The 46,920-nt window shown below is 61.4% G+C and carries 44 protein-coding genes and 1 tRNA gene (1 of these 45 running past the window's edge); 18 read left to right on the forward strand and 27 right to left on the reverse strand.

All coding sequences use genetic code 11. The features are described 5' to 3' along the window. The 8 genes from FX984_RS29895 to FX984_RS29930 form a co-directional block, all read right to left on the reverse strand. Positions 1-790 carry the 5' portion of a transporter substrate-binding domain-containing protein gene (locus FX984_RS29895; protein WP_098480614.1) on the reverse strand. Its footprint begins 62 nt before the window's first position, so the window shows 790 of its 852 coding nt (coding positions 1-790); its start codon is at positions 788-790; its stop codon lies beyond the left edge, outside the window. Then, on the reverse strand, positions 787-1,563 hold the full coding sequence (locus FX984_RS29900) for an amino acid ABC transporter ATP-binding protein (protein ID WP_065941076.1): 777 nt from the start codon (positions 1,561-1,563) through the stop codon (positions 787-789). The genes FX984_RS29895 and FX984_RS29900 overlap by 4 nt, the downstream gene beginning before the upstream one ends. Continuing rightward, positions 1,560-2,219 carry an amino acid ABC transporter permease gene (locus FX984_RS29905; RefSeq protein ID WP_027607849.1) on the reverse strand — a complete coding sequence of 220 codons (660 nt, stop codon included), beginning with the start codon at positions 2,217-2,219 and terminating at the stop codon, positions 1,560-1,562. The genes FX984_RS29900 and FX984_RS29905 overlap by 4 nt, the downstream gene beginning before the upstream one ends. After that, positions 2,200-2,865: an amino acid ABC transporter permease gene (locus tag FX984_RS29910; protein ID WP_146476783.1), complete on the reverse strand. Its 666-nt coding sequence runs from the start codon at positions 2,863-2,865 to the stop codon at positions 2,200-2,202. The genes FX984_RS29905 and FX984_RS29910 overlap by 20 nt, the downstream gene beginning before the upstream one ends. A 449-nt stretch (positions 2,866-3,314) precedes the next feature. Further along, entirely contained in the window at positions 3,315-4,097 is a 783-nt protein-coding gene (locus FX984_RS29915; protein ID WP_027607851.1) for a MetQ/NlpA family ABC transporter substrate-binding protein, read from the reverse strand. Positions 4,098-4,246: 149 nt separating this feature from the next. Beyond that, positions 4,247-5,167, reverse strand: coding sequence for a sigma 54-interacting transcriptional regulator (locus tag FX984_RS29920; RefSeq protein ID WP_027607852.1), 921 nt, complete (start codon positions 5,165-5,167; stop codon positions 4,247-4,249). Positions 5,168-5,216: 49 nt separating this feature from the next. Beyond that, positions 5,217-5,798, reverse strand: coding sequence for an alpha/beta hydrolase (locus tag FX984_RS29925; RefSeq protein WP_098480615.1), 582 nt, complete (start codon positions 5,796-5,798; stop codon positions 5,217-5,219). Between the two features lie 240 nt (positions 5,799-6,038). Then, positions 6,039-6,287: a hypothetical protein gene (locus FX984_RS29930; RefSeq protein WP_146476782.1), complete on the reverse strand. Its 249-nt coding sequence runs from the start codon at positions 6,285-6,287 to the stop codon at positions 6,039-6,041. Between the two features lie 427 nt (positions 6,288-6,714). Here FX984_RS29930 and FX984_RS32830 point away from each other — a divergent pair, with 427 nt between their 5' ends. Genes FX984_RS32830 through FX984_RS29945 form a run of 4 tightly spaced genes read left to right on the forward strand, consistent with a single transcriptional unit; the run spans position 6,715 to position 9,540 of the window. Then, positions 6,715-7,014 (forward strand): hypothetical protein, encoded by a 300-nt coding sequence (locus FX984_RS32830; RefSeq protein ID WP_223841668.1) that lies wholly within the window; start codon positions 6,715-6,717, stop codon positions 7,012-7,014. Between the two features lie 32 nt (positions 7,015-7,046). Further along, positions 7,047-7,691, forward strand: a complete 645-nt coding sequence (locus FX984_RS29935; protein ID WP_249776268.1) for a TauD/TfdA family dioxygenase — start codon at positions 7,047-7,049, stop codon at positions 7,689-7,691. A gap of 53 nt (positions 7,692-7,744) precedes the next feature. After that, a complete protein-coding gene (locus tag FX984_RS29940) occupies positions 7,745-8,593 on the forward strand; it encodes an EamA family transporter (protein ID WP_027607853.1) in 849 nt (282 codons plus the stop codon). Then, positions 8,593-9,540: a LysR substrate-binding domain-containing protein gene (locus tag FX984_RS29945; protein WP_090401130.1), complete on the forward strand. Its 948-nt coding sequence runs from the start codon at positions 8,593-8,595 to the stop codon at positions 9,538-9,540. Before FX984_RS29940 ends, FX984_RS29945 begins: the two co-directional genes overlap by 1 nt. Before the next feature lie 84 nt (positions 9,541-9,624). On the opposite strand, the gene FX984_RS29950 is transcribed toward FX984_RS29945, so the two are convergent. From FX984_RS29950 to FX984_RS29965, 4 genes are all read right to left on the reverse strand, one after another. Further along, entirely contained in the window at positions 9,625-10,026 is a 402-nt protein-coding gene (locus tag FX984_RS29950) for an ExbD/TolR family protein (RefSeq protein WP_010565408.1), read from the reverse strand. 1 nt (position 10,027) lies between these two features. After that, positions 10,028-10,747 (reverse strand): MotA/TolQ/ExbB proton channel family protein, encoded by a 720-nt coding sequence (locus tag FX984_RS29955; RefSeq protein ID WP_027607855.1) that lies wholly within the window; start codon positions 10,745-10,747, stop codon positions 10,028-10,030. 54 nt (positions 10,748-10,801) lie between these two features. After that, on the reverse strand, positions 10,802-11,617 hold the full coding sequence (locus tag FX984_RS29960; protein WP_012721645.1) for an energy transducer TonB: 816 nt from the start codon (positions 11,615-11,617) through the stop codon (positions 10,802-10,804). 224 nt (positions 11,618-11,841) lie between these two features. Further along, complete coding sequence (locus tag FX984_RS29965; RefSeq protein WP_146476781.1) at positions 11,842-12,708, reverse strand: LysR family transcriptional regulator; 867 nt, start codon at positions 12,706-12,708, stop codon at positions 11,842-11,844. Positions 12,709-12,816: 108 nt separating this feature from the next. On the opposite strand from FX984_RS29965, the gene FX984_RS29970 reads away from it, so the two are divergent. After that, positions 12,817-14,004, forward strand: coding sequence for a CynX/NimT family MFS transporter (locus tag FX984_RS29970; RefSeq protein ID WP_012721643.1), 1,188 nt, complete (start codon positions 12,817-12,819; stop codon positions 14,002-14,004). Here the strand turns inward: FX984_RS29970 and FX984_RS29975 are convergent. Then, on the reverse strand, positions 13,975-16,290 hold the full coding sequence (locus tag FX984_RS29975) for a TonB-dependent receptor (RefSeq protein WP_012721642.1): 2,316 nt from the start codon (positions 16,288-16,290) through the stop codon (positions 13,975-13,977). The genes FX984_RS29970 and FX984_RS29975 overlap by 30 nt on opposite strands. Before the next feature lie 151 nt (positions 16,291-16,441). On the opposite strand from FX984_RS29975, the gene FX984_RS29980 reads away from it, so the two are divergent. Then, positions 16,442-17,386, forward strand: a complete 945-nt coding sequence (locus tag FX984_RS29980) for a LysR family transcriptional regulator (protein ID WP_012721641.1) — start codon at positions 16,442-16,444, stop codon at positions 17,384-17,386. 100 nt (positions 17,387-17,486) lie between these two features. Then, entirely contained in the window at positions 17,487-19,094 is a 1,608-nt protein-coding gene (locus FX984_RS29985) for an alkaline phosphatase family protein (RefSeq protein ID WP_146476780.1), read from the forward strand. Positions 19,095-19,352: 258 nt separating this feature from the next. Here the strand turns inward: FX984_RS29985 and FX984_RS29990 are convergent, their stop codons facing one another. Further along, positions 19,353-20,258, reverse strand: a complete 906-nt coding sequence (locus tag FX984_RS29990) for a TauD/TfdA dioxygenase family protein (RefSeq protein ID WP_065941064.1) — start codon at positions 20,256-20,258, stop codon at positions 19,353-19,355. A 179-nt stretch (positions 20,259-20,437) separates the two neighbouring features. On the opposite strand from FX984_RS29990, the gene FX984_RS29995 reads away from it, so the two are divergent. Beyond that, on the forward strand, positions 20,438-21,358 hold the full coding sequence (locus tag FX984_RS29995; RefSeq protein WP_012721638.1) for a LysR family transcriptional regulator: 921 nt from the start codon (positions 20,438-20,440) through the stop codon (positions 21,356-21,358). Positions 21,359-21,411: 53 nt separating this feature from the next. On the opposite strand, the gene FX984_RS30000 is transcribed toward FX984_RS29995, so the two are convergent. After that, positions 21,412-22,413, reverse strand: coding sequence for an ABC transporter substrate-binding protein (locus tag FX984_RS30000; protein WP_012721637.1), 1,002 nt, complete (start codon positions 22,411-22,413; stop codon positions 21,412-21,414). A 288-nt stretch (positions 22,414-22,701) separates the two neighbouring features. Here FX984_RS30000 and FX984_RS30005 point away from each other — a divergent pair, with 288 nt between their 5' ends. From FX984_RS30005 to FX984_RS30015, 3 genes are read left to right on the forward strand one after another with little or no spacing between them, the layout of a single operon-like run. Continuing rightward, entirely contained in the window at positions 22,702-24,294 is a 1,593-nt protein-coding gene (locus FX984_RS30005) for an ABC transporter permease (protein WP_027607858.1), read from the forward strand. Further along, positions 24,291-25,106 carry an ABC transporter ATP-binding protein gene (locus FX984_RS30010; RefSeq protein ID WP_092358642.1) on the forward strand — a complete coding sequence of 272 codons (816 nt, stop codon included), beginning with the start codon at positions 24,291-24,293 and terminating at the stop codon, positions 25,104-25,106. The genes FX984_RS30005 and FX984_RS30010 overlap by 4 nt, the downstream gene beginning before the upstream one ends. A gap of 16 nt (positions 25,107-25,122) precedes the next feature. Beyond that, on the forward strand, positions 25,123-26,733 hold the full coding sequence (locus FX984_RS30015; RefSeq protein ID WP_027607860.1) for an arylsulfatase: 1,611 nt from the start codon (positions 25,123-25,125) through the stop codon (positions 26,731-26,733). On the opposite strand, the gene FX984_RS30020 is transcribed toward FX984_RS30015, so the two are convergent. Then, positions 26,705-27,784 (reverse strand): fatty acid desaturase, encoded by a 1,080-nt coding sequence (locus tag FX984_RS30020; RefSeq protein ID WP_146476779.1) that lies wholly within the window; start codon positions 27,782-27,784, stop codon positions 26,705-26,707. The two genes, FX984_RS30015 and FX984_RS30020, sit on opposite strands and share 29 nt — an antisense overlap. 101 nt (positions 27,785-27,885) lie before the next feature. Here FX984_RS30020 and FX984_RS30025 point away from each other — a divergent pair, with 101 nt between their 5' ends. Next, positions 27,886-28,890: an AraC family transcriptional regulator gene (locus tag FX984_RS30025; RefSeq protein ID WP_065926327.1), complete on the forward strand. Its 1,005-nt coding sequence runs from the start codon at positions 27,886-27,888 to the stop codon at positions 28,888-28,890. A gap of 102 nt (positions 28,891-28,992) precedes the next feature. Here the strand turns inward: FX984_RS30025 and FX984_RS30030 are convergent, their stop codons facing one another. Together FX984_RS30030 and FX984_RS30035 are read right to left on the reverse strand one after the other, a co-directional pair. Further along, positions 28,993-29,358 carry a response regulator gene (locus FX984_RS30030; protein WP_027607863.1) on the reverse strand — a complete coding sequence of 122 codons (366 nt, stop codon included), beginning with the start codon at positions 29,356-29,358 and terminating at the stop codon, positions 28,993-28,995. 38 nt (positions 29,359-29,396) lie between these two features. Next, entirely contained in the window at positions 29,397-30,083 is a 687-nt protein-coding gene (locus tag FX984_RS30035; RefSeq protein WP_115487835.1) for a Crp/Fnr family transcriptional regulator, read from the reverse strand. 83 nt (positions 30,084-30,166) lie between these two features. On the opposite strand from FX984_RS30035, the gene FX984_RS30040 reads away from it, so the two are divergent. Beyond that, on the forward strand, positions 30,167-30,694 hold the full coding sequence (locus FX984_RS30040; protein WP_027607865.1) for an Mpo1 family 2-hydroxy fatty acid dioxygenase: 528 nt from the start codon (positions 30,167-30,169) through the stop codon (positions 30,692-30,694). A 126-nt stretch (positions 30,695-30,820) separates the two neighbouring features. Here FX984_RS30040 and FX984_RS30045 read toward each other — a convergent pair whose 3' ends face one another. The 6 genes from FX984_RS30045 to dibA all read right to left on the reverse strand — a co-directional run bounded on the left by FX984_RS30045 (position 30,821) and on the right by dibA (position 36,995). Further along, positions 30,821-31,801, reverse strand: coding sequence for a sulfate/molybdate ABC transporter ATP-binding protein (locus FX984_RS30045; protein WP_027607866.1), 981 nt, complete (start codon positions 31,799-31,801; stop codon positions 30,821-30,823). Between the two features lie 3 nt (positions 31,802-31,804). Then, positions 31,805-32,677 carry a sulfate ABC transporter permease subunit CysW gene (cysW, locus tag FX984_RS30050; RefSeq protein WP_027607867.1) on the reverse strand — a complete coding sequence of 291 codons (873 nt, stop codon included), beginning with the start codon at positions 32,675-32,677 and terminating at the stop codon, positions 31,805-31,807. 13 nt (positions 32,678-32,690) lie between these two features. Then, entirely contained in the window at positions 32,691-33,509 is an 819-nt protein-coding gene (gene cysT / locus FX984_RS30055; RefSeq protein WP_027607868.1) for a sulfate ABC transporter permease subunit CysT, read from the reverse strand. Between the two features lie 77 nt (positions 33,510-33,586). Then, complete coding sequence (locus FX984_RS30060) at positions 33,587-34,597, reverse strand: sulfate ABC transporter substrate-binding protein (protein ID WP_146476778.1); 1,011 nt, start codon at positions 34,595-34,597, stop codon at positions 33,587-33,589. Between the two features lie 66 nt (positions 34,598-34,663). Beyond that, positions 34,664-34,846 (reverse strand): sulfur starvation response protein OscA, encoded by a 183-nt coding sequence (gene oscA / locus FX984_RS30065; RefSeq protein ID WP_003170956.1) that lies wholly within the window; start codon positions 34,844-34,846, stop codon positions 34,664-34,666. Positions 34,847-35,084: 238 nt separating this feature from the next. Then, positions 35,085-36,995: a phosphodiesterase DibA gene (gene dibA, locus FX984_RS30070; protein WP_146476777.1), complete on the reverse strand. Its 1,911-nt coding sequence runs from the start codon at positions 36,993-36,995 to the stop codon at positions 35,085-35,087. A gap of 166 nt (positions 36,996-37,161) precedes the next feature. Between dibA and desA the strand changes: the two genes are divergently transcribed. Both desA and FX984_RS30080 read left to right on the forward strand, forming a co-directional pair. Beyond that, a complete protein-coding gene (gene desA / locus FX984_RS30075) occupies positions 37,162-38,346 on the forward strand; it encodes a delta-9 fatty acid desaturase DesA (RefSeq protein WP_027607871.1) in 1,185 nt (394 codons plus the stop codon). Between the two features lie 188 nt (positions 38,347-38,534). After that, a complete protein-coding gene (locus FX984_RS30080) occupies positions 38,535-39,536 on the forward strand; it encodes a sensor domain-containing diguanylate cyclase (RefSeq protein WP_027607872.1) in 1,002 nt (333 codons plus the stop codon). A 378-nt stretch (positions 39,537-39,914) separates the two neighbouring features. Here FX984_RS30080 and gabT read toward each other — a convergent pair whose 3' ends face one another. Together gabT and gabD are read right to left on the reverse strand one after the other, a co-directional pair. Next, a complete protein-coding gene (gene gabT, locus FX984_RS30085) occupies positions 39,915-41,192 on the reverse strand; it encodes a 4-aminobutyrate--2-oxoglutarate transaminase (RefSeq protein WP_065926318.1) in 1,278 nt (425 codons plus the stop codon). Positions 41,193-41,374: 182 nt separating this feature from the next. Beyond that, a complete protein-coding gene (gene gabD, locus FX984_RS30090; RefSeq protein WP_146476776.1) occupies positions 41,375-42,817 on the reverse strand; it encodes an NADP-dependent succinate-semialdehyde dehydrogenase in 1,443 nt (480 codons plus the stop codon). A 370-nt stretch (positions 42,818-43,187) separates the two neighbouring features. Here gabD and FX984_RS30095 point away from each other — a divergent pair. The 3 genes from FX984_RS30095 (at position 43,188) to yddG (ending at position 45,408) form a co-directional block, all read left to right on the forward strand. Continuing rightward, positions 43,188-43,264 (forward strand) — tRNA-Arg (locus FX984_RS30095). An 80-nt stretch (positions 43,265-43,344) separates the two neighbouring features. Next, on the forward strand, positions 43,345-44,385 hold the full coding sequence (locus FX984_RS30100) for a virulence RhuM family protein (RefSeq protein ID WP_027607875.1): 1,041 nt from the start codon (positions 43,345-43,347) through the stop codon (positions 44,383-44,385). Between the two features lie 117 nt (positions 44,386-44,502). Beyond that, entirely contained in the window at positions 44,503-45,408 is a 906-nt protein-coding gene (gene yddG / locus FX984_RS30105) for an aromatic amino acid exporter YddG (RefSeq protein WP_092358636.1), read from the forward strand. 109 nt (positions 45,409-45,517) lie between these two features. Here the strand turns inward: yddG and FX984_RS30110 are convergent, their stop codons facing one another. Then, positions 45,518-46,582, reverse strand: coding sequence for a 2,3-butanediol dehydrogenase (locus FX984_RS30110; RefSeq protein WP_223841675.1), 1,065 nt, complete (start codon positions 46,580-46,582; stop codon positions 45,518-45,520). Between the last annotated feature and the right edge of the window lie 338 nt (positions 46,583-46,920).

Genomic DNA, 46,920 nt, shown 5'->3' on the forward strand with positions numbered 1-46,920 from the left:
CCTTGCGCACATATTGGTCGTAGAGCTTGAGCAGGAATTTCTCCTCACCCAGCTTCGCCAACTCGGCATTCACCCAGTCGCGCAGTTCGATATTGCCCTTCTTCACCGCCGGGGCGATGGGCGCTTCGTCACCGAGCTTCTGTTCCAGCACGCGGTAGCCCGGGTTCTGCTTGGCCCAGCTGAACAGCACCAGGTTGTCTTGCGCATAAGCATCGCCACGCCCGGCCGACAGCGCTTGCAGCGACTCGGAGTTTTTCTCGAACTTCAGCAGTTTCCAGTCCGGGTGGTTCTTGGTCAGCCAGATATCGGCAGTGGTGCCGGTGGTGACGATGGTGGTGCGGGTGGCCAGGTCATTCAGGCTTTTCACCGCGCTGTCCTGGGGCACCAACGCCTGCACCGCGACTTTCAGGTTGGGGTTGGTGAAGTCCACCGCTTCCTTGCGCTCGGGCGTCACGGTCATGTTGGCGAGGATCAGGTCGACCTTGTCGCTTTGCAGGAACGGAATACGGCTGGCCGGCTCGACGGCGACGAATTCGACTTTGTTCTCATCGCCCAACAGGTCCTTGGCGAATTGGCGACCGATGTCGGTATCGAAACCGACATAGCGGCCCGCTTCGTTGACGAAGCCAAACGGTGGCTTGTCGGTGAATACGCCGACGATCAGCTTGTCCCGCGCCTTGATCTTGTCGAGGTAGCTGACGGCGGCAGCAGGTTTAGCAGGCTCTTCGGCCTTTTTATCGCAGCCGGCCAGTAAGGCGACAGCCAACAGTGGCAGCAGTAATTTTTTCATAGCAGCTCCAGTTCCTTGGTTTTCTTGGGCAGTGTTGAGACAAAGGAGAACTTCTCCAGGAACTGCTGCGCGCGTGCGGTTTGCGGGTTCGTAAAGAATTCTTCGGGGGTGTTGTGTTCGAGGATGCGACCGGCCTCCATAAACACCACGCGGTCGGCGACGGCGCGGGCGAAGGCCATTTCGTGGGTGACGATCAGCAGGGTCATGCCATCGCGGGCCAGGCCCTGGATCACCTCCAGCACTTCCTTGACCATCTCCGGGTCGAGGGCGGCGGTGACCTCATCGAACAGCATGACCTGGGGGTTCATGCACAACGAGCGGACGATGGCGATGCGTTGCTGCTGGCCGCCGGAGAGCTGGCGCGGGAAGGCGTCGCGCTTGTCCGCCAGGCCTACGCGGGCCAGCAGCTTCTCGGCCTGCGCGCGGGCTTCGCGCGGCTCGCGCTTTTGCACTTTCAGCGGGCCGAGCAGGATGTTGTCGAGCACGCTCATATGCGGGAACAGGTGGTAACTCTGGAACACCATGCCCACGTCCTGGCGCACCTGGCGCCAGTCGGTGGTTTTATCCAACAACTCCTTGCCGGCAAACCGCAGGCTGCCGCTATGGGCCACTTCCAGGCCGTTGAGGCAGCGCAGCAAGGTGCTTTTGCCGCAGCCGCTGGGGCCGAGGATCACCACCACTTCGCCGCTTTGCACACTCAGGTCGATGCCCTTGAGCACCTGCTGGTCGCCGAAGAATTTGTTGAAACCCTGGAACTCGATCAATGCGCTCATGCTTGGGCCCAGCGCCGTTCCAGCACCTTGGAGGCGGCCGACAACGGGTAGCAGATAAAGAAGAAAAACAGGAACAGCGCGCCGTAGATCAACACCGACTCATAGGTGCGCTCGATGATTTGCTGGCCGACCTTGATCACGTCCACCACGCCGATCAGCACCGCCAGGGAACTGGTCTTGATGATGCGCGTGTAGACGTTGATGGTCGGCGGGGTCATGCGCTTGAGGGCCTGGGGCAGCAACACGTAGCCGTACAACTGCGGGTCGGACAAGCCAATCGACAGGCCCGCTTCGCGCTGGCCGCGGGGCAGCGAATGCAACGCGCCGCGTACCACTTCGCCCACTTCGCTGGCGCCCCACAGCGACAACACCAGCACCGCGCACCAGAAGCTGGGGATGCTCAGGCCAAAGAAGATCGGCAGGCCAAAGAACAGCAGGTACAACCACACCAGCACCGGAATCGCCCGGAACAGCTCCAGGTAAACCCGCAGCACCGCGTTGACCAGCCTGTTGTTCAAGGTGCGCAGCACGCCATACAACACACCGCCGACCGTACTGAAGGCGATGCTCAACAACGAAATCGACAGGGTTTGTGCAGCGCCCTTGCCCAATTGCGGCAACGACACCCACAACAACTCAAGACCCGAACTGGCCATGCTGGAGCCTCCTTTCCAGGCGGCTGAGCAGCAGCGACAGCGGCAAGAACAGCAGCACGCAAATCAGCGTCAGCACGGCGAGCATTTCGTAGGTCTTGTAGTAGAGGGCGATGTAGCTCTTGGTGGTGTAGAGAATCTCCGGCACCGCCACGGCAGAGACCACGGTGGTCTCCTTGAGCAGGAAGATGAAATTGGCGAACAACGCCGGCAGGCTGAGGATGCCGGCCTGGGGCAGGATCACATGGCGCAGCAGTTGCCAGTCCGACAGGCCGATGGACTTGCCCGACTCGATCTGCGCCAGGGGCACCGCTTCCACGCCGGCGCGCAGCACTTCGGTGAGGTAGGCACCGCCGAGGAACGTCATGGTGATGATCGCCGCCCAGAACCCGGAGATATTCAAACCCAGGGCCGGCAAGGCGAAGTACACGAAGAACAGCTGGATCAGCAGCGGTGTATTGCGCGCCAGTTCCACATAGAGCGCCACCAGGCGCGACAGGTACGGCGTGCGAAACACCAGCAGTGCAGCGTTGATCAGCGCCACCAGCAACGAGGTGGCAATGGCGATCAGGCCCACGTGCAGCGTGACGCCCACGGCGTTCAAAAACGCCGGCAGGGTGCTGAGGATAAAAGCGAAATCGAAGGTCATTGTGAGTCCATGACGCCGCAGGGGTAATGCGGCGAGCGCCGTCCGATCCGGCGTGGGTAACGCCGGGTAGCGCGAACTTTAAAGGTATAAAAAGTAAAATTTAAATACCGAAATAGCATATTGATATCACCCAAAAAGATAACCGACGGATTCGCAGGTTTTCCAGGTGACGACTATGGTTGGGGGGTCTGTGTTTCGAGGGAATGAACAATGAACAAAGCGAAACCGATTGATCCGCAGGAGCTGGTGAAATGGTTGGTGGCGTTGCGCAGGGCGATCAATAGCCGCGCGCTCTGACACGCTGAAAATCCACTGTGAGATGAAGATCAAATGTGGGAGGGGGCAAGCCCCCTCCCACATTTTTATTGCATTCCAAATTCCAGGCATAAAAAACGCCGACGCTGTAGTAGCCGTCGGCGTTGAAACCTTGAAGGGGGTTTTGGCTTACATCAGAACGCGGGCACGACTGCGCCGTTGTACTTCTTCTCGATGAAGGCTTTGACTTCCGGGCTGGTCAGGGCCTTGGACAGCTTCTGGATAGCGTCGCTGTCCTTGTTGTCCGGGCGCGCCACCAGGAAGTTCACGTACGGCGACTTGGCATCTTCGATGATCAGCGCGTCCTTGGCTGGGTTCAAGCCAGCTTCCAGGGCGTAGTTGGTGTTGATCAAGTCCAGGTCAACCTGGTCCAGCACCCGTGGCAGCAGGGCCGATTCCAGCTCTTTGAACTTCAGGTTCTTCGGGTTGCTGGCGATGTCTTTCGGCGTGGCCAGGGCGTTGGTCGGGTCTTTCAGGGTGATCACACCGGCTTTCTGCAGCAGCAACAGGGCGCGGCCGCTGTTGGAGCCTTCGTTCGGGATAGCCACGGTGGCGCCATCCTTGAGCTCGGAAATATTCTTGATCTTTTTCGAGTAACCGCCGAAGGGTTCAACGTGCACGCCAACCACGGTGACCAGGTTGGTGCCCTTGCCCTTGTTGAAGTTTTCCAGGTACGGCAGGGTCTGGAAGTAGTTGGCGTCCAGGCGCTTCTCGGCAACCTGTACGTTTGGCTGTACGTAGTCGGTGAAGACTTTGATTTCCAGGTCCACGCCTTCTTTGGCGAGGGTCGGCTTGACCAGCTCAAGGATCTCGGCGTGCGGGATCGGGGTGGCGGCCACCACCAGTTTCTCGTTGGCCTGGGCGAAGCTTGCAGTCAGGGCAGCCGCCAATGCGGTAAACAACAGAACCTTTTTCATGCAGTGTCCTTATCGGAAATCCGGGGCGTCTCTGACGACCGTTTTTTAGGTGGTGTGCCAGCGAAGTGCTATCGCGGCGTGGAATGGACAATACCTAGATTTTTTATTCCCGAACAATATCTTTTATTCACGTTGATATTCCATTTTGCTCATGTAGCGGCTTGTTCGCTTAGAAAGCTGCGCAAGGTTTCCCGCTCAGCCGGGCTGGCATTGGCGAAGATGCGCTGCACTTGCTCCAAGGGCGACCCCGCCACCGGCAGGTTCAGGTGTTCGGGCAGAATTTCGTCGCCGCTGCTCACCAGCAAGGCGAAGTGGATGACGTTCTCCAGCTCGCGGGTATTACCCGGCCAGCTGTGGTGTTCGAGGACGCGCTGGGCCGCATCGCTGATCAGCGGCACCGGCAGGTCCAGGCGCTGGCTGTAGATGCCGAGGAAGTACTCGGCCAACGACAGGATATCGCCCACCCGCTCACGCAATGCCGGCAAGTCCAGCTGGCCTTCGCTCAGGTAATGGAACAGCCTCTCATGAAACTTGCCGGCGGCCACGGCCTGGGCCAGGTCGATGCTGGTGGCGGCCACCAGGCGCACGTCCACCGGACTCGGCTGGTGGGCGCCCACGCGGGTGACTTCATGGTTTTCCAGGGCCGCCAGCAGTTTCACCTGGATCGGCAGCGGCAAGTCGCCGATCTCATCCAGATACAACGTGCCGCCATTGGCCGAGCCAAACCACCCGGCCCGGCTGCTGGCCGCGCCGCTGTGGGCGCCGGCGGCATAGCCAAACAACTCGGCGTCGGCGTAGGTTGGGCTGATGGCGCCGCAATTGACCGAGACAAACAAACCGGAGCGGTCGCTGCCCCGGTGAATATGCCGCGCCAGCAATTCTTTACCACTGCCGGTCTCGCCTCGAATCAATACGGGCAAGGCACGCGGGGCCAGGTTTTCCAGGTCTTCGCGCAGCTTGCGCGAGCGCGGGTCGACAAACACCAGCGCCTTGGCGCGGATGCTCAGCGGGCTTTTTTCGGCGTCGGGGAAGGTCAGCAGCGGCTGACCGAAGGTTTCATGCAGACTCATGGCAGGCTCCCGCCCCAAATCCACTCAGGGACGGGGCGTTGAAAAAATATCAGGCGGTGCGCCGGGCGTGATGCTCGAGGCGGCTTTGCAGGCGATACAGGTAGGCAAACCCCTGCTCCCAGCGCTGGTGACCGGACTTCACATTGATATGCCCGGCCCCCGACAGGATGCCGGCTTCGGCGCCCCAATTACGCGCCAGCTCCAGGGCCCGGGGGGCGCTGACGGCGCTGTCGTTATCGGAACTGACCACCTGGCTGGGAAACGGCAGCAGGTCGGTCGGGATCGGCGCAAAGTTGCGCAGGGCAGGCGAGCACGCCGGACGTTCGACGTCCGCCGGAGCCACCAGCAAGGCACCGCGCACCTGCCGCAGGAACTGCACCGGGGCAGTGGCCGCCCAATGGGCCACGGTGATGCAGCCCAGGCTATGGGCGATCAGGATCACCGGCGTGCTGTCGGCGGCGATCGCCTCGGCCAGCGCGGCGACCCAATCTTCACGGCGCGGCGTCAGCCAATCGGCCTGCTCCACCCGTGAGCTGTTGGGCAGGCTGTTCTGCCAGTGACTTTGCCAATGATCTTCTGGCGATCCTTGCCAGCCCGGCACGATCAGATAACGAATCGACTCGCTGTGCATGGGTGTGCCCTCCTGCAGCGTTTAACGTTGTAGGACAGTATAGGGACGAGGGTTATATTCGTTAAGGAATAAGAAGCTATTTATTAATAACCAAAAACTCAAACCCGCATGAGATCAAAATGTGGGAGGGGCTTGCCCCCGATGGCGATGGGTCAGCCACCTATTTTTAGCTGACGGACCGCTATCGGGGGCAAGCCCCCTCCCACATTGACTCGATTTCACATTCAATTTGCAGTGGTTTTAGATGACGTGATTGGTACGAGGCATGCAGTCGATGGTGCGATCCACCACGGTCTTGGCCGTTTCCAGCAAATGCCACACCGCATGGACTTTCGCGCGGTCGTGCGGCTGCAGGTGCTCACAACAGTCCCATACGGTGGCCGATGCGCTGTGGATCAGGTGAGCGATATAAAGTTGGGCGTCTTCGAAACTGAGGTTTCCGTTGGCGACAAGGCAGTCAACGGGTGGGTCGGGAAGTGCTTTGGTCATGGTGTAACTCCTATTGAACACGGGAGCGACCACTAACGCGGCTAAACGATAGGTGGCAGCTGTACGCGGGTTAGCAGACTGGCCAATAGGAACACCAGCGCACCCGAGGGTGCCCCACGCACAGCCACCATAAACGCGGATGTGAACCGTGTGCCTATTGAACTCAGGCTGCTAAACCCGATCGCTGAAAACCAGCGACGGGCCGAAGACTAGCCATCCATTCAACAGTCACAAGGCGGCGGGGATTGTCTCGGAAACGTCCTGCAATTTAAAGGGACACGGCTTGCCGGCCCTTTACAAATCATGACGAAATGCCAGCATCGATCACCTGATGAACTTTCTTGTAGGAAATATCTTCCATGACGGTTTTTTATGGCTCCGCTGACGACTTTTCGCTTTTCCGGAGAGTGGTGAGGTTAGTTAAATATTGACTCCAACCAACCCCGTAAAGATCGCAATGAATATAAATATAAGTACTTTCCACCACGAAATTTCTAAAGTCAGGCTTTCTAAAACCGCATTCAACGAACTACTGAGCGCAAAAGCCAGCTCCGAACCGGATGATCAAACTAATCGATTCGATGCAAAGCCTGCTTACATCGCCCCCCATCACTCGCAGACCCTCAGCGTAGAACTGCGCAATATACGAAAAATCGTTGATCACGAAAAACACGTCCTTATCCTAGATGGATTTAAAGTCGATATCTTGCAGGCTTCAAATCTTTGATATGGACGTTCGGCTCTTTGCTGGGAGCGCCAATGGTGCAGAACCATCTTGGCCATAGGGTTATTGAGGTGTATGACCGGGGAGGTAAAAGCATTGAAGAAGGTACGAGATATCATCAGACCCGTCAGGGCGCATATGTCCATAACGATGGCGTAAGCGATCCGCTCCCTATCGATTATTTGATTCTGGCTTGTGGCCAGAAAGCCTTACTCGGCGGCGAAAGTATTCTGATAGACGCAAGTGCGGTATACGCTGAATTAATGGCATTCCCTGAGGTACTGGAAGAACTTAAGTGCGATTTCTATTTTGAAAATCGAGGTATGGCGGAGGAAGAACAATTATTCAAAGCGCCAATCTTGAGCTTTTCAAATGAGGGCATCCCTTTGATTAGGTACTTCCGCGTCTATATCGAATCGGCCCACATCAAAGCGGGAGCGCCATTAACCCTGGCGCAAATACATGCATTGGATTTTCTAGATACAGTCCTTGATCAATCTTCAGTTCAACATCGAGTGCTGCTTGAACCAGGGCAGGTTCTTATTTCAGCTGACAACAAGTTTCTCCATACCCGAACTCATTTCATCGATAACAGCGCTCCGCGCTTAGAGATTGATGACGCAGTCTCTTTGAAAGATCTCAATCGATACATGTTACGAATGTGGTTGCGCAAACGATGATCCCTCGCTGGCCATAAGGCACAACTTCATATTCCCATCACAAGCCGAGCCCCATGGACAACTCCAACATCGCGATCACCCTTGTTTTGATCTCCGCCTTCATGCACGCCACCTGGAACGCGGTCGTCCGGGCGGGGAGCAGTCGCTTCATGACCTTGGCCATGGTCGATGGTACGGCGTTGCTGATCTGCCTGGCGGCGCTGCCGCAGGTGAATACGCCAAGCCTGCAGGTGTGGGGCTACGTGCTGGTTTCCGTGGTGCTCAACACGGCCTATCGATTGTTTCTGATCAAAGCGTATGAAACCGGCGACTTTGGGCAGGTCTACCCGGTCATGCGCGGGGTGCCACCGGTTTTAGTCGCGCTGTTTTCCTATTTCCTGCTGCACGAGCAGCTATCGTTTCATGCCATGGCGGGGGTGTTGCTGATTTGCGTAGGCATTATCAGCCTGACATTCGTGCGCAGGATGTCCGCGCGTATGTTCAAACCAATTCTGATGGCGGTGTGCGCAGGTGCTTTCATCGCGTCCTACACAGTGGTGGATGCCAAAGGTGTCAGAGCCAGTGAGACGGTGCTGCAATACATCATCTATCTGACGGTATTCCAGAGCATTCCGATTCCGGCGCTGGCGTTTTTCAAGAAACGTCTGGAATTCGCAGAGGCCATTCGCAACCATTGGAAAGTCGGCGTAATGGGCGGCGTTTTTTACCTCACTTCCTACGGCCTGGTGCTGTTCGCGCTGTCGCTGGATGCGGTGGCCAAGGTCTCAGCGTTGCGGGAAACCAGTGTTATTATCGGCGCCATTATTGCCGCGCTGTTTTTTCACGAGCGGTTCGGCTGGCGGCGGATGCTTTCAGCGTTCGTCATTGTTTGCGGGATCATCCTGATCAAAGTGAGCACCTGATGGGCCAACGTCCGCCACCTACACCCATGCTGCAAGCCTTTGTCAGTGCTGCACGAACAGGCAGTTTCGCCCGCGCAGCATCAGAGTTGAGCCTCACCGCCAGTGCCATCAGTCATCAGATCGCAGGTCTGGAAGAGTGGTGGGGCGTTCAGTTGTTCGAGCGCCATTCGCGGGGCGTCAACCTCACAACCGCCGGGCAGGCTTTGTTGCCGGTGACCGATGATTTTTTCAAAACCCTTGAGACGGTGTTGCACTCGCTGAATCCGCGCAAATCTCAGCCCCTTTATCTTTCGTGCACTTCGTCCCTGTGTTCGACCTGGCTAATCCCCAGAATGCATGGTTCCCACACCGACGCTTCATTCAATCTCGACCTGGTATTGACCAGTGCGGATATGAATAGCGCCAATCTCGGTGCCCATCAATTCGATGTTGCGATTGTGATGGGGTACGGCGACTACCCGGATCATCATGCCGAGCTTCTGATGCGCGATGCCGTGTTCCCGGTTTGCTCACCGGAGTTTCAACGCATGAATGGCGATATTTCGCTGACGGATATCGCGCGGTATCCACTCATTCACCGTGTGGACGATCAAGTGTGTCCAGGGTGGGAAAGCTGGTTTGCGTTCCAGGGCCTGGCAGCTGCGCCTTATCACCATGGGCCGCGCTTTCCGGACTCAAGCCTGGCAATCAGTCTGGCAGTGAAGGGTGGCGGGATTGCGCTGGCCAGGACAGCGTTGGTGTATGACCAGTTGGAAGAAGGTGCATTAGTCACACTAGGCGGCCCGCTGATGATGTCGCCGGCGGCGTACTACGTTATTTGTAGGAATGGGCGGCAGTCGGAACCTGATATCGCTCGGTTGATTGACTGGCTCAAAGAGAGCGCTAGAAAGTTTCAGCAAGAAGTTGAAATCCGGTATCCGCAAATCGCTGGGGTTGGCGCACTTTGATCGTGTGATGTTACTGAAACGGAGGCAAAAAAAAGGCCGCACCCTGCCAAGGAAACGGCCAAAAAATTGTCGAGGCTTTTGAAACTAACGTGCGGTAATCACCGACAGTTTGGTAATCCCCGCGCGCTCGATAGACGCCATGGCTCGCGCCACTTCGCCGTAGTTCACACCATCGTCAGCCTGCAGTTGCACCCGCACATCGGGGTCCTTGGCCTTGGCCGCCTGCAGGTTGAATTCCAGCAGGTCCGGCTGGATTTCGTCCTTGTTGATAAACAGTTTGCCGGCGCCGTCGATGCTCACCACCAGCGGGTCCTTCTGCTCCACCGGGGCTACGGCCTCGGTCTTGGGCAGGTTGATCGGGATCGCATTGGTCAACAGCGGCGCGGTGACGATAAACACCACCAGCAGCACCAGCATCACGTCTACCAGCGGCGTGACGTTGATCTCGCTCAGTACCTCATCACTGTCTTGTGTGGAGAAGGCCATTTCAGGACGCCTCCTTCACTTTTTGCGGGTTGCCCGGCGCATGTTTAGTCAGGGCCGGGTGCAGCAGCACACGGAAGGAGTTCTTCTGCGCCAGGCTGTAGAAGTCGTGGGCAAAGTCATCCAGGTCCGCCGCCGTGAGCTTCAGGCGGCGCAGGAAGTAGTTGTAGACCAGCACCGCCGGCACCGCGACGGCGATCCCCACGCCCGTGGCAACCAGGGCGGCACCGATGGGGCCGGCCACGGTTTCAAGGCTGGCGGAGCCGGCGGCGCTGATGCCCTTGAGCGCTTCCATGATCCCCCACACCGTGCCGAACAGGCCGATAAACGGCGAGGTGCTGCCGATACTGGCGACCACGGCCAGGCCGGTTTCCAGGGAGCGGCGCTCACGTACGATCTGCTGGCGCAGGGCACGCTCGAGGCGGTCCTGGTGGTTGATCGCCTGGCTCAGGTCGGCCGCATGCGGCGCTTCCCCGACCTGGATCGCGGCGTAACCGGCCTGGGCCACACGGGCAGCGGCGCCGGGCTGGGTTTCGGCCAACTCGGCGGCCGAGTCGAGGCTCGACGCCGCCCAGAACTGTTTGTGGAACTTGCGATCCTGCGCTTTAAGGCGACCGAACTGCACGCCCTTGAGCAGGGCCAGGCCCCAGGTGGCGACCGAAAAGACTACCAGCAGCCAGATCACCGCGCTTTCGATGGATTCAAGTGGAGATGCTAATGCCATGATGTTTTCCCTCTGTACAAGTCGCGGCGTGTGCTGCACACCGCAGCGCAATAGTTAGTGAATCTTGAAGTCGATCGGTACGCTGACCCAGCCGTCCTGGGCCACATCGCCCTGCTTGGCCGGCACGAAGCTCCACCGCTTCACGGCGGTCAGTGCGGCGTCGTCGAGTTGCTGGCGACCGCTGCTTTTCTGGACCTGGATCTCGCCCGGCTTGCCGCTGGCCAATACATGCACCCGCAACAACACCGTGCCTTCCCAACCGCGACGCTGCGCCAGGGACGGGTACTCCGGCGCCGGGTTCTTGAGGTACGCGGCGTTGGCCGAAGCCGGTGTCACCGGGGCTGGCGCGGGCGGAGCGGGCGCAGGGGCCGGTGGCGCCGGTTGCGGTGGCGTGGGCGCCTGCTCGACCGGTTTCGGTGCGGGCTTGGGCTCAGGCTTTGGCACCGGCTTGGGCTTGGGTTTTGGAATCGGCTTGGGCGGCGCCGGCTTGGCGGCCAACTCATCCACCACCGGCGGCGGTGGCTCGACAACAGGCGGTGGCGGTGGTGGCGGCACAGGCGGTGGCGGTTCCACCACGGGCGGTGCCGGCTGGGAAAATTCGATGGTCATCGGCGGAATCTCCGGCGGCACAATCGGCAGCACCGGGGTGGGTTTCTGGCTGACCCAATAAATCACTGCACCGTGCAGGGCCAGTACCAACAAACCGAGCAGGATCCCCTCGCGGCGGCTGGAGAATCGCTTCGGGGTTTGCTGCGTTCGCAATTGCCCCAACGGCGCGCGGTGCGGCCGGCCAAGGTCGACCAACTCACCACTCGGTGCCTGGCGCCATTGCGCCTCGGGTGCACTGGCGGCGGTCTGGACATTGCCCATTGATTGACTCCCTACGGTTTCGAAACAAAAAAACCGACGGGCCTGCGTGGAAGGCCGTCGAGGGCTGAATCATCGGGGCCAGACGCTTATCTCTTAAAGTAATCTTTGAAGTTATAGATAGATCAAATTTGAATAAACGAATGCTCTGCAAACACCAAAGCCCCGGCCCACGTGGCCTGGCGCCGAGGTGGTTTTTTTTGATGCTTTTCAGGCATACAAAATATTCAGTTAAGGCATGGCTCAACAGGGCTGTTTGCGCACAAATCGAACAGTTCGGCCTGTAAGCACTGCCCCGCAGCACTCAGGCCATGACGGGCATACAACGCCAGGCGCACGCCTTGCACCACGGGCAAACCGCTGTCCGGTCCCAGTTCCACATGCCCTGGCTGCACGACCCGTCGCGGCAACAGACTCACACCCAACCCCGCCGCCACCGCCGAACACACGCTGGCCAGGCTGGCGCTGGAATAACCGATGCGCCAGCGCCAGCCGCCCACTTCCAGGTGGTGCAGCATTTCATTGCGGTACAGGCCGCCCACCGGGAATGCCACCAACGGCAGAGGGTCGCGCCCCAGGCACGGCGTGCTGCGGCTGTCGACCCAACACAGCGGCTCGGGCCACGACGCCAGGCAGTCATCGCTGCTACCCATCTGCTTGACCAGCAACACGTCGAATTCACCACTGCGGTATTGGCGCTGCAACTCGGGGCCCAGGCCGCTGGTGACCTCCAGGCGCACCCGTGGATAGGCCAGCACAAATGCCGACAGCAACGGCATCAGGCGCTCGGCGGCAAAGTCTTCCGGCACACCCAGGCGCAGTACGCCGTCGCTCTGTTGGTTGATCAACACATCGGTGGCTTCTTCATGCAACGCGAGGATGCGCCGCGCATAGGCCAGCAAGCGTTCGCCCTCGGCGGTGGCGACCACGCGGCGCTGGTCGCGGTCCAGCAGCTGGCACGCCACCGCGTCTTCCAGGCGGCGGATCTGCTGGCTCACGGTGGACTGGGTCAAGTGCAGGCGCTCGGCGGCGCGGGTGAAGTTGCCGCAGTCCACCACGGCGACAAAGCTGCGCAACAACACGGGATCGAACATCAGCGTCACCATTCTCTTTGCCACTGGTTGGCATGGTTATATTTAATTTCAGAATACCTTGGGTGCTGGCCATACTCACGCCTCATTTGCCGACTGCAAGAGCGTTGCATGACCCTGAACAAATCCCTCGCCGGCTGGGGCCTGCTGGTGGTGCTCGGCCTGAACCTGCGGCCGATCCTCAGTTCCATCAGCCCGTTGCTCGGCGAGATCCGCCAGGCCACCGGCCTGAGTTTCCAGAGCAGCGCCCTGCTGACCAGCCTGCCGGTGGTGTGCATGGGGCTGGTGGCGCTGGTGGGCGTGCGCGTGGAAGCCCGCCTTGGCGAACGGCGCGGCATCGCCCTGGGCCTGATAATGATCCTGCTGGCGTGCCTGGCACGCTGGCTGATGGGCCAGGCCTCGGCGCTGCTGGTCACGGCGTTGCTCGGCGGTGCGGGGGTGGCGCTGATCCAGGCCTTGGTGCCGGCGATGATCAAGCGCGAATTCCGTCATCGCGTGCCGGTGGCGATGGGCGTGTATTCGGCCTCGCTGATGGCCGGCGGCGGGCTGGCAGCGCTGCTCAGCCCGCTGGTGGCCACGCATTTCCAGGAATGGCAGGCGGGGTTGGGGGTGTGGCTGCTGCCGGCGCTGGGCGCCTTGCTGCTATGGGCCTGGCTGCCCCTGGGCGCGGCCAGAAATCCACAGGTGGTGCCGGCCTTCAAGGACCTGCGCAATCGTCGCGCCTGGTTGCTGGCGCTGTATTTCGGCCTGGTCAATTGCGGCTACATGAGCCTGGTGGCGTGGCTGCCGGCCTACTATCAGCAACTTGGCTGGGGCGTGTTGCCCAGCGGTTCGCTGCTGGCGTTCATGACCATCTTCCAGGTGCTCGCCGCGCTGTTGATGCCGGTGCTGGCGCAGCGCGGTATCGACCGTCGGCCGCTGCTGGGCATCGCCCTGCTGGCCCAGACCGTGGGTTACCTCGGCCTGATCGTCGCGCCGCAGGAATATCCGCACCTCTGGGTGGCGCTGTGCGGCTTCGGCCTGGGCGCGTGTTTCGCCTTGAGCCTGCTGCTGACCCTCGACCACCATCGCGACCCACGCCAGGCCGGGCAACTGGCGGCCTTTGTGCAAGGCGTGGGCTTCTTGATCAATGCGGTGTCGCCGTGGCTGACCGGCTGGTTGCGCGGGCTGACCGGCAACTTTGTCAGCGCCTGGGTGGTGCTGACGGTCACGGCGGTGGCGATGCTGGTGGTGACGCGCGTGTTCAGCCCGGCCACCTATCGCACGGGGCTAGAAGTCATAGCGCCCGGTCACTCCTAGCGTGCGCGGCGTACCAAGCAGGCCTTCGTAGCCGCCGTTCCCCCCCGTCCACAGCGTGGTGTAGTAGGTCTTGTCGAAGGCGTTTTTCAGCCATAACGACACGTCCCACTGCCCTTGCTCATAGTTGCCACGCAGGCCGGTGGACAGGTTGACCACGGCGTAGGCAGGAATCTGTCCATAGTCGGAGTCCTCCACGGTGCCCACAGCCTTGGAGCGGAAGGCATAGCTGGCGGTGACGTAGGGTTCGAAGCCGTTATCCAGGTTCCACTTGTATTCGCCGTTGGCGTTGGCGATCCATTTCGAGGCCCCCACCACTTGGTGCCCACTCAGGTCACAGGAGGCCGGCGCACCGGGGCGCAGACTGACTTCCGGCGGGCACGGCGCATCTTTGTAAGACAGGTAGCTCACATCGTTGAACGAGCCGTTGAGGTTCAGCGTCAGGCCCTTGATCGGCACCAGGGTGCTTTCCACCTCGACACCCCGCGAGCGCACCGAACCGGCGTTGGTCAGGTACTGCACACGGTTGTCCTGGTCATAGGCATTGGTCTGGTAGCCGTTGACCTGAGTCCAGAACAGGTTGGCATTGAGCTGCAGCCGCCGGTCCCACAGGGTGCTTTTGAAACCCAGTTCGACGTTATTGGCGCGCTCGGTGCCGATCAGCAGTGAGTCGGCCCCGGCCGTCGGTGCCGAGCCTACCGCCAGGTTGACCCCGCCGGACTTCTCGCCATGGGACAAGGTCGCGTAGCCCAGCAGGTTTTCGTTAAAGCGGTAGCTCAGGTTGAGCAAACCCGAGGGGCTGGTGCTGTATTGCGTGAGGTCGCCGGAATCGTACGCCCCCGCGCGCCCGCGTCGAGCCGTCGCGGCAGCACCGGTGACCGCCGCACCGCCAAGGGGAGCGTTACGCGTGACCCAGGCACTTTTTTCTTCATAGGTGCCACGCAGGCCGGCTGTGAAATCCAGGCGCTCGGTGAGGTGCCAGGTGCCCTGGGCAAACAGTGCAAAACTGTCGGTGCGAATGTGCCCGTTGCCGACGCTGCTGACGTTGGCCAGTGCGCCGGCTGGCGTGCCGTTCCAGATGTCGGCCTGCGGCCCGTAATAGCTGAAGGATTTGTTATCCAGCGAATTACCGAAGTAGTAGGCACCGAGCACGTAATCGAAGAACCCGCCGGTGGGTGAAGCCAGCCGGAATTCCTGGGACCACTGCTTATCTTCCACCGACACCCCGGCGTTATACGACGCCGGCACGTTAAGGCCGTCGTCGTTACGCGGGGTGAAATTCCAGAAGCGATAGGAACTGACCGAGGTCAGGGTGAAATCACTCGGCAACGTCCAGTTGGCCTCCAGCGACGTACCGCCCTGGAACACGGTGACGTGCTGGTCGCTGTCCAGGTTGACCTTGCGGTGGGTGCCATCGACCAGGGTCGCGCCTGCCGCGTTGGCCCGCGACTGGTAGAGGTTGGTGCCGTTGATGGTCGGCCCGGTGCTGTACAGCACCCGGGTGCCGGCGCTGGAATCCTCTTCGTTGTAATCGCCGATCCAGCGCAGGTTGAAGGTCTCGCTGGGCTTGTACAGCAGTTGCCCGCGAAAGCCCTGGCGCGAGCCGCCGTTGAGGTCATGGCCGTTGTATTCATTCTTGATGTCGCCGTCGCTGCGGGTGCGATACGCCGAGAAACGCCCCGCCAGGTCATCGGTGAGCGGGCCGGAAATCGTGCCCTTGGTCTGGAAGTAGCCGTCCTCGCCCAGCGAGGTTTCGATGCTGCGCTCCGGGGTAAAACTCGGCGCGCGCGTGCTGATGTTGATCACCCCGGCGGTGGTGTTTTTGCCGAACAAGGTGCCTTGCGGGCCGCGCAAGACTTCAAGCTGCTCGATGTCCATCAGGTCGAACACCGCCATGCCCGGCCGCCCGAGATACACGTTGTCGATATACAGCCCTACGCTGCCTTCCAGGCCGTCGCTGGCCGGGTTGTTGCCAAGCCCGCGGATCGACACGCTGGACTGGCGCGCATGCATATAGGCGACGTTGACGCTGGGCACCAGTTGCTGCAGATCCTGAATCCGATACACCCGCTGGCTCTCCAGGGCCTGGCCGCCGATCACGCTCATGGGCGTCGGCACTGCCTGGGCGCTTTCGGTGCGCCGCCGGGCGGTGACGGTGACCGTCTCCAACTCGCCGCCGGCGCTCTCGCCCTTGCTTACCGGCGCGGGCGTTTCGGCGGCCTGGGTCGGCGACCAACTGGAACTGCCGGCCACCAGAATGGCCAGGGGCAAGGACTTCAACAGACTCATAAGCGGCTCCGGAACCCGGAAATATCCATCGAGAGATATTCCTTTAGGTTATTTATGTTTTTACGAACATTTACTGCATAAGAGATAGCCTTTATAAGGAGTCGACCTAATGCATAGCCAATGCATTTCCCGGATATTTTTGATGTGAAAAATGCATATCGATCTGCGCCAGCTTCGTCACTTCATCGCCCTTGCCGAACAACGCAGTTTTGTCGCCGCCGCGTTGACGGTGAACCTGTCGCAATCGGCGTTCAGTCGCAGTATCCAGGCCCTGGAACACAGCGCCGGTTGCCAGCTGATTGACCGTGGCCGCAAAGACCTGGCGCCGACCAAACAAGGCCAGGTATTGCTGGAGCACGCCCGGCGCCTGGTCAGCGGTGCGCAGCAACTGGCCAACGAGATCAGCCAGTTCAATGGCCTGGAGGCGGGGGAATTGCGCTTCGGTTGCGGCCCGGCACCGGCCGGCGGCCTGATCCCGCGCGCCATCGGCAGTTTTATCGGGCGCTACCCCAAGGCACGGGTGCAGTACCAGGTGGACGACTGGCAAAGCCTGAGCAAACGCCTGCTCAGTGAAGAGTTCGAGTTTTTCGTCGCCGACACCCGCCACTTCGAAGCCAACCCGGACTATCACACCCACCGCCTGCGCCCGCGCCGCTGGTATTTCTGCTGCCGCGCCGGCCACCCACTGGCCGGGCGTGGCAGCGTAAGCGCCGCCGAGCTGATGAGTTACCCACTGGCCGTGACCATCCGCCCGCCCAACCTGCGCAAGGTCATCGTCGACCTCAGCGGCCGGCCCGATTACCTGCCCAATGTCGAATGCGAGAACGGCTATAGCCTGATGGGCGTGGTGCTGCGCTCCGACGCCATCGGCATCGTCAGCGCCAACAGCGATGTGCTGCACATGGCCCGGGGCGAACTGGTGTGCTTGACGATCGAGGGCCTGGCGGAGGATCTGGAGGAGCGTTACACCCGCTACGGCATCGTCAGCCGTGCGGGGTATCGCTTGTCGCCGCTGGCCGAAGCGATGATCGAGCAGATCAAGCAGGTCGATGAGTTGGATGAAGAGGTGTGCACGCTGGAGAACGTTGCGGTCTAGGCCATGCATTCACTGCATCAAAGCCAGTCCCCAAATGCACTTGCCAGCCCCCCACTCGAACGGCGAAAAACCTCACCTGTCCTCCGTCTGGTGAAGCCCCATGTCCCACCCCCAACCCGTGCGCAACGTGCTGTACATCATGTGCGACCAACTGCGCCGCGATTACCTGTCGTGCTACGGCCACGCCCACTTGCACACGCCGAACATCGATCGCCTGGCCGCCGCCGGTGTGCGCTTCAACCGCGCCTATACCCAAGGCACCATCTGCGGGCCCTCGCGCATGTCGGCCTATACCGGGCGCTACGTCAGCAGCCACCAGGTGGCGTGGAACGCGGTGCCGTTGCCCCTGGAAGAACTGACCCTCGGCGACTACCTGCGCCCCCACGGCATCCGCACGGCGCTGGTCGGCAAGACCCACGCCACGCCCAATGTGGACGCCTTGCAACGCCTGAATATCGACCCTGACAGCAAGCAGGCCGAGCCGTTGAACGAGGTCGGCTTCGAGGCGTACCTGCGTCACGACGGCATCTACCCCGACAGCCCGCTGTTCGAGGATAAACGCGAGTCCGCGCCCTACACCCATTACCTGCGCGAGCAGGGCTACAGCGGCGCCAACCCGTGGCACGAATGGGCCAATGCGGCAGCCGGTGAAAACGGCGAAGTCCTCAGCGGTTGGCACATGCGCAATGCGGGCCGCCCCGCGCGCGTGGCCGAGGAACATTCGGAAACCGTCTACACCACCGACCGCGCCATCGACTTTATCCGTGAACAGGCCGAACAACCGTGGTGCCTGCACCTGTCCTATATCAAGCCACACTGGCCCTACATCGCACCGGCGCCGTATCACGCGCTGTATGGCGCCGAGCATATCCAGGCACCGATCCAGCCACGGGAGACCAGCGATCACCCGGTGTACCAGGCGTTCCGCCAGCACCAGGAGAGCCTTAACTTTTCCCGTGACGAGGTACGGCTCACGGTGATTCCCACCTACATGGGCTTGATCAAACAGGTCGACGACCAACTCGGGCGCCTGTTCGATTTCCTGCAAGGCAATGGCCGTTGGGACGACACCCTGATCGTGTTCACCAGCGACCACGGCGATTTCCTCGGCGATCACTTCCTCGGCGAAAAAGAATTTCTGCTGGAACCTGCGGTGGGCATTCCGCTGATCGTGCGCGACCCACGCGCCGCCGCCGATACCCGCCGTGGCACGGTGGACGCGCGTCTGGTGGAAACCATCGATGCGCTGCCGACCTTCCTCGACGCCCTGGGTTTGCCAGCGGCCGAGCATCGCCTGGAAGGCCGCTCGCTGATCCCGCTGTTGCACGGCCAGGAAACCCGCTGGCGCCGCTACGCCATCGCCGAGTACGACTACGCCTTCCAGGCCCCGGCCCGCGAACGCCTGGCGCAACCCATCGACCGTTGCCGGATGACCATGGTGCGCAGCGAACGCTGGAAATACCTGGCGTACGACGGCTTCCGCCCACAGCTGTTCGACCTGGAAAACGACCCGCAGGAACTGCACGACCTGGGCAACGACCCGGCCTATGCCGAAGTGCGCGAAACCCACGTGGGGTATCTGTTCGAATGGCTGCGCGGGTTGAAGCGACGCACCACCATCAGCCACGCAGAGATCGATCTGCGTGGCCAACGGTTTCGTTACGGTGAGCCGGAAGCGGAGAAGGTGGTGCAGATCGGCGTGTGGTAAACCACACATCGAACGTGGGGGGCCCCACTACCTCTTCGAAGTAGCGTTGTCGCGCAGCAAACGGGTACCTCTGTGGTGAGCGGGCTTGCCCCGCGTTGGGCTGCGCAGCAGCCCCAGAACCAGGCGCAGAGGAGTGCCTGATACACCGCATTCGTCTTCATCAGGGGCGCTTCGCACCCCAACGCGGGACAAGCCCGCTCACCACAGGTACGGTGTTCGCCGTTGACTGACTGGCATCAGGGCTTGCCCCCTCCCACATCAGAGACCTTTGGTGGTCTGGCTGCGCTGCCCGTGCACGCCCACCGGCACATCGCCCTTGAGCGTCACCCGGCGCACGATGCGTTCCTGGGTGCCGTAGTCGTCCACGGCGTAATGCTGGGTGGCGCGGTTGTCCCAGATCGCCACGTCGCCGGTGTTCCAGCGCCAGCGCACGGTGTTTTCCAGGCGGGTGACGTGGCTTTGCAGCAGGTTGAACAGCTGGGTCGAGTCCGCCTGGGAATAACCTTTCAGGCGCTTGACGAAGTGCCCCAGCAGCAGGGTTTTCTCGCCACTGACCGGATGCACGCGCACCACCGGGTGCTCGGTTTCGTACACCGTCGAGGTGAACACCTTGCGGTATGCCTCAAGCCGCTCGGCCGACACATCCGGCTTGAGCGCGGCGTAGTCGTATTCGTTGCTGTGCACTGCCCACAAGTTATCCGCCAGGGCGCGCAGTTCGACGCTGAGGTCGTTGTAGGCGCTTGAGGTGTTGGCCCAGACCGTGTCGCCACCGGACTTGGGCGCCAGTACCGAACGCAGCACCGAGGCTTTCGGGTAGGCGTCGACGAAGGTCACGTCGGTGTGCCAGGAATTGGCGCGCTGGCCACGGGTGCCGTCCAGCTCCATGAGGAAGCGCGTGCCGTCGCGCACCGGCACCGTCGGGTGGGCAATCGGCTCGCCGAGCAGATGGGCGAAGGCTTCCTGGCTCTGGTCATCGAGGTGAGTCTGCTCACGGAAGAAGATCACCTTGTACTGCACCAGCGCCTGCTGGATGGCTTCGACCGTGGCGGCATCCAGATCGCCGGACAGTGTGATGCCGCGGATCTCGGCGCCGATGCGGCCGGCGACCGGGTGAATATCCAGCGCCTGGGCGACGGGTTGAACAGCTAATGCGGCGTTGCTCATGGTGATGACCCTCTTGTGCCTGCTGATGGGGACGCTTTCCGACAACGCTCTATCCATATGCAATTTAGGTCTAGCAAATGAACTAATGCTTCATTGACGGAATAAGAGCTTGCATTTAAAACCTCTGCTCCCGTGGTCGCAAATGCCTTCGACCTATTTTTAAGATGCAGGGAAAGCATATGGATCTTCGCCAACTGCGCTACTTCATCGCCCTCAACGAACACCGCAGTTTCGTGCGTGCGGCAGACGCCATGGGCATCACCCAACCGGCGTTCAGCCGCAGCATCCAGGGGCTGGAACAGGAGTTCGGCTGCGTGCTGGTCGACCGTGGCCACAAGGACCTGCGCCCCACACCGGAGGGCCAAGTGGTGCTGCAACATGCCCTGTCCCTGGTGCACGGCGCCGCCTTGCTGAGCAGTGAAGTGACGCGCATGACCAAGCTCGACGCCGGCGACCTGCGCTTCGGCTGCGGCCCGGCACCGGCGGTGAAACTGGTGCCGGATGCGGTGGCGCGCTTTATCAGCGCCCACCCGAAAATCCGCACCAGTTTCCAGGTGGATAACTGGGAAAAACTCAGCCGTGCCCTGAGCCGTGAAGAGATCGAATTCTTTATCGCCGACATCCGCCAATTCGAAGCCGACCCGAATTTCCAGACCCGCGCGCTGACCCCCAAGCGCGGGGTATTTTTTTGCCGACCGGGCCACCCGTTGCTGGCCAAGGACAGCCTGTCGACCAACGACATGTTCGACTACCCGCTGGCGGCGCCGCTGATCTCACAGGGCATTCGCAAACTGTTGGCGAACCTGAGCGGGCGCATGGATTTTTCCCCGAGCATCCAGACCGAACATTTCCCGGCGCTGGTGAAGATCGTGCTGCAGTCCAATGCCATCGGCGTCGGCACCGAGGAGGCGTTCGCCGAAGACATCGCCCACGGCACGTTGAAGCTGCTGCACTGGCGCAACCTGCCGCAGAACATGGAGACCATGAGCGCCCGCTGCGGGATTGTCAGCCGCACTGGTTCGCGGTTGTCGCCGGCGGCGAAGGCGATGATCGAGACGCTGGTGGAGGTGGACAGGCAGGAGGTGAGCGTGGCGGTTTGACGGGCCTCATCGGGGGCAAGCCCCCGATGGCGATAGCCCAGGCACCACCCGACTCAAAGCCCCGCCGCCGCCAGGTTCGGCGCCACCCAGTCACTCACCTGGAACGGCTTGCGAATCAGCTTCTCCTTGGAGGCCAGGTCCACCGAACCCTGCAATTTAGCCAGGAACACCGGGTCCAGGGTCGACGGGAAAATCTCGCTGAGGGTCTGGTCTTTCAAGTCATTGGTGAGGATCACCGGCGGGTAACTGGCCAGCCCGGACACCAGCGCAATGTAGGCTTGCTTGTTGTTGTCATCGGTCAACCAGTGCACCGCCTGCTGCTGGGCCTTGAGCAGCTTGGCGACGGCGTCGGGGTGCTCGTCGACAAACTGTTTGCTGCCCACCAGCACCGCCTGGACGCTGCCGGCGCCACCGAGGTCCTTGGTGGTCAGCGGTATTTCAGCCAGCCCCTTGGCTTGCAATGCCGTCAGGTTCGAACCGCCCCAGGTGGCGTCGATCTGCTTGGCGGCCAGCGCGGCATTGGCGGCGTTGTAGTCCAGGCTGATGACTTTGAGGTCCTTCTCACTCAAGCCCTGGCTGGCCAATGCACTGTCGAACGACAACTGGCTGGCCGTGCCACGGAACACCGCGACGCGCTTGCCCTTGAGGTCCTGCAAGGTCTTGATGCCAGAACCCGGCACCACGCCGAGGTACTGCTTGATGTCCCGCGCGGTGGCACTGAGCAGGCGCGTCTCCAGGCCATTGGAGCGGCCGATGATCGCCGCCAGGTCGCCCAGGTACGCCAGGTCCACCTGCCCGTTGGCGAAGGCTTCGTTGATCACAGGGCCGGCGCCCTTGAAGTAATTCCACTGGATCTTGATGCCTTGGTCGGCAAAGGCTTTTTCGAAGATCTGCTGCTCGCGCAGCACGTCCGTTATGCCCCCGCCGCTGTGCTGGCTGCCTGCGCTGAGGTCAGGCACGGCGATGCGGATTTCCTTGAGGTCGGCAGCCTGTACCAGGCCCGCCAATGCGGTGCCTGCCACCAGGGTGATCAGACGTTTGAACGGCAGTTTCATATGCGCAGCTCCTTGTGGGCGAGGGTCGCCTGGGGAGCAGAAAGTAGGCACAACCTGGTCAAAACTTTAAATACTATAAATTCACAATTTAATAGCTTTTAGGACTATGCGAAGGGAAACGCAGGCTCCAGAGGGCTATGCATGGATAGCATCGAAAATATTCTTCGAATGCATTGGATGCGTGCGGGGGCGAGGCTTTAAATGGTTTTTCTTATCCCTCAATCATCTTGATTACGTTTTTATAAGATCGAAATCACATAACGCCCCTGGCGACAACGGAGGTCCTCCATGGCCCGAATCTCACTTTTGAGCCTCCCGCTCGCGGCTCCCGGCGCCACGCCACGTTGGCCGCTGCGCTGTGAACGGCTGTTGCCATGGTTGCTGCCGGTGACGCTGTTTGCGCTGTGGTGGCTGGCCAGCCGCAATCACTGGATGAGCGAGCAGATCCTGCCGCCACCGTCCCTGGTGTGGAGCAGCGCCGTGGAACTGGCCGGCGGCGAGCTGTGGAGCCACCTGGCGATCAGCCTGCAACGCCTGTCCTGGGGGTTGCTGGCCGGCATTGGCGCCGGGGCGCTGCTGGGGGCGATGCTGGGTTTCAGCGCGCGCGCCGAGCGCCTGGTGTTTCCGACGTTCAGCGCGTTGTCGCAGGTACCGACCCTGGCCTGGATTCCGCTGTTCATGGTGTTCTTCGGCATTGGCGAAACCCTGAAACTGGTGGTGCTGGTGAAGGCGATCGTGGTGCCCGTCACCCTGCATACCCTGGTGGGCGTGCGCGACGCCCAACCCCAGTTGCGTGAAGCCGCCCGCGTGCTGCGCCTGCCCACGCACCTGTTGATCCGGCGCCTGATCCTGCCTGCCGCGCTGCCCGCCTTTATGGCCGGCGTGCGCCTGGCCCTGGCGGCCGGCTGGACCTCGCTGCTGGCGGTGGAGTTGCTGGCCTCCAGCGAAGGCATCGGCTACCTGATGGTGTGGGCGCGCCAGCTGTTCATGCTCGATATCGTCTTCGTGTGCATCGTGGTCATCGGCGTATTCGGCGTGGTTATGGACCGTGGCATTGGCTGGCTGGACCGCAAATGGGTGCACTGGCCCCATCCGGCCACGGCGCAGATTCGTCGCGGGCCGCGCTATCAAGGCTGGCAGCGCCTGCAACCGTGGGTGCTGCCCCTGCTGTTGCTGGCGCTGTGGCAGGTCGCGACGCAACAAGGCTGGGTCGACCCGAACATTCTGGTCAGCCCTTGGGTGGTGCTGCACACCACCGTCGCCGGGGTCGTGGATGGCAACCTCAGCGGTGCACTGGGCACCAGCCTGGGGCGAAGCCTGGGCGGCTTGCTGCTCGGTGGCGGCGTTGGCTTTGCCATGGGCCTGTGGCTCGGACTGTCACGGCGCAGTGAGCGGGTACTCGGGCCGACCCTGAGCGCCTTGCGCCAGATCGCGATTTTCGCCTGGGTGCCATTGCTCACTGCCTGGTTTGGCCTGGGTGAGTTGGCCAAGTGGGTGTTTATCGCCCTCGCCGCCTTCTTCCCGTTGTTTATCGCCACTCAACGCAGCGTGCTGAATCTGTCGCCACAGCTCAACGAAGCGGCGCAGGTGTTGCGCCTGAATCTGTTCCAACGGCTGCGACGCCTGGTACTGCCAGGCGCCGCAGCCGGGATTTTCGCCGGCCTGCGCCTGAGCCTGATCTACGCCTGGCTGGGCACCATCGGTGCGGAATATTTCATGCCGTCCAACGGCGGTATCGGCAGCCTGATGATCGGCGCCCAACAACTGCTGCGCATGGACCTGATCATGAGCGGCATGCTCCTGGTCGGCCTTACCGGCGCGGCCCTCAACCTGATCGGCCAGCGCATCGAAACCCGCGCCACCCGCTGGAGACACGCATGAACGCACCTATCGTCAGCTTCAACCATGTGGGCAAGACCTTCGACGTCGACGGCTTCGAGCTGGAAGCCATCCGCGAATTCAACCTGGAGATTGCCGAAGGCGAATTCGTTGCGATTGTCGGCTCCAGCGGCTGCGGCAAATCCACGCTGCTGCGTTTGCTGGTGGGGCTGGATACGCAGTTTCGCGGCGAGATCCGCGTCGACGGTAAAGCCGTGAGCGGCATTGGCGGCGAGCGCGGCATCGTGTTCCAGGAGCATCGTCTGTTCCCCTGGCTCACCGTGGCGGAAAACATCGGCCTGGGCCTGGTCAACGAGCCACTGAGCGACGCTGAGCGCAATCGGCGCATCAGCGATTTTATCGAGCTGGTCGGCCTCACCGATTTCACCCGCGCCTATCCGCACCAACTGTCCGGCGGCATGGCGCAACGGGTGGCGATTGCCCGCGGCCTGGTGGCCAGCCCGCGCATCCTGCTGCTGGACGAACCCTTCGGCGCCCTCGACGCCCTGACCCGCCAGCAGATGCAGGACGAACTCCTGGCGATCCGCGCCCGCGCCAAAATCACCACGGTATTGGTGACCCACGATGTGGAGGAAGCGATTTTCCTCGCCGACCGCGTGGTGGTAATGGAGCCCCGGCCGGGGCGGATCAAGCAGGTGGTGGACGTCGCCCTGCCACATCCACGTCAGCGCAGCAGTTTTGAATTCCATCAACTGCGCGAAGAACTGCTGCATGAATTGACCAACGATGGCCACTACCAGCCGCCGGTGCGCGAACAGATCCGCGATCTGCCATTGGCCTTTATTGCCTGCTGAAAAAAGGAGTGCCTTGATGCCGCAACGTCCCAATTTTCTCGTGATCCTGGCCGATGACATGGGCTTCTCGGACCTCGGTGCGTTTGGCGGGGAAATTTCCACGCCGCACCTGGACGCACTCGCCCTGAACGGCCTGCGCCTGACCGACTTCCACACCGCCCCGACGTGCTCGCCTACCCGCTCGATGCTGCTCACCGGCACCGACCACCATATCGCCGGTATCGGCACCATGGCCGAGGCGCTGACGCCGGAGCTGATCGGCAAGCCCGGCTACGAGGGCTACTTGAATGACAAGGTGGTGGCACTGCCGGAGCTGTTGCGCGAGGCCGGTTACCAGACATTGATGAGCGGCAAGTGGCACCTGGGCCTGACCGCCGAACTGGCGCCCCACGCCCGCGGTTTCGAGCGCTCGTTCTCGCTGTTGCCGGGGGCGGCCAACCACTACGGCTTCGAGCCGACCTATAACGACGACACCCCGGGCCTGCTCAAGTCCACCCCGGCGCTGTACATCGAAGACGACCGGTTCGTCGAGCAACTGCCCAAGGATTTCTATTCCTCCGATGCCTTCGGCGACAAGCTGCTGCACTACCTCAAGGAGCGCGACCAGGCCCGGCCGTTCTTCGCCTACCTGCCGTTTTCCGCCCCGCACTGGCCGTTGCAGGCGCCTGCGGACATCGTCGAAAAGTACCGTGGCCGCTACGACGCCGGCCCCGAAGTGCTGCGCCTGGAACGCCTGGAAAAACTCAAGGCATTGGGGCTGATCGACGCCGACGTCGAGCCCCATCCGTTGATCGAGCTGAACACCCAGTGGGCCGCCTTGAGCGACGAACAGCGCCAGGTGTCGGCGCGGGCCATGGAGGTGTATGCGGCGATGGTCGAGCGCATGGACTGGAACATCGGCCGAGTGGTGGATTACCTGCGCCAGCAGGGGCAGTTGGACAATACGTTCATTGTGTTCATGTCCGACAACGGCGCCGAAGGTGCGCTGCTGGAGGCGTTCCCCAAGTTCGGGCCGCAGTTGCTCACCTACCTCAACCAGCATTACGACAACAGCCTCGACAATATCGGCCGCGCCAACTCCTACGTCTGGTATGGCCCGTCGTGGGCGCAGGTGGCAACGGCGCCGTCGCGGTTGTTCAAGGCGTTCACCACCGAGGGCGGGATTCGCGTGCCGGCGCTGGTGCACTATCCGCAGTTGTCGCTCAAAGGTCGTATCAGCCATGGGTTCGGCACGGTGATGGACATCACGCCGACCATCCTCGACCTGGCCGGCGTGCGTCATCCGGGCAAACAATGGCGTGGCAAGCCGGTGGCGCCGCTGCGGGGCAAGTCGTGGCTGGGCTTCCTCTCCGGCGAGACCGCCCAGGTGCACGACGACAACACCGTAACCGGCTGGGAGCTGTTCGGCCGCCGCGCGATTCGCCAGGGCCAGTGGAAAGCCGTGTACATCCCCGGCCCGGTGGGCCCGGCGACCTGGCAGCTGTATGACCTGGGCCAGGACCCTGGAGAAATCCACGACCTGGCCTTGAGTCATCCGGACAAGCTCGCCAGGTTGATCGGCCACTGGCAGCAGTACGTCGACGAAACCGGCGTGGTGCTCAGCGCGTCGCCGTTTCAGCCGGATTGAGCCGGGCCTGGGGCGACGCCATGGGTTCAAGCCGATTGGCCCGAGCAAACGTGCCGAAATCATTGAAACGCACGCCCATCTCGGCCATGACCTTATGTGCCACCTTGGCCGTCATCTGGCGGATGTAGAACGGCTCCTTCACCACAAAATGGTGAATCCCGTGGGTGCTGCCGAAGTTGAAGCAGAACGCCTGCAACGGCCAAAGCCACCACGGGTTCAGCACTTGGGTTTGCTGGATCACATTGCCCGGTTCCACATCGCCGTAGTAGTGCATGTTGGAGCTGACAAAGTGCAGGCAAAAGGTGCGCAGCACATTGGGGCCGATGATTACCACGGCGGCGATGTCGATCACCTGCATCATCTGCAAGGTGCCGGCGGACCAGTCGATCGGCGTGCCCAGCAGGCTGGCGATGCCGTTGGCGGCATGGAAACCGAGGAAGAGGTACCACGCGCCCCAATGCAGCAGCGCCAAAGGTGCGTAGACCAGCAGCGAGCGCTTGAGGATCTTGAGTTTGTGGCCCCAGGTCCTGGCGCGCAGCATGCGGATAAACGCCGACATCACGTTATCGCCCACCATCAGCAACCGCGCCAGGCCCCAGGGCTCGCCGTTGGTGATCGCACGTTCCTCCATATCGGTCTCGGTGCCGGAGACCTTGTGGTGATTGAGGTGCAGATGCCGGCGGATCCACGGGTTGATGGTGCTCGGCCGCGCCAGCCACACCAGGCCCATCATCAGGTTGTGGGGCACGCGCTGTTTGCGAAAGTACATGCTGTGGATCAGGTCGTGTTCCAGCTCGTGGGTCAGTGAGGCCAGGAACGCATTGAGCAGCAGGCAGGCCCACCAGGCCATATGACCGCTGATATAGAGCGCCGCCGAGCCGATCATGCCGAGCAGGGCAAAGGCCAGGATGCCCGCGCCCAGGGCGTCCTGATGCTGCAGCCACGGGTGCCGGCGACGCAAGCGCACGCCTTCGGCGAGCACCACCTCACGGATATGCGCCGAACGCTGTTGCGCGTTCATCTGCTGGGGACTTGCAGAAGTACCGTCCATGCTCCCATCCTCTTATTCATTGATGGTTACATCCTGCACCAGGGCTTCTTGCAGGACGCTAGCCCCACACGCCAACCTGTTGACCGCAAGCGCCAATCGCCATGACCGAACCGACTTCCCTCGCCAGCTGGACCCGCGCCCTGCGTAAGCAGCTCGATGCCCTGGGCCTCGACAGTGCCGCGCTGTGCGCCCAGGCCGGGCTCGATCCGCAGCAGATGGACGACCCCAACGCGCGTTACCCGCTGTCGGCCACCACGCGCCTGTGGGAACTGGCGGTGCAGGCCAGCGGCGATCCGGCCATCGGGTTGCGGGTGTCGCGGTTTGTCAGCCCGACCACCTTTCATGCGCTGGGTTATGCGCTGGTGGCGAGCGGCAGCCTGCGCGAGGTGTTCGAGCGCATCGTGCGGTATCACCAGGTGGTCAGTGATGCCCTGAGCCTGGAACTCAGCGGCGATGGCGAGCGCTACCGCTTTCGCCTGCTGCAACCGCCGGGCAGCCCGGCGCCGGCGCTGGAAGCCATCGACGCGTTTGCCGCGATCTATGTGCGCACGTGCCGCAACCGCCTGGGCCGCGACTATGCGCCGCTGGCGGTTTACCTGCGGCGCCCGCAACCCGCCGACCCCAAGCCCTGGCACACGGTGTTCCGCGCACCGGTGTTTTTCGGCGCCGAGGAAGACCGCCTCGAATTCGCCGCCAGCGATTTCGACAGCCACCTGGACGACGCCAACCCGGAACTGGCCGAACATAACGAAACCGTGCTCAAACGCACCCTGGCGCAACTGCAACCGCTGACCTGGGAACGCAAGGTGCGCGCGGCCATCGAGGCCCAACTGCCCGATGGCGAGCCTAGCGCCGAGCGGATTGCCCAGGCGCTGCACTTGAGTTTGCGCAGTCTGCAGCGGCATCTGGCGGATGAGGGATGTCGGTTTGATGCGTTGCTCAATGAGTGTCGCCAGAACTTGGCGTTGCTCCACTTGCGTGATCCACAGTGTTCATTGGCCGAGGTCAGCCATCTGTTGGGATTTGCCGATACCAGCAGCTTTAACCGGGCGTTCAAGCGCTGGACGGGGATGACGCCGGGGCAGTTTCGGGATGGGTTGCGGTAGGGGGATGTGTGGGGAGGCTGAAGGCCTCATCGGGGGCAAGCCCCCTCCCACAGGGGAACGCATTTCAAATGTGGGAGGGGGCTTGCTCCCGATGGCGATCGCTCAGCGACCCCGATCCCGCCGCAACAGTTTCCTGACCCGCATCACCAACCCCTTGGCCTCAAACGGCTTGAGCAGGTAGTCATCCTCATGCAACTCCAGCCCGCGCAGGCGATCTTCAATCCCGCCCGGTGTGGTCAGGAACAACACCGGTGTCTCACCCTTCTGCCGGATCGCCTGCTGCAGCTTCCAGGCATTCAGGCCGGGCAACATCACATCCAGGATCACCAGGTCGTATTCGGCGCTTTCGACAAAGCGCTGCGCCGCCATGCCGTTGGCCGCGACTTCCACGGTGTAGCCGGCCTCGTTCAAGCCCTGGGCCATCCGCTGTGCCTCTTCGGATTCATGTTCCACTAACAGCACACGCATAACACACCTCGATTGATCAGGTTTGCAGGCTAACACCCTCAGGTGTGCGCCGCCTCTCGTAGCCGCTGGGCATCGAGGATTTCGATCTCGCCGTAGCCCAGGCGCACGATGCCCTGGGCTTGCAGGTCCTTGAGCAAGGCATTGGTGGTCTGGCGCGACAGGCTCAACATCGCCGCCAGGTCTTCCTGGGGCAGTTGCAGCACGCGTTTTGAAGGCGCCATGTCGCCGTAGCCCTCAACAATCATCAACAGCCGGTGGGCCAGGCGCACCGACGCGGGCATCAGGCTGAGCTGTTCGAGGCCGATAAAACTCAGGCGCAGCTTCTGGCTCATCAGCAGCGCCAGGTCGCGCCAGTAGCGAGGGGATTGATCGAGGATCTTCAGCAGCGCCTGCTGCGGCACCTGCACCAGCGTGCACGGCCCCGTGGCGCAGGCGTCGTGGGTGCGCGGCAAGCCGTCGAACAGGCAGATCTCGCCGAACCAGTAGGGCGCCCCCACCAGGCTCAACAGCGCTTCCTTGCCGTGCTCATTCACCGCACTGACACGCAACGTGCCCTCGAGCACCGCATACAAGCCGCAGGGCGGGTCGCCGCGCTTGAACAGGTACTGTCCCGCCGTCAGCTGCCGCAGCCGCGCATGGGCCAGCAGGCTATGCTGGAAAGGTACGGGCAGGTGACTGAACCAGTGACCGACGGCCAACCGGGCGTGCCATTGCGTCGCATCCATGAGAACTCCGAAGATTGTCGCCCAACTGACAGTTAGTCCCAGGCTGACAGGGCATGATCAAACATCCTACAGGAGGAACAACAATGAAAAGCCTCGTCGATCATCTCAGTCAATACGCCGCGTACCACCGCGATCCGCGCAATATCGCCAGCCACTTCATCGGCATCCCGCTGATTGTGGTCGCCGTGGCCGTGCTGCTGTCACGCCCCGAATGGGCGGTGGGCGGGCTGTGGCTTTCCCCGGCAGTGATAGTGGCGCTGTTTTCCGCGTGGTTCTACCTGCGGCTTGAACTGGCCCTGGGCGTGCTGATGACGGTGTTGATGGGCTTGTCGGTGTGGGCCGGGCACGTGTTGGCGGCGCAGAGCACGATGGTGTGGCTCAGCAGCGGGGTGGGAATGTTCGTGGTGGGCTGGGTGATTCAGTTTGTCGGGCATTACTACGAAGGCAGGAAGCCGGCGTTTGTGGATGACGTGTCGGGGCTGATTGTGGGGCCGTTGTTTGTGGTGGCGGAGGTGGCGTTTTTGCTGGGGTTGCGGCATGACCTGAAGGCGAACATTGAGAAACGCTCAGGCCCGGTGGCGCGCCGCGATCTAAAGCCAAGCGAGGTCTGAATGTGGGAGGGGGCTTGCCCCCGATAGCAGTGGGTCAGCAGCAGATAAGCTGACTGAAACACCGCCATCGGGGGCAAGCCCCCTCCCACATTTGGTCCCAGTTTCAGAATTGGTTTTGCGGTGAACTCAGGCTTTTTGCCAGACCTTGGGCTTGAAGAACAGGGTCTCGCCACGGGCCAGGCCGGTCAGGCTGTCGTGGTCCTTCACCACTTCGGCTTCGATCAGCTCGCTCTGGCCTTCGACCTTCAAGGTGACCCGCGTGGTCGCGCCCAATGGACGAATATCACGCACTTCGGCCGCGTGATGATCTTCCAGTTCGTGGCGCGACAGCGACACTTCATGCGGACGGAACAGCACATGCTTGTCCTCGCCCAGGTGCAGGCGGTTGGAGTCGCCAAGAAAGTGGTAGACGAAATCGCTGGCCGGGTTTTCGTAGACGTCGCCCGGTGAGCCGATCTGCTCGATCACGCCCTTGTTCATCACCACGATGCGGTCGGCGACTTCCATGGCCTCTTCCTGGTCGTGGGTCACGAACACCGAGGTCAGGTTGATGTCTTCGTGCAGGCGCGCCAGCCAGCGGCGCAGTTCCTTACGCACCTTGGCATCGAGGGCGCCGAAGGGTTCATCCAGCAGCAGCACCTTCGGCTCGACCGCCAACGCGCGGGCCAGGGCGATACGCTGGCGCTGGCCACCGGAGAGTTGTTCCGGGTAACGGTCGGCCAGCCAGTCCAGCTGCACCATGTTCAGCAGCTCGTGAACCTTGGCCGCGATCTGGCTTTCGTTCGGACGCTGGTTCTTCGGCTTCATGCGCAGGCCGAAGGCGACGTTGTCGAACACGGTCATGTGGCGGAACAGCGCGTAGTGCTGGAACACAAAACCGACGTTGCGATCACGCACGTCGTGGCCGGAGACGTCTTCACCGTGGAACACGATGCTGCCGTCATCCGGGGTTTCCAGGCCGGCGATGATGCGCAGCAAGGTGGTCTTGCCGCAGCCGGAAGGCCCAAGCAAGGCCACCAGCTCGCCACTCTGGATATCCAGGTTGATGCTGTCCAGGGCCTTGAAGGCGTTGAAGTTCTTGCTGACGTTACGGACTTCGATCGACATGACTTATTCCTCAGCCGCACTGGCGCGCAGGCGATTAATACGGTTCTCGCTCCACTGCTTGAGCAGCAGGATGAAGAGCGCCAGGATCAGCAGCAGACTCGCCACCGCAAACGCGGCAACGTGGTTGTATTCGTTGTAGAGAATCTCGACGTGCAGCGGCAAGGTGTTGGTCACGCCGCGAATATGGCCGGACACCACCGACACCGCGCCGAACTCCCCCATGGCCCGCGCGGTACACAGCACCACGCCGTAGATCAGGCCCCATTTGATATTCGGCACGGTGACATGCCAGAACATCTGCCAGCCATTGGCGCCCAGCAGGCGCGCGGCCTCTTCTTCCTGGGTGCCCTGCTCCTGCATCAGCGGGATCAGTTCGCGGGCGACGAACGGCACGGTGACGAAGATGGTCGCCAGCACGATGCCGGGCAAGGCGAACACGATCTGGATGTCATGCGCCTGCAACCACGGGCCAAACAGGCCCTGGGCGCCGAACATCAGCACGTAGACCAGGCCGGCGATCACCGGGGAGACCGAGAACGGCAGGTCGATCAGCGTCACCAGGATGCTCTTGCCACGGAACGAGTACTTGCTCACGCACCAGGCCGCGCTGACGCCGAATACCAGGTTGAGCGGCACCGAAATCAGCACGGCGATCACCGTGAGTTTCAGCGCGGACAACGCGTCCGGTTCAAGGATTGCGGTGAAAAACGCCCCGAGGCCGTTCTTCAAGCCCTGGGACACCACGATAAACAGCGGCAGCAGCAGGAACAGGAAGAACACCAGCCAGCCCAGGCTGATCAGGATGCGCCGGGAAACAGCGCTGCCACGACGGGCTGCGTTGGCCGAGGATGCCGCGGAAATAGACGATTGGGACATGTTCCGCGCCTCCTTATGGACGTTCGATGCGCCGCTGCAACAAGTTGATCAGCAGCAGCAGGACAAAGGAAACCACCAGCATCAGTACGCCAATGGAGGTGGCGCCGCGGTAGTCGTACTGGTCGAGCTTGACCATGATCAGCAGCGGCAGGATCTCGGTTTTCATCGGCATGTTGCCGGCGATGAAAATCACCGAGCCGTACTCACCGACGCCACGGGCAAACGCCAGGGCGAAGCCGGTCAGCCAGGCGGGCAGCAGCGCGGGGACGAGGATGTAGCGGAACACCTGCAACGGCTTGGCGCCCAGGCAGGCGGCGGCTTCTTCGATTTCCCGGGGGATATCGGCGAGTACCGGCTGCACCGTGCGCACCACGAACGGCAGGGTCACGAAGGTCAGCGCCAGGGTGATGCCCAAGGGGCTGTAGGCGATCTTGAAGCCCAGGTCGGCGGCGAACTGGCCCACCAGGCCGGTCGGCGTGTACAGCGCAGTCAGGGCAATACCGGCCACGGCGGTGGGCAGGGCGAACGGCAGGTCGATCATCGCATCGATGATCTTGCGGCCGGGGAAGGTGTAGCGCACCAGCACCCAGGCCAGCAGCGTGCCGATCACGCCATTGATCAGGGCGGCGTACAGCGCGGTGCTGAAGCTCAGCTTCAACGCCGCCAGCACACGGGGTGCGGAGATGATGTTCCAGAACTGATCCCAGGTGAGTTGAGCGGCGTGTACGAACATCGCCGCGAGGGGGATGAGTACGATCAGGCTGAGGTACACCACGGTGTAGCCCAGCGTCAGCCCGAAGCCGGGTATGACGGGGGAAATACGACGCGACATAAGAGTCCTTGGTTAGCGGAACTGACACACAAAACCCGCAGGTGAATGCGGGCTCTGTGGGCGGGTTGTTGCTCGGCTTACTGCGCCGTGTAGATCTGGTCGAACACGCCACCGTCGTTAAAGAATTTCGGCTGGGCAGTTTTCCAGCCGCCGAAGTCTTTGTCGATAGTCACCAGGTCCAGTTTCGGGAACTGCTGGGCGTATTTGGCGGCCACTTTTGCATCCCGTGGGCGGTAGAAGTTCTTCGCCGCAATCTCCTGGCCAGCCGGGCTGTACAGGTGCTTGAGGTATTCAGTGGCGATCTCGGTGTTGCCCTTTTTCTCGGCGTTCTTGTCGACCACGGCCACCGGCGGCTCCGCGAGAATCGACAGGGACGGCACGACGATGTCGAACTTGTCGGCGCCGCCGTCTTCTTTCAGGGCCAGGAACGCCTCGTTTTCCCAGGCCAGCAACACGTCGCCCTGACCGTTGTTGACGAAGGTAATGGTCGAACCGCGCGCGCCGGTGTCGAGGATCGGCACGTGCTTGAACAGCTCCTTGACGTATTCCTGAGCCTTGGCTTCGCTGCCACCGGATTTCAGGCCGTAGGCCCAGGCGGCAAGGAAGTTCCAGCGCGCACCGCCGGAGGTTTTCGGGTTAGGCGTGATCACGGAAACGTCTTTCTTGATCAGGTCGCCCCAATCCTTGATGCCTTTAGGGTTGCCCTTGCGCACCAGGAACACGATGGTCGAGGTGTATGGGGTGCTCGCATCCGGCAGGCGGGTCTGCCAGTTTTCCGGCAGGGTCTTGCCCAGCTTGGCGATTTCGTCGATGTCGCCGGCCAGGGCCAGGGTCACCACGTCGGCGCGCAGGCCGTCGATCACGGCCCGGCCTTGCTTGCCCGAACCACCGTGGGATTGCTGGATCTTGACGGTGTCGCCGGGGTGGGACTGTTTCCAGAAGTGGGTGAACTCAGCGTTGTAGTCCTGGTACAGCTCACGGGTAGGATCGTACGAGACGTTGAGCAACTCGTAGTCCTTGGCAACGGCGGAACCGGCAAACACGGCGCTGGCCAGGGCGGCCAGGGCATAACGGCGAATCGACGACATAGAAGCTCCTGAAAATTCTGGGTGTTGGCTTTTTCTTATAGTGACGGGGTCTATCGCCGTTATTGCTTAGCTCGGTTTGTTACCCGGGTTCTGCAAACGGAATTTTTCCTTGCGTTCGATCTGTACCACTTGAGCGTTGTGCACAGTGATTTCCACCGCGCCAAACCGCAGATCGCGCAAGGCGCTCTGGATCTCGCGCAAAATGGCTGCTTCGTCCTGGCCGTCGACGCTACGTAGAGATGCGCTCATGGTCTCGCTCCTGAAATGAATAGTGCCTCGCAGTGGCGGCACTGCTTGCGGCGTAGGGCGATAGTAGATAAGCGCGGATATTCTTAAAAATACTATTTAAGAATGTTTATATAACCAGAAAGAATTTTCTGGCAGGACGTGGGGTTGCGCGCGTGTTTTGCGACCGAGCACTGAAATAACACCTTGTGAATATCCCAATGTGGGAGGGAGCAAGCCCCCTCCCACATTTGAATGCATTTCAAGCCTCGATGGCGGGGGCGCAGTCCCAGTCAATGGCCTGCGCCGGCATCGGCCGCCCAAACCAGTACCCCTGGCCCATATCGCAGTGCTGCTCCAACAAGAACCGCGCCTGCTCCACCTGTTCGATCCCCTCGGCATGCACCTGCATGCCCATGCTTTTCGCCAGGGCGATCACCACCCGCACGATGGCGGCATCGTCTTCGTCCCACGGCAGCCCGGCGACAAAGCCCTGGTCGATCTTGAGTTTCTGCACCGGCAGGCGCTTGAGGCGCAGCAGGGAGGAATAGCCGGTGCCGAAGTCATCGATGGCCAGGCGCAAGCCCAGTTCGCGCAGGCGGTGCAGTTGTTCCAGGGCCACTTCAGGGTCGTCCATCACCGCGCTTTCAGTGACTTCCAACTCCAGGAAGGCCGGATCCAGGCCGGTATCGTGCAGCACCTGGGCGACTTGATCATAGAGTTCGCGCCGGGCAAACAGGCGGCTGGATACATTGATTGCAATAAAGCTCAGCGGCGCGCCGTCGGCCAGCCATCGGCACATCTGTCGGCAGGCCTGGTCCATCACCCATCCATCGATCTCGGCAATCAACCCGGTGCGTTCGGCGATGGGGATGAAATCACCCGGCGGTACCAGGCCACGCTCGGGGTGTTGCCAGCGCACCAGTGCTTCGACGCCGATCAGGCGGCTGGTGTGCAAGTCGTGCACCGGTTGGTAGTAGACGCGCAGTTCCTGTTGTTCGAGGGCGCGGCGCAGTTCGCTGGCGATTTCCACCCGGTTCTGCGCGTGGGCGGTGAGTTCTTCGGTGTACAACGCGTAGCCTTCGCGGCCCACGCTTTTGGCCTTGAAGAGCGCGGAATCGGCGTTGCGCAACAATTGCTCGGCGCTCAGGGCATCATTGGGGAACAGGCTGATGCCGATGCTGGCGCTGATAAACAGTTGATGGCCGTCAAAGATGAACGGCTGCTTCATCACATCCAGCATGCGCTGTGCCAAAGCCGCCGCCTGCACCACCTGTGAGCAGTTTTCCGCGAGCACCGCGAACTCATCCCCGCCCAGGCGCGCCAGGGTCACGCCGGGGCCGAACAGCGCCTTGAGCCGCTCGCCCACCAGCTTGAGCAACTGGTCGCCCACATTGTGGCCAAGGCTGTCGTTGATGATCTTGAAGTGATCCAGGTCCAGCAACAGCAGGGCGCAGCCGCGCTTGTGGAGTTGCGCCGAGGCCAGCGCCTGCTCGGCACGGTCGGTGAACAGCAGGCGGTTGGGCAGGTCGGTCAGCGGGTCGTGGTGGGCCAGGTGGGCCAGTTCGTGCTCGGAATCCTTGATGGCGCTGATGTCGGAAAACACCGCGACGTAATGACTGATATGGCCCAGGTCATCGTGAATCACGCGAATGGTTTGCCACTGTGGATAAATCTCACCGCTTTTGCGCCGATTCCAGATTTCACCGCTCCATTCACCGGTGTGTTCCAGGGTCTGGAACATCTGTTGATAGAAATTCGACGAATGGCGACCGGACTTGAAGAGGCTCGGCTGCCGGCCCATGACGTCATCGCGCTGGTAGCCGGTGATTTCCATGAAGGCCCGGTTCACATGCACGATCAGGCCCTTGGCGTCGGTGACCAACACCCCTTCGCGGGTGCAATCGAACACGGCAGCAGCCTGGCGCAGGCGCTCGCGGTTCTCTTTCAAGGGTTGCTGCTGGTCGGCCCGGGCAGATCGGGCACAGATCAGGTAGATCAGCCAGGCACTGAGCGCCACCCACACATAACCACGCACCTGCAGCCACTGGTGCAGGTCGGTTGGACTATCGAGAAACTCGATCAATACCCGATGAGTGAGGCCTATCCAGACGCTCGAAGCCAGCAGGTATACCAGCCCCGCACGCAGGGCACCTCGGTATGAAAACAGCATATGCCCAGTAATCCTTACTAAAAGCCCAGAATCGTCCTACAAAGAATGGGGATTATAGGATATGTAACATCTCGTAAGTCTTATCTGAAAGGGCCGCTGGTTTTCTCTGTAGGCTTAGTGATAATGCGTGAGCTGTTCTTTTCTTTATCTGAGGGCCATACAGCCTATGTGGTACAACGGTTTTCTTGACTTGTCGGCCTGGCAACTGGTGGCAGTCACCCTGTTGATGACCCACGTGACCATCGTTGGGGTCACGGTCTATCTGCACCGCTATTCAGCCCATCGCTCCCTGGAGCTCAATGCCGGCCTGAAACACTTCTTCCGCTTCTGGCTGTGGCTGACCACAGCGCAGAACACCCGCGAGTGGACCGCCATCCACCGCAAGCACCACGCCAAGTGCGAGACCGTCGACGACCCGCACAGCCCGGTGATCAAGGGCCTGTCCACCGTATTGCGCAAAGGCGCCGAGCTGTACCGTGCCGAGGCCGAAAACCCCGAGACCCTGCGCATCTACGGCAAGAACTGCCCGGACGACTGGATCGAGCGCAAGCTCTACACTCCTTATCCGCTGCTGGGTGTGGCGATCATGGGCGTGATCGACCTGCTGCTGTTCGGCGCCATCGGCATCACCATCTGGGCAATCCAGATGATGTGGATTCCGTTCTGGGCCGCCGGCGTGATCAACGGCCTGGGCCATGCCGTGGGCTATCGCAACTTCGAATGCCGTGACGCCGCCACCAACCTGGTGCCGTGGGGCATCATCGTCGGCGGCGAAGAGCTGCACAACAATCACCACACCTACCCCAACTCGGCCAAGCTGTCGGTAAAGAAGTGGGAATTCGACCTGGGCTGGGCATGGATCAAGGTGTTCAGCTTCCTGCGCCTGGCCAAGGTGCAGCGCGTGGCACCGATTGCCCACCGCGTGGAAGGCAAGGGCCACCTGGACATGGACACCGCCATGGCGATCCTCAACAACCGCTTCCAGATCATGGCCCAGTACCGCAAGTTGGTGATCGGCCCGTTGGTCAAGCAGGAGCTGGAAAAAGTCGATCACTCGGTGCGCCACCAGTTCCACCGCGCCAAACGCCTGCTGTCACGGGAAACCAGCCTGCTGGATGACCGCCACCACCTGCGGATCCAGAGCATGCTGGAACACAGCCAGGCGCTGAAAGTGATCTACGAAAAACGCCTGGCGCTGCAGCAGATCTGGCTCAAGACCAGCTCCAACGGCCACGATATGCTCGCCGCCATCAAGGAATGGGTGCACGAGGCCGAGGCCAGCGGCATCCAGTCCCTGCGGGATTTTGCCCACCAATTGAAGACCTATTCGCTGCGTCCTGCGGCGGTCTGACAGTCGCGTGGGAGGGCTTGCCCTCCCACCCATCAGCTTTTTGGCGCCATTTCTCGGACACCGTCAATCGAGCCTGTTGACGGAACTTCACTGCAATTCGCCTCTCTCAATGAACACTTCGCCATCATGGTGGCCCCTTGTAGTGACCGCTGCTCGATCTTGCGGCGCGCCCAGAGAGAGTTGTGCCGATGGTTCTCGAAAAGCCCTTCACCGCCGACAGCCCTACCGCTGACCCTCCGCGTCCGGCCGCGGCAGCAACCCTGCTGGCACTGGTACATGCCCAGGGCGAAGTCGAGCGACTGAGTGAGCGCGAACAATTGCTCAGTTCTCTGCTGGTCAGCGTAAACGCCGTGCTGTGGGCCATCGATTGGCAGACCCGCCGCGTGCTCTACGTGAGCCCGGCATACGAGCGGATTTTTGGACGTTCCGCCGGCCTGCTGCTGGCGGACCACCGCGAATGGCGCAACAGCATTCACCCCGAAGACCTCGACTACGCCGAACACAGCCTGGCGCGCGTGCTGGAGCAGGGTGCCGTGGAAGACCGCGAGTACCGCATCATCACCGCCGACGGGCAGATCCGCTGGCTGAGCGACAAGTGCTACATCAACCAGCAGGTCGAACCCGGCGAGCCGGTGATCGTCGTCGGCATGGCCGAAGACATCACGGAAAAAAAACAGCTGGAACTGGAGCTGCACCGTCTCGCCACCACCGACGTGCTGACCCAGAGCAGCAACCGCCGACACTTCTTCGAATGCGCCAACCAGGCCTTCGACAGCGCCTGCGCCCAAGGCGCGCCGCTGGCCTTCCTGCTGCTGGACATCGATGACTTCAAGGACGTCAACGACACCTACGGCCACCTGGAAGGCGACCAGGTGCTGCGGCGTATCGCCGAGAGCGGTCGCGGGGTACTGCGCCGTGGCGACCTGTTCGGGCGCATTGGCGGCGAAGAGTTCGCCGCCGTTCTGCCGGGTTGCGCGCCGGAGATGGCGCTGCAAGTGGCCGAGCGCCTGGGCAGGGAGATTCAGGCGCTGAGCTTCAGCTATGAGGGCCAGGCGTTCAGCGTGACCATCAGCCAGGGCCTGGCCAGCCTGACCGAGGAAGACTCCACCCTGGACAGCCTGTTCGCCCGCGCCGATGCCGCCATGTATGAGGCCAAGCGCCTGGGTAAGAATCGCGTCATCGCTGGCTGAATGCCGATCACTGTGGGAGGGGCTTGCCCCAATGCCAGTCAGTTAAGGGACAGAGCGGGCAACCCGTCATCTGTGGCGAGCGGGCTTGTCGAATCGTCGCACCGCCAGCATTGGGCTGCGCAGCAGCTCCAAAACCAAGCGCAGAGGAGTGCCTGATACACCGCATTTTGTCTTTATTAGGGGCGCTTCGCGCCCCGGCGCGCTCACCACAAGAATGCGGTTGCCTGAAATTGTTTATGCAAGACTCAAGATTTTAGAGTGAAATTTTTTAACCTTTAAAATCAGTAAGTTATTTTAAATTTGATAAGAGCTTGCTTGCTTCAGGCACAAAAAAACCCGCCGAAGCGGGTTTTTCTTATCGATCAGGCCAACTGCCGCTTACAGCTCGGAGAAGCACTCTTCGATGATCGCCAAGCCTTTGTCCAACTGCTCGTCCGGCGAGGTCAGCGGCACCAGCACGCGCAACACGTTGCCGTAGGTGCCGCAGGACAGCAGGATCAAGCCCTTGTCACGCGCCTTGGCCACCACGGCGGCAACGGCTGCAGCGTTTGGCTTGTGGCTGTCGCCGTCTTCGAACAACTCGACCGCGATCATCGCGCCCAGGGCACGCACGTCACCGATTACCGGGTACTTGGCTTGAATCGCCTTGAGGCCAGTCACCAGGCGCTCGCCGACAGCCTTGCAGCGGTCCAGCAGGTGCTCTTCCTCAAACACGTCCATCACCGCCAGCGCAGCGGCGCAGGCGATCGGGCTACCGGCGTAGGTGCCGCCCAGGCCACCTGGGGCAATGGCGTCCATGTATTCGGCCTTGCCGCAAACACCGGCCAGGGGGAAACCGCCAGCGATGGATTTGGCGAAGGTGGTCAGGTCGGCGGCAACGCCCATCTGTTCCATGGCGAAGAAGGTACCGGTACGGCCGGCACCGGTTTGCACTTCGTCGGCGATCAGCAGGATGCCGTGCTTGTCGCACAGTTCGCGCAGGCGCTTCATGAACGGCTTCGGCGCGACGTAGAAACCGCCCTCACCTTGGACCGGCTCGATGATGATGGCGGCAATATCACGCGGCTCGGCATCGTTCTTGAAGATGCGTTCGATGCTGGCGATGGAGTCGTCATCGCTGACACCGTGCAGTTCGTTCGGGTACAGCGCACGGAACACGCCGCCCGGCATCAGGCCCATGCCGGCCGAGTAAGGCACGACTTTACCGGTCAGACCCAGGGTCATCATGGTGCGGCCGTGGTAGGCGCCGGTGAAAGCGATCACACCGGCACGGCCAGTCGCGGCACGGGCGATTTTCACGGCGTTTTCAACAGCTTCGGAACCGGTGGTGACCAACAGGGTTTTCTTGGCGAAATCGCCGGGGACCTTGGCGTTCACTTTTTCGCACACTTCGACGTACGGCTCGTAGGCCAGTACCTGGAAGCACGTGTGGGTCAGCTTGTTCAGCTGTTCGGTCACGGCGGCGATGATTTTCGGGTGCACGTGGCCGGTGTTCAGCACGGCGATACCGCCGGCGAAGTCGATGAACTCGCGACCTTCAACGTCGGTCACGGTGGCGTTCTTCGCGGATTCGGCGAAGATCGGGTGAATCTGGCCAACACCGCGCGGTACAGCGGCTTCGCGGCGTTTCATCAGGGAAGCGTTGGTCTTGCTCATAAAGTCCTCATTCGCCACTCATCGGGTGGCGTTGTTCAAGGAATACGTGGCGGGGAGGCAACTACGGCAGCATGCGATGATCGACTGCCACAGCTTTCCCGGCCACTACGAATAACGATGTGAAACACGCAAAGGGTCAGCGCTCTCGTGCCCTTTGCGTTTGCTGCAATCTCTTACGGGGCTTAGATGCCCAGGCAGAGGTATTTGATTTCCAGGTAGTCCTCGATTCCATACTTGGAGCCTTCACGGCCCAGGCCCGAGGCCTTGATGCCGCCGAACGGCGCCACTTCGTTGGAGATCAACCCGGTGTTGACCCCGACCATGCCGTATTCCAGGGCTTCGGCCACACGGAACACACGGCCCAGGTCGCGGGCGTAGAAGTAGGACGCCAGGCCGAACTCGGTGTCGTTGGACATCGCGATCACTTCGGCTTCGTCCTTGAAGCGGAACAGCGGCGCCAGCGGGCCAAAGGTTTCTTCCTTGGCGACGGCGGCGTTTTTCGGCACGTCGACCAGGATGGTCGGCTCGAAGAAGTTGCCTTCCATCACCTTGCCACCGGCCAACAGCTTGGCGCCTTTGCTCAGGGCGTCGGCGATGTGTTCCTGGACCTTGGCCACGGCTTTTTCGTCGATCAGCGGGCCGGTGGTGGTGCCTTCTTCCAGACCGTTGCCGATCTTCAATTTGGCCACCGCGACTTTCAGTTTTTCCGCAAACGCGTCGTACACCGAATCCTGGATGTACAGGCGGTTGGCGCAGACGCAGGTCTGGCCGTTGTTGCGGTACTTGGAGATGATCGCGCCTTCGACGGCCTTATCCAGGTCCGCGTCGTCGAACACGATAAACGGCGCGTTGCCGCCCAACTCCAGGGATACTTTCTTGATGTCCTTGGCGCATTCGGCCATCAACTGGCGACCGATTTCGGTGGAGCCGGTGAAGGACAATTTACGCACGATCGGGTTGCTGGTCAGCTCGCCGCCGATATCGCCGGCACTGCCGGTGACCACGCTCAGCACGCCTTTCGGGATACCGGCACGGTGCGCCAGCTCAACCAGGGCCAGGGCCGAGAACGGGGTTTGCGAGGCTGGCTTGATCACCATGGTGCAACCGGCGGCCAGGGCCGGGCCGGCTTTACGGGTGATCATGGCAGCCGGGAAGTTCCACGGGGTGATCGCAGCGGTCACGCCGATAGGCTGCTTGATCACGATCAGGCGCTTGTCGGGCTGGTGGCCGGGGATCACGTCGCCATAGATGCGCTTGGCTTCTTCGGCGAACCACTCGATAAAGGACGCGGCGTAGACAATTTCGCCCTTGGCTTCGGCCAATGGCTTGCCTTGTTCCAGGGTCATCAGGCGACCGAGATCGTCCTGGTTTTCGATCAGCAGCTCGAACCAACGGCGCAGCTTGTTGGCGCGCTCCTTGGCCGTCAGCGCACGCCAGGCCGGCAGCGCCTTGTCGGCAGCTTCGATGGCGCGGCGGGTTTCCACGGCGCCCATCTTTGGCACAGTACCGATAATCTCGCCCGTGGCCGGGTTGTTGACCTTGATGGTCTGACCGTTGTCCGCATCCACCCAAGCGCCATCGATAAAGGCCTGCTGGCGGAACAACTGGGAATCTTTGAGCTGCATGTCGGCTTTCCTTAACAGCACCGCGCGCACGCGGAGCGAATTAGAGTTGTTGAAAGGCGCCTTGTGGGCTGCCGTCAGGGAAATCAGCCCCCGCGCGCGCGATCAGTGAATAGCGCACGAGAGACAGAGCGTTTGAAATCTCAAACGAATCCTAGGATCAATGGGGGTACAGGGCAATAGTCTGTTCGAAAAAAAGAACGAAAACGGCGCATTTGCCGGATTTTTCTGATCAGCGTGATTCGAGCCCGTTCCGCCGTGTTGACCAACGGCGCCCGGCGCAGGGCCTCCGCGCGGCAAATGCCTACGTTTGAACGGCCAAAGACCGGCATGGACGCCCAAGGTCGACATGGGTATGATGTCGCCCGCACAAGCATCCGTAGCTCAGCTGGATAGAGTACTGCCCTCCGAAGGCAGGGGTCGTGGGTTCGAATCCCGCCGGGTGCACCAGATATAGATGAAAAGCCCCAGGTCGAAAGGCCTGGGGCTTTTTTGTAGACTGTCGATCAGCCCGATCACTGAGTTCTCACATGAGCGACAGCAGCCAGAACCAACACCCTCCAGCCCCACTAGGTGAAATACTGCTGTTCCAGAGCGGTGACGGTTCAGTTCGCCTGGAGTGTCGTTTTGACAGCGATACCCTGTGGCTATCGCAGGCCATGATTTGTGAGTTGTATGGCAAGGCGAAAGCGACTATCAGCGAACATATCAGCCACATCTTTGCAGAGGGTGAATTGGCTGAAAATTCAGTTGTTCGGTTTTACCGAACAACTGCCGCCGACGATAAGCCCTACAACGTCAGACACTTCAGCCTACCGCTGATTCTGGCCGTCGGTTATCGAGTACGTTCCAAGCGAGGTACGCAGTTCCGCCAATGGGCTACGCAGATATTGCAGGAGTTCTTGGTCAAAGGCTTCGTCATGGATGATGAACGGCTGAAGAACCCTCCAGTGGGTCGTTCATTGGCTCCTGACTACTTTGACGAATTGCTTGAACGCATTCGCGATATCCGCGCCAGCGAGCGGCGGGTTTACCTGCGAGTTCGGGAAATTTTCGCGATGGCTGCGGACTACGTGCCGTCGAATAGTGAAACGACCGCTTTCTTTCAAATCATTCAAAACAAACTGCACTTCGCGAGCACCGGCCTTACCGCTGCCGAACTAATTGCCCAACGTGTCGACTCGACACAACCAAATATGGGCCTCACCAGCTTCAAAGGTGATGAGGTACGCAAAAGCGATGTCACGATCGCCAAAAACTATCTGCGTGCAGACGAAATTTCCGCATTGAATCGCATTGTCACCATGTGGCTGGACTTCGCAGAAGACCAAGCGTTGAGGCGCAAGCAAATCTTCCTACGGGACTGGCAGGAAAAACTGGATCAGTTCCTAGCCTTCAATGACCGTGAGGTTTTGCAGGATTCTGGACAGGTCAGCAAGCACGTGGCTGACGACAAAGCGAAAGCGGAGTACGAACGTTACAATCAGCAACGCAGGGTATTGAAAGAAGCCAAGGGAGAATCCTTAAGCATTGAGGCACTGCGGGCGATCTCACAGAAGACAAATCAGTGAAGCCGTTCGTATGGCTCATAGGCCTCAAGTCAAAAGACCTCGGAATTTTTGTGGGGCGGCATCGACGCCCAAATGCTGAGCAACCTCGATAACCCCCTGACCCCCGGAGACTCACGGATGAGCACTTCCAACCCACCCATCACCCTTGCCAAGGGCGCCGCCAGTGCGACGCTGATCGGGGTGATTGCCGTGTTTTTGTGGGCGTGCCTGGCGCTTCTGACCACCTTGACCGCCGGCATCCCGGCCTTTCAGTTGCTGGCTTCGAGCTTCGCGGTCGCGTTCGTGGCCAGCCTGTGCGTGCTGGGGCTGCGTGGCGCTGCGGGGTTCAGCAGCTGGCGCCAGCCCTGGCCGGTGTGGGCAACAGGTTTTGCCGGGATCTTTGTCTATCACGCGTTGTATTTCTTTGCCCTGAAGGCCGCGCCTGCGGCTGAAGCCAGCCTGATTGCCTATCTGTGGCCACTGCTGATCGTGCTGCTGTCGAGCCTTGCCACCGGCGAGTCGCTGCGCAAGCGCCAGCTGCTGGGCGCCTTGCTTGGCCTCGCGGGGACGGCCTTCATCATGCAGCTGCGGGCCCGGAGTGACAGTGCGTCGATGCCGGTGATCGGTTACGCCGCCGCCTTTGCGTGTGCCTGGGTCTGGGCGATCTATTCGGTGTTCAACCGGCGGTTCAGCCATGTTCCGAGCAGCATCATCGGGGGGATCTGCGGGCTGGTGGCAGTGGCCGGCGGGCTCTGCCACCTGGCTTTCGAAACCACGGTGCGGCCTGAGCCGGGCCAGTGGGCCGCAATCATTGCCCTGGGGCTGGGCCCTGTGGGCCTGGCTTTTTTCGCCTGGGACCACGCGACCAAGCACGGAAACCTATCGATGCTGGGCGCCCTGTCTTACCTGGCGCCGCTGTTCTCCACGCTGCTGTTGATTGCCGTGGGGCAAAGCGATGCCAAGCCGATCCTGATGATTCCCGCGGTGTTGATCATTACGGGGGCGGTCATCGCCACTTCACGCTCACGCACGACCTCACGGTGATCTCGACGGGCCGAGTTTTTCAGTCGCGCCCACACGTCCCCCACTCCCCTTCTCTGTCTTGCTTGGGGAGTCGGGAGCGGGGCAAAGACTGCGGCGGTCAGCGTGCGCGTCAGACCCTGGCAGGCGACACAATGATCTTCACATTGTGTTCCTTGTTTTTAACCAGTTCCTCGAAGCCCTGGCCCACGATCTGTTCCAGCTGAATGCGCCCCGTCACCAGTGGCGAGATGTCCAGCCGCCCATCCGCGATAAACGCGATCACGTCGGCGAACTCCCCGTTGTAGGCCAGCGCGCCGAGTACCTGTTTTTCCGTGGCCACCAGCTCGAAGAAGTTGAATTCACTGGGTTCTTCGAAGATGCCCACCAGTACGCACTTGCCGGCCTTGCGGATCAGGTCGATGGCAAGTTTGGCCGTGTGTTTGTTGCCGATGCATTCGAAACTGACGTCCGCGCCGAGCCCGCCGGTCAGGCGGCGGACCTCGGCCAGGGCGTCGCATTCATTCGGATCGAGCACGTGGGTCGCCCCCACTTCCCGGGCCTTGGCCTTGCGCGCGCCGGACATTTCCAGCGCGATCACCTGGGCCGCGCCCGCCGCCTTGGCACACATGATGGTGCACAGGCCGATGGTGCCGGCACCGACCACCACGACGTTTTGCCCGAGCAGGCTTCCGGCTTTTTTCACCGCGTGCATGCCGACGGCCAGCGGCTCGATCAGCGCCCCGGCTTCAGCGGGGAAGTTCGCCGGCAATTTGTACAGCAGGTTGGCGGGCACGTTGACCAGCTCGGCGAAGGCGCCGTTGTTCATCAGGCCGGTGAAGGCCAGGTTTTCGCAAATGTTGTACAGCCCGTGGGTGCAGTAGCAGCAGGTGCCGCAATGTTGGCAGGCGTCGGCCGCCACCGGCTCGCCGACGCTGAAACCCTGTACGCCGGCACCGAGTTCGACGATCTCGCCACAAAACTCATGACCGAGAATGCACTGGCCCTTGATCCCGGTCAGCGGGTGCGGGGCGTCGACCGGAATGAACACCGGGCCGGCCACGTACTCATGCAGATCGGAGCCGCAAATGCCGCACCATTGCACGCGGATCTGCACCCAACCGGCAGGCGGCGAAACGGGCAGCGGCACGTCTTCGACGCGGATGTCGTTACGACCGTGCCAGACAGCGGCACGCATGCTGCGTTGCGAGTTGCTCGAAAGGCTCATAGCGAAGTCTCCTTGAAACGGTTGGCACTGGCGCGCCGGGTGGGTTGCCAGTGGCCAGAGCAAGGCCGGTGCCAGCTGTGCAAAAACGCCTGGACGCCCCTCTCCTAGAGCCGCCGAATGAAAACCTAAGATTGACCGGCATCGAGGTCAAACGAGACGCGCCATGCCAGATCGCGCACGGTAGCGACGAGACCGTGAGACGTTGCGTCTCACTGCAAGCGTTGATGCCAGGGGCGTACCTGATCCACCTCAGTCGTCTTCATTAGGGGCGCTTCGCACCCCAACGCGGGGCAAGCCCGCTCACCACA

Source organism: Pseudomonas marginalis, from assembly GCF_008692035.1.
Lineage (GTDB): Bacteria > Pseudomonadota > Gammaproteobacteria > Pseudomonadales > Pseudomonadaceae > Aquipseudomonas > Aquipseudomonas marginalis.

Bases quoted from the DNA above. Each gene is read 5' to 3' on its own strand.
- oscA (WP_003170956.1), bottom strand. From the start codon at position 34,846: ATGAGCGCATCTCTACGTAGCGTCGACGGCCAGGACGAAGCAGCCATT.
- cysT (WP_027607868.1), bottom strand. From the start codon at position 33,509: ATGTCGCGTCGTATTTCCCCCGTCATACCCGGCTTCGGGCTGACGCTG.
- gabD (WP_146476776.1), bottom strand. From the start codon at position 42,817: ATGCAGCTCAAAGATTCCCAGTTGTTCCGCCAGCAGGCCTTTATCGAT.
- FX984_RS29945 (WP_090401130.1), top strand. From the start codon at position 8,593: ATGGGCCAACGTCCGCCACCTACACCCATGCTGCAAGCCTTTGTCAGT.
- desA (WP_027607871.1), top strand. From the start codon at position 37,162: ATGTGGTACAACGGTTTTCTTGACTTGTCGGCCTGGCAACTGGTGGCA.
- FX984_RS29970 (WP_012721643.1), top strand. From the start codon at position 12,817: ATGACCCTGAACAAATCCCTCGCCGGCTGGGGCCTGCTGGTGGTGCTC.
- FX984_RS29975 (WP_012721642.1), bottom strand. From the start codon at position 16,290: ATGAGTCTGTTGAAGTCCTTGCCCCTGGCCATTCTGGTGGCCGGCAGT.
- FX984_RS30030 (WP_027607863.1), bottom strand. From the start codon at position 29,358: ATGCGTGTGCTGTTAGTGGAACATGAATCCGAAGAGGCACAGCGGATG.
- FX984_RS30080 (WP_027607872.1), top strand. From the start codon at position 38,535: ATGGTTCTCGAAAAGCCCTTCACCGCCGACAGCCCTACCGCTGACCCT.
- FX984_RS30100 (WP_027607875.1), top strand. From the start codon at position 43,345: ATGAGCGACAGCAGCCAGAACCAACACCCTCCAGCCCCACTAGGTGAA.
- FX984_RS30005 (WP_027607858.1), top strand. From the start codon at position 22,702: ATGGCCCGAATCTCACTTTTGAGCCTCCCGCTCGCGGCTCCCGGCGCC.
- FX984_RS29915 (WP_027607851.1), bottom strand. From the start codon at position 4,097: ATGAAAAAGGTTCTGTTGTTTACCGCATTGGCGGCTGCCCTGACTGCA.
- FX984_RS30010 (WP_092358642.1), top strand. From the start codon at position 24,291: ATGAACGCACCTATCGTCAGCTTCAACCATGTGGGCAAGACCTTCGAC.
- FX984_RS29925 (WP_098480615.1), bottom strand. From the start codon at position 5,798: ATGCACAGCGAGTCGATTCGTTATCTGATCGTGCCGGGCTGGCAAGGA.
- FX984_RS29980 (WP_012721641.1), top strand. From the start codon at position 16,442: ATGCATATCGATCTGCGCCAGCTTCGTCACTTCATCGCCCTTGCCGAA.
- yddG (WP_092358636.1), top strand. From the start codon at position 44,503: ATGAGCACTTCCAACCCACCCATCACCCTTGCCAAGGGCGCCGCCAGT.
- dibA (WP_146476777.1), bottom strand. From the start codon at position 36,995: ATGCTGTTTTCATACCGAGGTGCCCTGCGTGCGGGGCTGGTATACCTG.
- FX984_RS30000 (WP_012721637.1), bottom strand. From the start codon at position 22,413: ATGAAACTGCCGTTCAAACGTCTGATCACCCTGGTGGCAGGCACCGCA.
- FX984_RS29900 (WP_065941076.1), bottom strand. From the start codon at position 1,563: ATGAGCGCATTGATCGAGTTCCAGGGTTTCAACAAATTCTTCGGCGAC.
- FX984_RS29920 (WP_027607852.1), bottom strand. From the start codon at position 5,167: ATGAGTCTGCATGAAACCTTCGGTCAGCCGCTGCTGACCTTCCCCGAC.
- FX984_RS29950 (WP_010565408.1), bottom strand. From the start codon at position 10,026: ATGGCCTTCTCCACACAAGACAGTGATGAGGTACTGAGCGAGATCAAC.
- FX984_RS30020 (WP_146476779.1), bottom strand. From the start codon at position 27,784: ATGGACGGTACTTCTGCAAGTCCCCAGCAGATGAACGCGCAACAGCGT.
- FX984_RS29910 (WP_146476783.1), bottom strand. From the start codon at position 2,865: ATGACCTTCGATTTCGCTTTTATCCTCAGCACCCTGCCGGCGTTTTTG.
- FX984_RS29960 (WP_012721645.1), bottom strand. From the start codon at position 11,617: ATGGGCAATGTCCAGACCGCCGCCAGTGCACCCGAGGCGCAATGGCGC.
- FX984_RS29965 (WP_146476781.1), bottom strand. From the start codon at position 12,708: ATGTTCGATCCCGTGTTGTTGCGCAGCTTTGTCGCCGTGGTGGACTGC.
- FX984_RS29935 (WP_249776268.1), top strand. From the start codon at position 7,047: ATGGTGCAGAACCATCTTGGCCATAGGGTTATTGAGGTGTATGACCGG.
- FX984_RS29940 (WP_027607853.1), top strand. From the start codon at position 7,745: ATGGACAACTCCAACATCGCGATCACCCTTGTTTTGATCTCCGCCTTC.
- FX984_RS30110 (WP_223841675.1), bottom strand. From the start codon at position 46,582: ATGCGTGCCGCTGTCTGGCACGGTCGTAACGACATCCGCGTCGAAGAC.
- gabT (WP_065926318.1), bottom strand. From the start codon at position 41,192: ATGAGCAAGACCAACGCTTCCCTGATGAAACGCCGCGAAGCCGCTGTA.
- FX984_RS30060 (WP_146476778.1), bottom strand. From the start codon at position 34,597: ATGTCGTCGATTCGCCGTTATGCCCTGGCCGCCCTGGCCAGCGCCGTG.
- FX984_RS30035 (WP_115487835.1), bottom strand. From the start codon at position 30,083: ATGGATGCGACGCAATGGCACGCCCGGTTGGCCGTCGGTCACTGGTTC.
- FX984_RS29955 (WP_027607855.1), bottom strand. From the start codon at position 10,747: ATGGCATTAGCATCTCCACTTGAATCCATCGAAAGCGCGGTGATCTGG.
- FX984_RS30045 (WP_027607866.1), bottom strand. From the start codon at position 31,801: ATGTCGATCGAAGTCCGTAACGTCAGCAAGAACTTCAACGCCTTCAAG.
- FX984_RS30025 (WP_065926327.1), top strand. From the start codon at position 27,886: ATGACCGAACCGACTTCCCTCGCCAGCTGGACCCGCGCCCTGCGTAAG.
- cysW (WP_027607867.1), bottom strand. From the start codon at position 32,677: ATGTCCCAATCGTCTATTTCCGCGGCATCCTCGGCCAACGCAGCCCGT.
- FX984_RS29990 (WP_065941064.1), bottom strand. From the start codon at position 20,258: ATGAGCAACGCCGCATTAGCTGTTCAACCCGTCGCCCAGGCGCTGGAT.
- FX984_RS29930 (WP_146476782.1), bottom strand. From the start codon at position 6,287: ATGACCAAAGCACTTCCCGACCCACCCGTTGACTGCCTTGTCGCCAAC.
- FX984_RS30015 (WP_027607860.1), top strand. From the start codon at position 25,123: ATGCCGCAACGTCCCAATTTTCTCGTGATCCTGGCCGATGACATGGGC.
- FX984_RS30040 (WP_027607865.1), top strand. From the start codon at position 30,167: ATGAAAAGCCTCGTCGATCATCTCAGTCAATACGCCGCGTACCACCGC.
- FX984_RS29995 (WP_012721638.1), top strand. From the start codon at position 20,438: ATGGATCTTCGCCAACTGCGCTACTTCATCGCCCTCAACGAACACCGC.
- FX984_RS29985 (WP_146476780.1), top strand. From the start codon at position 17,487: ATGTCCCACCCCCAACCCGTGCGCAACGTGCTGTACATCATGTGCGAC.
- FX984_RS29905 (WP_027607849.1), bottom strand. From the start codon at position 2,219: ATGGCCAGTTCGGGTCTTGAGTTGTTGTGGGTGTCGTTGCCGCAATTG.